Here is a 43,410-nt window from a genome sequence, read left to right as displayed (position 1 = left end):
CCTTATATAATTATTATAAAATAAAATCAACAATAAGCAACGTATTTTACTATTATAACCCGTTGTCGGATAAATAACAGTAATTATAGCTGAAGAGCTTGTTATCATTGTTGTCAACAGCTTTTTTAGAACTTTGATTCTTTTATTGCCTCATAGTTAATATAATTTAAGAGGTGAACTACAATGAAAGCTTTAGAATTAATAGGTATCGGTATGATTGGAGTCTTTCCGTTACATTCATTGTACATATTTTTATTAAAATACTGCTGAGAATATTTACAGCTCAAAACGATAATGTGTAAATGTGAGGTGATTTTTGTGTGTTGCAATTTTGGAATGGATGTTGATAATTTTAATCCTAAAATACTTTACACTTTTGAAAAACGCTTTGAACCTAGCCATAAAAGCAAAGTTCATAGTCATGACTTTATGTCTATAATATATATTATGTCTGGTAATTGCACCTACATGATAAACAATATTCCCTATAAGGTAAAAAAAGGTGATATATTAGTGCTTAATCCTGGCGTATGTCATGGCAAATATACTATTGACGGCAGTGGTATTCATGAATTTCACGCAGGTTTTGAAAATTTTAAAGTCAATGACCTTCCTAATAATAATATAATAAATGATAACATAACTCCAGTGATTCCTTATACAAATTACGATGATGATTTGCTTCAGTGTTTCAACGATATTATTCTGGAACAAAATAAAAATGAATCTGGTTCAGAGCTGATTCTGAAAACGTTAGGCATGAAGCTTTTAGTTATTTTACTAAGAGTTATATATCAAAACAACTCTATTAAGGAAAAAGGTTGCATTAATTTTGAAACCTATGATAGGAGCACCATTGTAAATGCAATAACTGAATTCATAAATACAAACTATATGCATGATTTATCTTTGGAAATAATATCTCAGAATATGTATCTAAGTCCTGCATATATTTCAAAACTTTTTAAAGAGGAGACAGGGGATTCCCCTATAAATTATCTTATAAAGATAAGACTTTCAAAGGCTAAAGACTTTTTAACCTACAACAGACTTACTATTAAAGAAGCAGCTCATGCTGTTGGCTACGATGACGCTTATCACTTCAGTAAGCTGTTTAAGAAGCACTATGGTTATCCGCCTTCATGCCTAAAATACAAGGCAGTATAAGCAGCAAGAAAAGTTTTAGTAAACGAAAAATAGAAGCTTGTCACAGCTTCTATTTTTCGTTTGTTAAATTATTCTCTTATTCAAAAGCGTATGATTAAGTTCAGCACAGCTGAATTTTAATCTTTCATTTCTAAATCTAAATTTTTTATTTATAGTAGCCTCTATACTCTTCTGGCAGCAAAGCGGCAATTGACTTCATCATATGAGTAAGACATCTCTCCTCAAATACATGCTTTTCTTCTCCCTTTTCTCTAGCAAGAAGCTCCACAGGCTTTCCTACATTAACGAACACTTCAGCATTATGGAAATTTTCTGAAGACATATTACCATCCTTATCTATAGGCATAAGCTTCTCTGTTCCATATACTCCTACGGGTATAATCGTAGCCTTAGTCAATTTTGCTATAAGTATAACTCCTTTTTTCCCTTCTATCATACTACCAGTTCTGCTCCTAGTGCCTTCGGGAAATATAAAAATGTTTTTTCCAGCTTTGACATTACTTATTATTGTAGTTAGTGCTTCTTTATCAGCCGAATTAGGCTTTATGTTTATAGTCTTTACATTATGCATTCCTAATGCTGTTATAGGATCACCTGTAAGTTTAATTCCAGCTACAAAAGAAACATCATACTTTCCAAGAACTTCAGATAGTATAAGTCCATCCGCATTACTTAAATGATTTCCTATAAATATTATTGGTTTTGAAGCTGCATCAATATTTTCAGTTCCTGAAACCTTAAGTTCAGCGTACTTGCTTAAATATGTACTTACAATCTTTCTAGAAATATATTTTCTAATGCCCATGGGCATACTATTTATAAATTTTGCAACTTTAGGTGATATCATTGCCCTTCCGCCTTTCCAATTACAAGATATTATATAGTTTATCGAGTCTAAGCGATATTATATCAGGAAATTACATATATGCTTAAGTAAGCTTTTCATTTCACTATTATGTAATTTTCTCATATACTATTTAAAAAACTCCAAATAATATTATAGTTTGAAAAGCTTTAAAAGTCCATGATTAAAGATAAAAAGATAAGCACTAAATATAAATTGTTACATCATATTTACGAAAAAATCAAATATAATTAATAATATATTTTGAAGTTAGTGAATTAAGATAAGAAAACAACAGAAGCAATATAATAAAAGTATTTTGTGAATATTAAGAGTTAGAGCATAGGGTAGGAAGTGGTTGTGGAAGGCATTTTTCGGCCGACGGAAATCACTTCCTACCCTTTTTATATCACCATTTCATTAAATATAGTTCTTCTCAGGCCCCTATAATCTTGAATTTCAGTTATACTTATGGGTTTTTTCTGAACTATTCTTGCTGGAATTCCTACTGCAGTGGAATTGGCAGGTACATTTGTTAATACAACAGAATTTGCACCTATTTTTACCCCATCACCAATGTTAATAGGACCAAGCACCTTGGCTCCTGCTCCGATAATTACATTACTTCCTACCGTTGGATGTCTTTTTCCTTTTTCTTTGCCGGTTCCCCCTAATGTAACTCCATGATATATCGTCACATTATCTCCTACCTCAGAAGTTTCTCCAATTACTACCCCCATGCCGTGATCTATAAAAAGACCTTTTCCTATCTTGGCACCTGGATGAATCTCTATTCCAGTAAAAAATCTTGCAAGTTGAGACACAAACCTGGCTAGAAAAAATCTCTTATGCACATATAAAAAATGTGAAAGCCTATATACTATAATTGCATGAACGCAAGGGTACAAAAGTAATACTTCAATAAAATTTCTTGCCGCAGGATCGTTTTTAATAATATTATTTATATCATACTTTAATTTCTTAAACAATTTATTACACCTCCAAGTGCAGTGCATATCAAATTGTACCATATCTACCTTTTAAGCTCTTAATCATAAAGCCCTGAAGATATATATTTTTCTCCGCTGTCTGGAGATACAGTAACTATCTTATTTCCAGGTTTTATTCTCTTTGAAAGCTCAATAGCGGCTTTAATATTCGCTCCAGTAGATATTCCAACCAATATGCCATCTTTTTTTGCCACATCTCTCGCTGTTTTATATGAATCATCGTCTGAAACCTTAATAATTTCATCCACATATTTTCCATCATAAATTTCAGGTATAAAGCCCGAACCTATTCCTTGGATTTTATGTGCACCTGGTTTTTCTCCAGAAATAACTGCTGATCTCTCTGGCTCTACAGCAACGACTATAATATCTCTATTATATTCCTTAAGACGCTTAGCTACACCCATAAGTGTTCCTGAAGAACCAACAGAGCATACAAATGCTGATATATCAGGTAAATCCTTTATTATCTCCTCTGCTGTAGTTTCATAATGTTTCTTAGGATTTGCAGGATTTGTAAATTGCTGAGGAATAAAAACTGTACTGTCCTCTCTTGCCATTTCTTCAGCTTTAGCAATTGCTCCTTTCATTCCGTTAATACCTTCTGTCAATACTAACTCTGCACCATAGGCCTTAATTATATTTCTTCTTTCCACACTCATCGTGTCAGGCATAACTATTTTAACTTTATAGCCTTTTAAAGTACCAATCATAGCTAGAGCTATACCAGTATTTCCACTAGTAGGTTCTACAATTGTATCCCCTTTTTTTAAAGTTCCCTGCTTTTCAGCCTCTTCAATCATACCTAAAGCTGCTCTATCTTTTATGCTACCGCCGGGATTATTTTTTTCTATTTTCAGAAATATATCTGACTGACATCCCTTTATTACATTATTCAACCTAAGCATTGGTGTGTTCCCAATTAAATCTAGAGTATTTTCATAAATCAATTGTATCCCCCCATATATAAAATAAAAAACTCCGCCTCATATAGAGACGAAGTAAACTTCGTGGTTCCACTCTAATTATATTAGAACTACCTTATCAAGTACACCTATACTCTATCACTATAACGGGTGAACCCGGTGATGCCTACTAAAACAAATTCAGCATACTACTCAAAAGGGCACTTCATATAATCTTATAAGTAGAATGTCTCAGCAAATCATTCCATCTCTGTGCAGTAAAATTATACTACTTTTCTTTATCAACGTATTTTCACTATCTATTATTATTATATTATCTTCACATAATTTGTCAATAGGGATACTATTTAAATTTCATTATAAAGTCATCTGCAAAATCTATGTTTTCCTATTATTTTTATTAACGGTCTTGACCATATCCACTGGCTTGTAGATTTTGCTGGATTAAAATAGTATAAAGCACCGCCTGAAGGGTCCCAGCCATTTAATGCATCTCTTGCTGCATTTACGGAGCTTGATAATATTTCCGCATGAATTTGACCATCAACTATGGCCGTAAAAGCACCAGGTTGATATATTACCCCTGCTACTGAATTCGGAAACCTAGGATCTCTTATTCTGTTTAATACAACTGCTCCTACAGCTACCTGACCTGTATAAGGCTCTCCTCTGGCTTCACCATTGATAAGTCTTGATAATAATATTTCATTCTGATTTCTTGCTGCATAAGTACTGGTGGTGCCAGCTGTCGTATTTATTCCAAGAGCAGCTAAAGTTCTATTTCCAGCAACACCATCTGCTGGAAGCCCATTTTTACTTTGAAACCATTTTACTGATGAATATGTCCTATAACCATATATACCGTCTACAGTTCCGTAATAATATCCCCATCTCTTTAGTCTCGTTTGAATTTCTCTGACAGTACTTCCTCTAGAACCCCAGGAATATGTAGCTGCTCCAGTCAAAGTATAATATGGAAATAAACATACCAAAGCTACTAATAATACTAAAACGATACTAAAAATAGCCATCTTTTTCTTTCTGCATTTTAATATTTTTTTATGCACAGCATCAACTCCTTTCTGCATTAGTTTATACGAAAATATAAAATTAATACAAAATAAGAAAAAATGGTGGCATCCTATGTCAGCTAATTCCATTGGCAAAAAAATTACTACGGGAACAAATTCCCGTAGTAATTTCCATTCTGGCTTTTGATTTCTAATTATTTTGCACCACCCTGTGGATGTTCTCCAAAATTAATTTATCCGAACTCCACTATAACTCACATCTACTCTTTACTCTTTTCTCTCTACTCTTAATATATCTATACTACTTTTTTATAATGCTTTTTCTTTGAATCTGATACATAGTCATCTAATATATCGTAAATGATTGCTATGCCTACTAATACTTCATTTTCATCAGTAACAGGCAGAGTTATAAGATTATATTTAATAGCAACACTCATTGCTTCGTCTATCTTATTAGCAACTTTTATACTGATAATATCGCTATTCATTATATCCGAAAGTTTAGTATCCTCATAATTTATTATCAAATCTTTAAGAGATATAAAACCTAATAATGTCCCTTCATTATCAATTACATAGACATAATAGATAACTTCATCATCAGGATTCATTTCTCTTAGACATTCGATGACTTTGCCAACTGAATCGTCAGCGCTGAAAGCAAGGTAGTCCGTATTCATTATACTACCTACAGTTTCATCCTCGTATTCCATAAGTTCCCTTATTTCTTCTACATCCTCTTTATTTATATGTTTAAGCAATTTCTCTGCAAATTCTCCATCCATATCTTCAAGAATATCTGCTATCTCATCATTAGGCATAGCTTCCAAGACCTCAGCCGCCTTTTCTTCACTCATATTTTCCAATATCTCTGCTTGTACTTTAGGTTCAACCTCTTCCAATGTATCTGCTGCTAGATTCTCATCAAGACTTTCAAAAACTTTTTTTCTATAGCTCGTATCCATATCCTCTAATATATCTGCTAAATCCGCAGGATGTAGTTTTGAAAGTTTTTTATAGGGTATGGAAATTTTTAAGCTGGCATTAACCATTTCTATCGATTCAACATTGTCCCACATTATTATCGCATCATTTGGCTTACGATTTATAGTGTTATAAAATGCCTTAACTGCTTTCTCTATTCCAAATCTTCTTGCCCTCGCAAGAGTCCCAGAGTCAACTGCTACAACTCTTAGCTCTCCTGCTATTTCTGCTATTTTAAGATCATTTACCCGTACAACTTTTTTATCATTAACATCTACAATTTGCTTGTTAAGAAGATGTTTAGACAGTAGGTAGGAATAGGTTCTCGGAATGATATCTTTTACTCCTCTAACCTTTATAGTAACTTTGCCCTCCTCATCCTGCCAAAACTGTATATTTTTAAATTCGTAATTAAAGATTTCTCCATCCTTTTTTACCATGTAGCCTATGGCTCTAGGATAACCTTCCTCAGTAGTTACATATATATCCCATAATCTTCCTATATTTTCCTCAAACTCATCGTATAATTTCTTACGCAATATGGAGCTTAAAAAAATATTATTTAATCTTATCATAATTATTCCTCCTTGCATGCCAGAAGAAACTATATGATAATACGATAATAGCCCCTCTCTGACACAACTATTCTATTTTTGTTTAACCTGTGACTTTGAGGGCCAGCCTCCATCAAAAACGCACCACCTTTTTTTATAAACTTATTAACTAATCGTTCAGCAAATATTTATACTGAGTAAATCCATTTCTGACTAATTTTTGAATATAAATATAAAAAGAGCCCATTATAGGCTCCTAAAATCAACTAAAATATATCGTTGAGTTTTAGCACTATACGGCGTCAATCATTAGCTGCGTTAAATAAAACCTTAAGACGGTAGTATTTGTTAACCCATTGGCATCTCTCGATGTTTCCGGGTAGCAGCGTGTATCCATATAGGAGCCTCACCTAACAATAAGTACACTTTTATTATATTACATCACTAGTAAAAATGAAACACTTTTATTTATATTTTTTTATCATTCTATACTCTGGTTATTGTCTTAATTTTTTATATAATCTATAATGGTATAAGATTTTGGGAAAACTTATAGAAAAGGAAGATTAATTGTATATGAATATAAATAAACAATTTTTACCGATAAATAAGGCTGATATGAAAAAGCTAAATATCGATCAGTTAGATTTTATAATTGTTAACGGAGACGCATATATAGATCACCCCTCTTTTGCAGGTGCCGTAATCGGAAGGGTTCTTGAAGCTCAAGGTTTTAAAGTTGGTATGATAGCTCAGCCTAATTGGAAAACGCTAGAGGATTTTAAGTGTTTAGGCAAACCTTCACTAGGTTTTCTGGTAACTTCAGGAAACATAGATTCAATGGTAAATCACTATACTGCTGCAAAACGAAAAAGACATGACGATTTTTACTCTCCAGGCGGTAAAGCTGGCTACAGACCAGATAGAGCATTAATCGTGTACTGTAATAAAATACGTGAAGCTTTTAAAGATTCTCCTATAATAGTTGGCGGAATAGAAGCCAGCCTTAGACGTTTTGCTCATTATGACTACTGGGATGACAAAATAAGAAGAAGCGTAATCATGGATTGTCCAGCTGATTTACTTGTATATGGTATGGGAGAAAAGACTATAGTTCAGATTGCAGAACTGCTTAGATATGGAAAAAACATTAAAGATATGACCGATATCAGAGGAACTGTATATATAACTAAGGATATATCAAACCTTAAAGATTATGTGCTTGTACCTCCTTACGAGGAAGTTCTAGAAAGCAAAGATGCTTTCGGAGAAAGCTATAAATTAGAATATAATGAGCAGGACCCGATCAGAGGAAAAGGAATAATTCAGCAGCACGAAACTGAATACGTTGTTCAAAATCCACCTCAGCTGCCATTAACTCAGGATGAGATGGACTATTTTTCCAGTATTCAATATGTAAGAGAATATCACCCTGTCTATAAAGAACTTGGAGGTATACCTGCGCTTAACGAAATAAAATTTTCAATAACCAGTCATAGAGGTTGTTATGGTTCTTGTTCTTTTTGTGCTTTAACCTTCCATCAAGGCAGAATAATTCAGAATAGAAGTAAAGATTCCATCGTTGATGAAGCCAAACTACTTACTACTCTGCCTGATTTTAAGGGATATATACACGATATAGGAGGTCCTACCGCTAACTTTAGACATAAAGCCTGCAAAATTCAAGAAAGTGTAGGTACTTGTAAAAACAAGCAGTGTATGTTTCCAAAACCTTGCAAGAATATAATAATAGATCATAGTGAATATCTGGATGTACTGAGAACAGTCAGGAAGCTGCCTAAAATCAAGAAAGTTTTTATACGTTCCGGTATACGATATGATTATCTGCTGCATGACAAAGATAATACTTTTTTTAAGGAACTGTGTGAGCACCATATTAGCGGCCAGCTCAAGGTTGCTCCAGAACACGTAGACGACCGTGTACTAAATCAGATGGGTAAACCCGGCAGAGATGTCTATGATAGATTTGTAAGCAAATACTTTGACATTAATAAGAAACTTAACAAAAAGCAGTTTCTTGTACCGTATCTAATGTCAAGTCACCCTGGCTCTGATTTACAAGCTGCTATTGCACTCGCTCTCTATATAAAAGATATGGGTTATACTCCTGAGCAAGTGCAGGATTTTTACCCGACTCCAGGAAGTTTATCAACTGCAATGTATTATACAGGAAAAAATCCTCTTACAGGAGAAAAAGTATATGTACCTAAAACTCAGGAAGAAAAGGATATGCAAAGAGCGCTGCTTCAATATAAATTGCCTAAAAACTATGAACTTGTTAAGAAAGCTTTGCTAAAGGCAGGCAGACAAGATCTAATCGGCAATAGTAGTAAATGTCTAATTGGTAATAACCCACCTAGAAGAACTGAAAGTAATAGAGGCAAGCACATAAAAAATAGAAGAACAAGACACTAAAATGGAGCACCCTTGGGTGCTCCATTTTAGTGTCTTGCAAGTTATATTTATTAATTATTGTTTGTCAGACTGTTTATTTAACACGAAATCTGGATATGCTAAAACTCCCATCTCAGGAATGTCAAGTCCTTCAATTTCATCTTCAGCCTTAACTCTGATTCCCTTAACTTTGTGAAGTATCTTCCAGAATATGAACGAGGAGCCTACACCCCATACAATAACTGTAGCACAGGCAATAAGCTGAGCCAAAAATTGTCCCGGATCACCATATAAAAGACCTTTTACTGTACCGCTTACTCCATTTAAGCCTGACCCATAAGTGCCATCTGCAAAAAGTCCAAGGGAAATCATGCCCCAAAGTCCGTTTACGCCATGAACTGATACAGCACCAACTGGATCATCTAGCTTAAACTTATATTCAATAACATGTACAGCAATGCAGACAAGAATTCCAGAAACTATGCCTATAAAAAAAGCAGCTATACTATTTACAAATGCACAAGGGGCAGTAATTGCAACAAGTCCTGCCAAAGCACCATTACAAGTCATAGAAGGATCTGGTTTACCATATTTAATCCACATGTACATCATTGCTGTAAAGCCGCCTACAGCGCCTGCTATCATCGTATTAACAGCCACTACTGCTAATCTAAAGTCACTTCCATTAGTAGTACTTCCAGCATTAAAAGCAAACCATCCAAAGAATAATATAATCGTACCTATTATAGCCATAGGGATATGATGTCCAGGAAAAGCTACCGGAGTTCCATCCTTTTTAAACTTGCCAATACGAGGTCCGATAACAATTGCACCGCTTAAAGCTATCATACCTCCCATAGCGTGTACTACTGAAGATCCGGCAAAATCTAATGCTCCGTGACCTAAGCCAAAGTTCTTACCAAGCTGTGAAAGCCAGCCGCCTCCCCACATCCAGTTACCAAATAACGGGTAGTATAGCATTGAAACAAAGAAGGAGCTAAATACAACTGCAGAATATTTAACCCTTTCTGCCATAGCGCCTGTAGGAATTGTACATGTAGTATCCATGAATACCATCTGAAAGAAGAATAATGCAAAGACACCTACATCATACGCACCACCTGTAGTAAGAAAAAATCCTTTTGTTCCAAATAGTCCAAAGCTGCCTATAGCTACCTCGTGATTTAATACAGCTGGACCGCTGCCTAATGTAGACCATCCTCCTACGCCTCCAAACATTAGTGCAAATCCGCATATATAAAATCCTATAGTACCTACAAGAAAAACCATAAGATTCATAGCCATCGTATGCATAGCATTTTTAGCTCTACAGAAACCTGTTTCCACCATAGCAAATCCTGCTTGAAAGAAAAATATTAAGCACCCTGTAAGCAGAACCCATACATAGTTTATTCCTATATTATTTTTAGCTACCTGCGTTGCTACCTCCTTCAAGCTAGGGTCTCCAGCTTTAGAAGCCGTTATAGTCGAGCCCCAATCTGAAATCGAAGTTGAGTTTGTTCCACTTGGATCTCCTTTCGGTACACTGCCATCTGCAAATACTGTTACAGCAAAAACATTGATAAGTAAAAATACCAGCAGTACTGCCACTGATAATTTGGATAATTTTTTCATATGAATCCTCCTAATCTAAATAAGTATTGTTTTATAATTCTGATAATTATAATAATTGCATGTTAATAAAACGAATATTATAATGCTTTCTCTCCAGTTTCTCCTGTCCTTACACGTACTGCATCCTCCACATTATAAATAAATATCTTGCCGTCACCAATTTTCCCTGTAGATATTTTTTCTCTTATTTTTTCAATAGTCTTATCTACTAATTCGTCCTTAACTATTGTCTCAACCTTAAGCTTATGAAGTAAAGTTGCTGTTATTTGTGTCCCTCTATAAATTTCCGTAGCACCCTTTTGATTGCCATAACCCATAACAGTACTAACAGACATACCGGAAACTCCAATCTCATTAAATGCTTCCTTCAGCTCTTCAAGTTTTTCTGGTCTAAGAACAATTTCTAACTTTTTCATTTTTTCACCCCACAAATTTTTATATAAATATCATAACTAATAGGAGCATTTTTTTAACTTTTATCAATGAATTTATTTTATTTTTTTCATTTTATCAAGGTAAACGTTTTTAGACTGGGTATTTATGTATATAGTTTTTATAAAGTGTCGATTTTTTAATAAATTGTAAATTACTCTTAAACATGTTTGAATAAGTCTTACTTTAATATTAGAAAATAAAAAACAGCATCTTCATGCTGTTTTTTATTAAGATATTAATTTATTTTACATCATCCGTTAATTAACGCCTAAAAGTTTTAACGCATTTTTTTCACATTCAATCGTAACAGGAAAATCAGGGCCTCTTTCACCATCTATATCCGTGACAATATCTTCATTACATTCTATATGTAATTTATCTGTTTTAAAATACAATAACCCTGAACTCCCTTCCAAATGTTCTCCTCTAAGCATTTTAATAAGCAATGCTGCTATATCTTTTATCATGCATGCTTTAATTATTATTACATCTAGCATTCCATCTTCTACAGATGCTTTATAAGCTAGTTTTAAGTTTCCTGCAGTCTGTCCATTAAATACCAGCATTAAATACATGTCTCCATCAAATGTACAATTTTCACTAGTAACTTTAATTTTTAAACTTCTGAAATTAGGTAATTGTTCTATACCTTTTATGTAGTATGCAAGTTTTCCCATTGTATTTTTTAAATTAACATCTGTTTTTTGTGAAACATCTGTAAACAATCCTGTACTTGCTACGTTAATAAAATATTTATCATTTATTTTGCCAACATCTATAGGTCTAGCCTTACTATTTAAGATTTTTTTGCAGGCTTCCTCCACATCCTGAGGCATTCCAATAAATTTAGCAAAATCGTTTGCGGTACCAACAGGCAAAATTCCTATTGGTAAATCCACATTATTTTCCTTCATACAATTCACAACATTATCTACAGTACCATCTCCACCAGCTACTAGTATATATTCATAACTTTTATCAACATCAAAAAAAGCATCATTTAAGTCACAATTAAAATCAATCCTATATGGAACTATAGCCAGTTTCTTCTTTTGATGAATCTTTACAATATCGTCAAGTCTTGAAGCTATAGAACTTTCTCCTGAATATGGATTATAAATAAATTTAACTTTCTTCATACGAATTAAACACCGCCCATATTTTTTATATGAGTAAATTATATCACCAAAATCAATAAATCCACAAGATTTCCTTGTGGATTTATTTTCCTTACTACTCTACATTGTAAGGCTCTGATATATTTTTCAAAGCCTCTCCTGCATTATCAGATAATAATGGATCAGTAGCAAGATCACCTAATGCAACCATTCCTACTAAACTATTATTCTCCACTACAGGCAGTCTTCTTATCTGTTTATCGCTCATTATTTTAGCTGCTTCATGTACATCCATATCTGGCGAAGCAGTAACAGGATTTGAGGTCATTATGCTTCTTACGTTAGTTTCACCATTGCTCTTATTTTCTGCTGCTGTAGCTCTTATAGTTATATCCCTATCAGTTACTATTCCAACCACTTTATTACCTTCACATACAGGTACAGAACCAATATTTTGATCTTTCATTATCTGTGCGGCTTTTTCTATATTATCATTAACATTTAAAAAAGTTGCGTTCTTGGTCATAACATCTCTTAATTTCATCTTATCACCCCTTGTTTTCAGCATTTCCTAATGAATTATGCAATTCATTTAGTATTATGTGATAATATTATTTTCTTATTCATGATAATTTATTGTTAAATATTGCACGCTTTTATTGTATAATGTATTATAAGACTTTGTATTCGATTTATTGAGGACTTATATTTAATTCATAGAGGTGATATCGTGATAAAAAAAACTATCCCTTGTATGTTTACATTGGGAAATCTAGCATTTGGACTTTTATCAATAATTATGTCTTTTCAGCATAACTATAGAATGGCAAGTATCTTTGTACTTATTGCTGCTTTTACTGACAGATATGACGGGAGAATAGCTCGCTATCTGGGTGTTTCCAGCGATATTGGAAAAGAATTAGACTCTTTAGCAGATTTAGTTTCATTTGGTGTTGCTCCTGCTATTTTATCTTACGTAATGTATGACTTTAGCAGTATAGGAATACTTGGATACATACCAACACTTTTATTTCCACTAGCTGGTGCTTACAGACTTGCCAGATTTAATTGCAGCCAACTAAAAAATATCTTTATAGGAGTCCCAATAACCTTTGCTGGTGCATTTATTGCTATTTTTACATTAATTTTTATAAATAACCCCGAATACATAGCTTTTCCGATTATATTAATGGTAGCACTATCCTATTTAATGGTATGCAACATCAAGATAAAAAAAGTGTAGTAATAAAAAGTGCAGCAAATACAATAAATACCTTTATTGTATTTATCAATTTACTGCTTATAATTTTAATTTATACATGTACCTTAATTCCATAAACTCAGAATTTAAGATCATGTATAAATTAAGTCTTGCATCAGAAATTCTATATAATATTATTCGTGAAGCTTAAGCTCACTGTCTATTTCGTTTTCTATATATTCCAAGCCTACATTCTGCTTTATAAACTCCGCCTTCAATTTAAAATAATCTATATATCCGCAGCTACTCTTATCTAAAGCTCCTATTATCTCGTCGATTATCTTGCCCAATTCATTAGTTCTATCTATACCATCTTCTATATCCTTTCTGTGAACTAAAGCCACACTATTTAGTTCATTAACCCCTCCTATTAGAAGCCTATAAGAGTTTATAAGCTTAGTAAGTATATCTACTAAATTGTTCATGTCTGTATAATAATTTTCTATAACTTTTCTGTAACTCACCAGCGTTCACCTTGTACTATAATTCTACTTAAATTATATTCATTATCGTTTTATATTATTCAGAATATAAATCATCCGATTTCTAATATCGCTGATAATATGATCGCGCCTTCTCTATGATATCAAGTCTAGTATTTATAAAAACAGCTTCCGCCGATAAATTCCCTCAGTATTGAATTTTCTGGTACAATATCTCTATCAACTTCTTTAAAAAAGCTTAAAAAGCTTCTTAATTTTACAGCATCGTAATATACAGGACTATCCTTCGAGATTTTAGATAATTCCTCCATTGCATATTTCTTAAGGACGCAAAGTTCATATACAAGAGTAGAATTAAACATAACATCTGCTTCCTCCTGATATACAAAGATATTCTTCTCCTCGCCTCGCTTTATAGACTCTCTCATCTTGAGCGTTGTTTCTCCGCCATACCCTCTTGATAAAAAGTCCCTTACAATCCTTCTGATTATTCTTACGTCTGTAGTTGATATTCTGTTATGATTATCAAGATTAAGCTGTGTAAGAGCGCTAATATATATCTTAAACTTATTTTCTACAGGAATTGTAGAAGTCAATATATCGTTTAATCCATGTATTCCTTCAACCACAATAATTCCGTTATCTGGAAGACTTAGTTTTTTGCCTTCCCATACTCTTTTCCCCAATCTAAAGTCAAATGTAGGAAGTTCAACCTCTTTTCCCTGTAACAGTTGGTTTAGCTGGCTATTGAATAGTTCCAAATCCAATGCATATATAGATTCAAAATCATACTCACCGTTTTCATCCTTAGGAGTTTTCTCTCTGTCTAGAAAATAATCATCCAGCGAAATAGGTACAGGCATTATACCATTGACCCTTAGCTGTATTCCAAGCCTTTTAGAGAAAGTTGTTTTTCCAGAAGAAGACGGCCCTGCTATAAGCACAATCTTAACTTCTTTTCTATCGTTTATCATATCAGCAATATTAGCTATCTTCTTTTCATGTAAAGCTTCTGATACTCTAATTATATTAATAATATCATCATTTTCTACTTTATCATTAAGTGCACCTACATCAGAAACGCCTAATATATCTCCCCATTTTTCAGTCTCATAAAATATTCTTGCCAGCTTTTTATTTTCCTGAAAAGGCTCAACTATCGTATAATCTTTCTCAGAAGGAAATTGAAGAAGGAAACCTGGGTTGTAGTATATTACATCAAATACTTTACCTATGCCAGTGGATGCTGCCATGAGACCATAAAAATAATCATACCTTCCATCCAATTCATATAATTTTAGTGTATTAAATTTTACATGTTTTATTAGCCTGATCTTGTCTTCCATGCCGTAGCCTTTAAACACTGCTATTGCTTCATCCTTAGTTACAGAAGTCTTGTTTATAGGTATATCAGCATCTATTATTTCTTTCATTCTCTTCTTTATTTTTAAAATATCCTCGCAGTCTAGTTCAGGCTCTTTATGAATTTCCCCAAAAATTCCCTTGCTTAATGAATGTTCTATCGTGACTTTAGCTTCTGGGAATAAATCATATACAGCTTTAATCAGTATGAATTGAAGGGTTCTCACATAAGCCTTCATTCCAAAAGTATCTGATACATATATTGGTTCCAGAGTCCCCTCTTCTTCTATAGTGTCTGCTAGTTCAAGATAGTTTTCATTAAGCTTACCAAGTATTAACGGAAGATCTTCTCTTATTTTTATCTGCTTCAATACGTCTATTACTTTTGTCCCACTTTTAACTTTTATTAATCCTCTATCAAATAAATCTATATTTAAATCGTTCATTTTCTGCCTCCATATCATTAAATAATTTTAATAAACCCATATTTAATTATCGTAAAATATATATATTTATTCAGTTTCTAATTATTTTTCAGCAGTAAAATATAATCTTCGAATAATTCTATTTATCAGTTTATATTATGCCTCAACAGCTAATATTTTAAATTTTTTTTGGAATAATATTTATTGTATTTATGAATTTATAATAATTAAGTTATTAAAAAGGAATGATATAATGTTTATTATACTAATTAGAACTTTTATCCTTTTTTTCATCGTTACAGCTTCAATGAGAATCATGGGCAAACGACAGATAGGACAATTGCAGCCCTATGAACTTGTAGTAGCTATAATGATATCTGAACTTGCATCTCTTCCAATGCAGGATACACGAATTCCGCTTATTCATGGAATAATACCAATTATTACACTGTTTTCTATACAGATTATTATTTCCTTTGTGGAATTAAAGTACCAAAATGCTCGGGATATAATAGACGGCAAGGCAAGCATCGTTATTGAAAAAGGTAACCTCGTGCTTTCTGAATTAAAGGATCAATTATTCACAGTGAATGACTTATTAGAGGAATTAAGAATAAAAGGTTATTTCAGTATCCAAGATATTGAATATGCTATTTTAGAAACTAATGGACAGTTATCAATAATTCCAAAAAAAGAAACTACACCAGTTGAAAAAAAAGATATGAATATAACGGTAACCGCCCAGAACCTGCCACTACCCATAATAAGTTCAGGAAAAATCAATTATACAAACTTGACCTTACTAAACAAAGATGAAACGTGGCTTAAGGAGCAGCTTAGAACAAACAACTTTAAAAGTGAAAAAGAAGTTTTTTTAGCTGTAATGGATTGTGATAATAATTTATATATACATGGATATAAAAATTATAATGAAAAGAGTACAGAGGTGAAATTATGAAAAACATTTGGATATCTTTTGTGGTGTTTGCTGTTATGCTTTTCTTGATGACAATATCTATAAATTATTTAAACACTACTTGTGCTAAATTCCAGAAATCAGCTGATACGCTGGAATTGTTATTAAATCAAGACAGATGGAAGGAAGCCTATGATTTATCTAATAACATTTATGACCGTTGGGAAAAACAGTCAACTATTATTCCAGTGTTTGTCAATCATGCTGAAGTTGATTCGGTTAATAATGAAGTTATGAAACTTACGCAATATGTCAAATTCAAAAGCAAAGATGAAGCCTTAGCATCTACACATGCAATAAAGTTTTACTTAAAAAGCATAAATGCTCTTCAGCAAATCAATATACAAAATATTTTTTGAGTAAAAGTCCTGTAAGTACCAGAGCAAGACTCACTTTCTAAAGTCCTGCCCTGTTAATAGTCTTATAATGCTGCTTATTTATAATTTATTTTCCTAGACTTTTCATAACCTTAACATCATCATCTTGACATTGACCATTGCCGTATCTTGCTTTTTCGTATATTTCTGTTATTTTTTCATAATCTCTTCCAGTCTTCTGCTCTATGCCCTCCCTTATTTCAAAAGGCGTATCATTGTTTTCTATACGCAAACCAACTCTCATATACTTTTTCATATGTTTATAATAAATTTTTCTGATTCGCTTATTATTTGTGTTATCAAAAATATTAATTGTATTTTTTCTAAGCTTTAGAAGTTGTTTATTAATTGCTTCTTTTACATCTTTCGTTCCGATAATAATTTCCTTCTTTTCATCTGATACCCTTGTTCTTGCTCCAAAAATATTATATAGTTCTCTTAACTTTAAGAATAAAAGCCATATAAAGTACAACATCAATAGAAATATCATAACTCCTATTCCTATTCCTATAATCTTCAAAATAAAATTCAAAATAGGATTTTCTTTATATTTTTTATTCATATTGAACATATTTTTCTTATTCTGCTTTGCCTCTGTTTGGGGTTTACTTACGATTTTAGGTTTATGAGTAGTAGTTTTCCTATCTAAAGTAAAGATTGAAACTATCTTATTTTGTATTGTATCCATTACAGAATAAAGACCGCTTTGCGAAAAAAATATATGAGCGCCTAGCATTACAGTCAAAATAATAACTGTTGTAAGCAGCTTTGCCATATTTATTTTGTCTTTAAACCTTCCTAGATAAGTGCCTTCCCACTTCATTAGGTTATCAGTTCTTATGGCATTAAGATATATAAGCATAAATATAATATTATTGAGTGCAGCTGCAGTAATATAGGTTTTCATATAAGTTTTTTTAAGTCCAAAAATTACGAATGTAGCTATAACAAATATGCAAATATTGAATATTACATATGAAAACCTCCTAAACTCAGGAACTTCTTTATATCTTTCCCTCATACACATAATAAATCTGATTAAAAGCAGTATTCCGTATATTATCTTTTCGTAAATATTAGGGAATGCAGCTACAGTTGCCAAAATAATACCAAAGTTTCCCAAAATATATAATATAAGATTTTTTGAGTATCTTTTTAATATAGTTTCAGCAATAAAAGGAATAGTAATAAAAAAGCCAAAGTAAAATCTATATTGAGCAAATAAATCTATTATAATAGCCGCCGGTGAAAAGAAAAGAAAAAAATCCACCCAAGTTTCCATCAACTCTACATATAACTTTTTACTGCTGCTAACATTCATCCAGCTTTCATTTATAGCTACTATTTTTATTTCACTACTCATGCCACAGCCTCCCATATGTGAAAATCATTGTGCTCATCTAGTTCGATAACATCACTCTTGAGTTTCACAAACACCCACTTAATATCAAATCCTATATTTCTGTACATTTCAACCACAGCCTTTAAGTCTTTAGAGTAATAATGTGAAATAAATATATATACCTTATCTTTATTACTGTTAATAAACTCATGCTCAAAAATCTCATTTATATCTTTGCAGCATGCATTTTCATCAATTCTAGCTAAAGCTTCATAGATATTAAAAAGATGATTTATATTATTACCGCTATCTATGTTTGCATACTCTTTACTTAAAATATCCTGACCATTAGTAACAAATTCTACGTTCATACCTTCTTCTATATATTTTGAACTAAAGGAAGCAGCTAATCTTATACTATCTTCTATTATCTGTGAGGAATCCCATACATTATACTTCTCCATATCTAAGATTATCTTCAGTCTTCCACTGCTAGTATAATCAAATTCGTTTACTTTCAACTGTCCTGTCCTAGCCGTAGCATTCCAATTAATTTTTTTCATGCTGTCAAACATATAATAATCTCTTATTCCCCTCAAATAAAAAGGATCCTCGATATAGTGTCTTTTACTTACTACCTCACCATTGAGTTTATTGAATACTATATTTATAATATCTATATTTATAAGCTTAGGGTATACATATAAACTTATATTGCAGTCTTCACTAGTCATTATTCTATATTTTGAAAAAAAGTCTCCACTACTGAGTTCAAAGTCTTTTATCTCATAAAATCCACGTTTTGCAGCTACAACTTTATATTTTCTCGTAACCTTTTCAAAAGACATAATGAAGAATAGATCCTTTCTGAAATTGTCCTGAGAACCTGCATTATCTCCATCTTCCAAAAAATGTATATACCTAGATATATAAAATTTCAAGCAAAGCCACCAAAGAGGAGTAAACTTTCTATTAGTTATTTCAACACTTAATTCAAGTTCTTCACCTTCAAATACACTTTGTTTATTAAATTTCATTGTTGTATAAAGTTTCTGAAAGCATCTTTTTAGATATACTCTTTCTTGAAACACATATATAGCTAAAGCCATTAAAAAAATTAAAATAATTCTCATAACATTCACCTAGATATATCAATTATTTTTATTCCAATTTTCAACAGGTACATTAACTGATTCGATTATGTTTTTCATTATGTCCTCTGAAGATAGTCTCTTAACTCTCATTGAGTCCTTTACAATAATTCTATGGCTTAGTACAAAAGGACTCATATATTTTACATCTTCAGGAGTAACATAATCCCTTCCATTTATCGCAGCATAGCTTTGACATGCTTTAAGGAGAGCTAAACTTCCTCTTGGGCTAACCCCTAAAACAAGTTCTTCTCTACTGTGTGTAGCTTCTACTATCTTAAGCATATACTCCATTATTTCATCACTTACATGAACTTTTTTAAATTCTTTAGACGCTTCAATTATTTCATCTTTTGTACATACTTCAAATATTTTTTCTATCGGATTATCTAGAATAAATCTTTTAAAAATTTCTTTTCCTTCTGAAACAGATGGATATCCCATGCTAAGCTTTACAAAGAACCTGTCTAACTGAGCTTCTGGCAGCATAAAAGTGCCTTGTGTTTCCACAGGATTTTCAGTAGCTATTACTATAAAAGGCTTGTTTAATTCATATGTAGTACCATCTATGCTTATCTGCTTTTCTTCCATACACTCCAATAAAGCAGATTGTGTTCTTGGAGTCGCTCTATTAATTTCATCTGCCAGAAGTATGTTAGTAAAAATCGGTCCCCTTCTAACTACAAACTCACCGAGCTTCTGGTTATAATAATTAATTCCAGTTAAATCACTTGGCAAGAGATCCGGAGTAAACTGTATTCTCTTAAAATCTCCTCCGATAGACTTAGCAAATGATTTAGCCATCATAGTCTTTCCCGTACCTGGAACATCCTCTAAAAGTACATGACCTCCGGCAATAATACTAGTCATAATAATATCTATAATTCCTTCTTTTCCTATTATTATTTTAGATACGTTATCTCTTACTTTTTCTGATAAAGCCTTGATTTTTTCCATTGACATAAATACACCTCTATCCACCATTCAAAGTTTGGTATAATTAAGAATTAAAACCATTACATTAGAATTATATCATACTAGAAACATAAAAAGAATGAAGCTGCCATGCAGCTTCAAAAATATTTCAATCTTCTATATAATTAGTTATATAATTTGTAAAATCTTTAATATGTACTAATACTTAAGCTATAACCTCTTCTTAGCCGTTAAATTATAAAAATTTTTTTACTGCTCTCGGGTTGTATTTATAGCACAGCTCAATAAACTTTTCATCTGGAACAAATATAATCTGAGTTCTTTCTGTTCCTCCAGTCACGATTGCTGTATATTGCTTTGCTTCAGATGTTGAAGGATACAATTTAAGAACTTTTTCAGGTTTTCCAGAAAAATCTTTTACAGCATCACTATCACTAGGTGCTAATAATTCAATATGCTTTACATCTATTGTAAGTACTCTCTTTCTACTCCTCATTTCAACAATTTTATCAAAATCTATTTCTCCGTTTGTAAAATCGTATTCATACTCAACGTAAAAATTTCTCTTTAAAAAGAAAAGTCCAACAGCAATAGCTACGAATAAAACAGCCGGAATAAGTTGAGCAGCTCCAAACATTAATAAACCAAAAACTCCTACCACATAGGTTGCTCCATTAACAAACTGATATAAACCCGTTTTCTTAGTACGAACCAGTTGTTCATAAAAATTATCCAAAAAAATCACCTTACCTTTCAGTTAAAATATATTATAGCTATAATTAAATATATTATAAATTAAATGAGTGCTTTAAATAAAAATACTCATTTAGTTCACAATGTATTTGCAAACAGTTGAAACAATTTATTTATGTAGTATAATTATGTTTATTTCCTATATATTATATCAAACTAATATTGCGTTCGTCAAAATATAAAGTAACGGGGGTTAATACTGCTATGGAAGAAATTGAAACTAGAATATTGGATATAGATGTTGATTCTATAAGGAACAAGCTTATCGCACTAAACGCTGTAAAGGTAAAAAGCGAACAGCAGATAAATAAAATTTTTGATTTTCCCGATAGAGTATTGTTAAATAAAAAAGGTTATGGAAGAATCAGAACTGTAAATGATCTTCTAAATAATAAAATTGTATATTATATGACTACAAAAAAGATGTTAAGTCAAGAAAAATATAAAGTCATGGAAGAAAATGAAACCATAATAGAATCAGGTGCTGCTGGTGAAAAAATATTCTTAAGTCTAGGTCTTATAGAAGTAGAATGTATAAAAAAATATAGAGAAAGTTATAAATATAAGAATTCATTGATTGAAATTGATATTAATGACAAGAATTTCTGCCCTTTCCCTTACATCGAAATAGAAACTGCTTTCGAGAATGAGCTAATAGAAATAGTTGAACTGCTAGGATATACACTCAAAGATACAACATCAAAAACAATTTATGAGATACTAGAAGAAAGAGGAATACTACCTGAAAAGGAAAAAAAATAAAAAAAATGTTGACACAAACTTTAAACATGGTATAATAGTTTCTGTCAGCGATGCCCAATAGCCAAATGGTAAGGCACCTGCCTCTGGAGCAGGCACTGTGTTGGTTCGAATCCAGCTTGGGCAGCTAAGAAAAGACTTGAGATTTTCTCAAGTCTTTTTTAAGTTTTAAGGAATTTATTGATATTTAAAAACCCTTCCTTATGTGTACATTTTTAGCCATATTCTTCTTTTTAGTATAAATATATTAATTTATTAAGTAAATAAGGTTGACATAATCTTTAAACATGATATAATATTTTTTGTCGGCAATGCCCAATAGCCAAATGGTAAGGCACCTGCCTCTGGAGCAGGCACTGTGTTGGTTCGAATCCAGCTTGGGCAGCTAAGAAAAAGACTTGAGATTTTCTCAAGTCTTTTTTATTGTCTGGGATTAGGTTATCAGCAAATGATCACAACTTATTTAAATATACCTAGAAATCCTGTAGCAAGTACTACTACAGCAAATATGATTCTATAAAAAGCAAATACTTTCATAGGTTTTTTCTTTAAATAAGAAATGAATTTGTCAATCACCATTAATGCAACTATAAATGATACAACAAATCCAACAGTCAATGATATTATCTCTGCCGTTGTCAGGCTCATAAGGCCACCTATTTTCAATATTTTCAGTAAACTCATTCCTAACATAACTGGTATTGCTAAAAAGAAAGAGAATTCTGCTGCCGCTACGGTTGAAAGTCCAGAAACCCATCCTCCTATAATGGTAGATGCAGACCTTGACATTCCCGGCATAATAGAAAGGCATTGAAATATACCTACGATTACTGCTTGTTTTGCAGTTACATTAATATTACTAGTTTTATTATTATTTCTATATCTATTTTCAGCATATAACATCCATATAGCACCAATAAATAACATGATAGCCACAGATATATAATTAAATAGATATTTGTCCGCTAAGTCACCAAACGGAATCTCAATAAGTGCTCCTGGGATACAGGCTAATACAATAACAAGCCAGAATCTCAATCCGGATTCTCCATAACTTACTTTCTTTGAAGGAAACAAATTTATCAAGGTATCCTTTATTTTATTCCAATATAATACTATTACTGCCAAAATAGCACCCAATTGAATAACATATGTATACATTTCAACATAGTTTTTGCTAACAGATTTAAAATGCAGCAAGTTTTCAAAGATAACAAGATGTCCAGTAGATGATACTGGCAAAAACTCTGTTATTCCCTCCACAATTCCTAGTATAACAGATTTAATAGCTAACGTTAAAATGTCCATTATCCACCATCCTTTATATTTTTACATCACGAATTAAATGAGTGATTTATATACTTATTATCAAACGCTCATTTGCTTCACAACATACTTATATAAGTTGTGAAAGTTCTAATACATTCTGACTTCTAAAAGATCCTAGGGTCGAACCGATTCAGCAGTGATATTTTAGAAGCCATGATGTAAGAACTTTATTACAACTTATATATATTACTTTATTATTATATTTTGAAATATAAACATTAGCAATAATTACTTTATTACAATTTTATTACAACTTTCTTACAAAGCAAAGCTCCTATGCATGTTATCCCGTTATTACCATAAAATTATATTGCATTTACTATAAAAAAAGTATATAAATATATTACCAACATTTTTTGATATTGAAATATATAAGGAGTGATTTTTTGTCAAATATATTTGTAAGTAATGAAGCCTATGCAGAGTTTAAAGCTTTTTTAGATGCCAATAATGTGACAGACTATAACATAAGAATAAATTATGCTGGCACAAACTGTGCAGGTGCTGTTTTTAATATTTTTGTAGATTCGGCTAAATCAGATGATGTGGTTGAACAAGTAAATGACATCAATTTTATCATTGCACCCGATCTGCTTACGGAATTCGGCGGATTTATAATGAAATCTTCGGAAGAAAATGACGGACGTGGATTATCTTTGAGGCCTGTAATTGATGAAGGCGGAAACTGCGGTACTTGTGGTGGCTGCCATTAATCAGTTAATCAATTATAGTTAAGAGGCGTGTACTCGTAGGCAGTTAAAAAATACCGCCTACGAGTACACGCCTTTTTATCATTTATTAGAATATTTCTCTACTGCTTCAAAACTCATCTCCATTAAATTGCTTAGTTCTGAAACCTCTCCTTCTTCAATAAGTCTATTCAACGAACTCTGAAAATTAGTGGATTCTACTATTCTGCCTAAAGAAGATAATATCAATATGTTACTCATAATTTTAGAAACCATATCGGATTTTACTTCAAATAATTTCTGTGCATCTTTTATCTCATCTTTTATCTCAAGCATCTGTTCATCTAATTGAAAAGCTGCATCTGCTGCTGATTTCAGTTTGAATTTAATATTTTCAGGAATATTATGTTTATATTTATAATTTAATGAATGTTCAATTGTTGCCCAAAAATTCATAGAAAGTGTTCTTATTTGTACTTCAGCCAAAATTTGTTGAGGACCTTCAGCCATATTTACAGTATATCTTATTATCATATGATAACTTCTGTACCCACTTGGCTTAACATTAGTGACATAATTTTTTTCATAAAGGACTTCCATATCATCTCGTTTTTTTATAATTTCAGCGACTTTTTTTATATCATCTACAAACTGACACATTATTCTTATCCCTGTAATATCTTCCATATCCTGAATGCTATCCATAGGAATATCAAGTTTTTTCGCTTTTTCTAATATTGAGGCAACTTCTTTAACTCTTCCAGTAACAAATTCTATTGGAGAGTATTCATTTTTTCTTCTATATTCTTTCCTTATACCTTTAAATTTGCACTTTAACTCTTCAACTGCTTGATCGTAAGGAGTCAAAAATGTTTTCCATTCTTTTATAGCCATACTACCATCCCTTTTAAGTTTGTTTATTGATAAACGAAACTACATATAAGAATAATTTCACACATCGAAAAACGAATGCTTAATAAGTTCCAGCATTCAAAAATTATTAGTATAAATTGTTTATCAATAATTATATAATTCGTACACAAACAGCCAACAACTATATACCCCTCATATATCTTAATTTTACTATTATATCTTTATGCTTTGTGGGTTTACATTAAGTTGGTTGTCCTTACTATGTGAAGTCAATCATCCATATATATTATAGCAGATTTTATTCAATACAGTAAATTATGCTTGAAAACTTATATTATTTTAATAGAGAAACTTTATTTTCCACAAAAGTACTAAGTATTTTTCAATTCATAATATTCCATATTCACAAATACTGCTTCAGCAACTTATCAGAATTTATAAATATTAATCTACACAGTTATGTGTGAATCGATATGCAATAAAGGATTCTCAAAAAATAATGTAGAAATTAGCACTTTTATATATGGATAATATAGAATGGATTGTCATAAGTTTGATTTTTTAGACAAATAATTATATAATAATAATAGATTATTTTATATAGGATTTTTGACGCAACCGATAGTTTGTACATCGCTATTGTTTTTATCTGTAAATTATGATATATGTATAAATTAAGTTTGATACAAAAGCCTATAAGTTGTGAGGTGTTGGCGTGGATACTAATCAAAATTCTTCTAATAGTGATATTTTTTCCGGTATAGAAAAACTAGGCTTCAATATTAACACGAGTAGCTTATATGAAGAAAAATCCGATCAAACTAAAGATGAAACTAAAGCTAAAAATGAAGAAGTTGACGAAGCTTCTCTGCTTTATGATAAAGAACAAAAATGTCCTGCCTGTGAATCATATTTTAAGGTTAGGTCAGTAAAAACTAATGCTCCTAGGCTTGTAAGCCGTGATAGCGATTTCTTTATTCATTATTCAAATATAAATCCATATTTTTATGATGTTTATATTTGTCCAAACTGTGGTTATGCATCGCTGAAAAGAGACTTTGAAAAACTTAGACAACATCAGATTGAAAAGATAAAATCTGACATAACTCCAAAATGGAAAAAGAAATATTACGGTATAACTTATGATGTAGATGTAGCTATTGAAAGGTATAAATTAGCCCTTCTGAATTATTTTGTGATTGAATCCAAAGATAGCAGCAAGGCTATGTCCTGTTTAAAGTTAGCTTGGATGTATCGATTAAAAAACGATCAGCAAAACGAATCTCTATTTCTATCACAAGCTTTAGAAGGATTTAATCGTGCCTTTTTCTCAGAAGATTTCCCTATATACGGTATGGACAGATATACTGTTATGTACCTCATAGGAGAGCTATATAAAAGAACAGGAGATTTTGATAATGCCATGAAATGGTTTAGTAAAGTTCTTACTACGCCATCTGTTTCTGAAAGATTAAAAGATTTAACAAGAGATCAGAAAGACTACATAAACGAAATAGAAGCCTCTCAGGCAAAAGCTTCATCAGCAGATACAGATGATATTACGGCTAATACAGAAAAAGAAAATACTGATACTAAAAAAAGAGGTTTCTTTAGTTCCTTATTTAAAAAATAAAAAATCGGCAATTGCCGATTTTTATTTTTTAATATTTTTTTAGATATTTACGGCTGAAATAAGCTCTGAAGTTATATCTTTAATATCATCACAATATACGTACCGGTTTAAAATTAAGATAATCACAAGAAGTCAAAACATACTCTACACCATCACTAATACCATGAAATAAACTACTATTAAAGGGTCCGTGAAGATGTCCGTATAATACTTTTTCTATATTATATTTCTTAAATATTTCAGTAAAACCAGAAGGCTCAAATTTATCATTTACTGGCGGATAATGCAGCATTACTACAATTTTAGTATAGCCAGCTTTTATAGCTGCTTCCACCGATAATGTAAGCCTAATCAGTTCTCTTTTATATATCTTTTCGTCACTTTCAGTAAAACTTTCTAATCCTGGACAAATCCAACCTCTAGTTCCGCAAATAGCATAGTCATTATACACGTAGTAGTTATTTTGTAAAAATCTTGTATTTTCAAATAAGTTGTTTAATTTAGAGATGCTCCCCCACCAGTAATCATGATTACCTTTAGATATAATCTTTTTACCCGGAAGCTCATCTATCCATTTAAGATCGACCATCGCCTGATCCATATCAATTGCCCACGATATGTCACCACATATAAGTATCATATCATCTTCATTTATCATAGTTTTCCAATTATTTTTTATTCTCTCATAGTGCATATTCCAGCTATCGCCAAAAACATCCATAGGCTTTTCGGAACTAAAGGAAAGATGCAAATCTGAAATAGAATATACTGCCACGTTCTATCTTCCTTTCGTTAACTTATCCATGTCTACTACATAAGCAATTATCTGAGCTACTACTTCATATAATTCAGTAGGGATACTTTCTCCTACGTCTACTTTTGTAAGTAAATCTGCCAGTTCCTTATTTTCAACTATAGGAACATCATTTTCCATAGCTTTATTTATAATGTTGTCTGCTATTGCACCTATCCCTGCCGCTGTAACTATTGGTGCTTCGTAATTAAGCTCATACTTTAAAGCTGCTGCCCTTTTCCTATTTGCCATATTATCACCTATACTCTAACATTTATACTGCTGTTTTTGCCCTCTGAGAAAAATTCTCTGCAATTGGCTATGTTCATTTCTTTCTCACGTTCATTAACAACTATAGAAATTGCATAAATACTTCCTGATAATGTACTAGCCAATTTATTCTTCGACATATCAAATACCTTAACCCATTTTGGATCGCATTTAAGCTCTATGTTCATATTAGAATCCTTGACATTTACATAAGCATCAACAACCCCCATATTTACCGTTGCCACACTTAATGCAATTTTAACATTTGTACTATCTATCTTCTTACCTTTTTTTCTATCATCTTTTATGATGAGTTTGCAGGAATAATCATCCTCATTGAATTTAAGCGGCACATCCATATAGTAATATTTATCAGATAAGTCGTTAAATAATTTCAAATCGTTTGCGTTATCTTTTAACATATTTACTATGCTGTCTGAATTTAAGCTTTTAGAATCATCGTATCTTTTTAGTAACTCACTAATAATCTGCTTAACAGAATTATTCTTTTCGCTAACCTCTTTTAATACATCATTAGCCGTTATCTGAGCTAAATTAGCTTTTACCTGGTTCTTAATATTTTTACTTTCAGATAAAGCATTCTTCTCATAAGGCTGTGCTAATATTTTTATAATATCTCTTAAATCCTGATCCTTTATATTAGTTACATTTTTAAAATCATTTCTTATTATGTTCTCTAATTTGCTATGCAGCTCTTTATTTTGAGAAACATCTACCTTATTATTAGAGCCTGTGTTTTCTTTAATATATTGCTTAACTGTATTATCAAGTTTTTCAGCTAAATTATCATTCTTCTTTAACAATAACTTAATAGTATCTTTTTCTACATTTTGTGTAGAAGTATTGGCATTTTTATTATCAATACTGCTTTGAGGATTAGTTTTGCTTACCGAAGCCTTATCACTGTTTATATTATCACTAATTACCTCTGCTAATTTATTATATAAAGTCTCTTCTCTATTTATTTCTTTAATTATAGACTTATTATTTACAAAATTATCTTCTGTTATCTTACCGTCCATCGTATTCTTTACAACATCAACTTCTGATTTTTCATTAATCGTATTATTTTGTACATTAATATTAATGTCATTCTTCAAATTATTAGCGTTAATATCTTTCTCTACAATATCATTGTTATTTATATCAGCACTTGAATTGCTTAGTTGCTCAGTAAACTGTTTTATCAATTCCTGTTCATTCACATTTATATTATCTGCTGCATTTAAATTTACAGTCCCATTATTACTCTGCTTTGAATTTTCATTCAAAGATTGTTTCAAATTTTCAAGAATATTATATACTCTTTGATCACCTTTTATTACGTTATTATAACTTTTAATGTTTTCAGGTGTAATATCAATATTATTTTCCTGCAAAGTCAATAGATCATCTAATGACAGTGTATTCAGTGCTTTAAAAAATTTATTTAAACTCTCTTCAATACTTGCTCCTTCTTCACTGGTTGGCAGAATTCCTCTAGAAGCCATATACTTGCTTATGAAGTCCTTAGCTTCACTGCTATCACCTTTAAGCTTGTCTATAAATTCCACAAGTGTTTTAATCTTAGAAATATTCTCTCTGGTAAGTGGTATTGAGAACTGAGCCATTTTTTGAAGTAATGGAACACTGTTTTTATCTAAGCCATTCTGCTTAAGTATATTCTCTAGAAATTTCTCACTGTCAGTACTGTTTTCCTGCTTAGATGATTCTATTTTTAATTTTAATTTTCCATCCTCATAACCAACTACTTGAAATTTTACATATTTATCTGGGATTTGATCTATGTTATCGTCAATCTGAGCCGAAAATTGCCACCCATCACTAGTTCTTACTGTAGCTCCTTTTCCGTTTTCATCTTTTGATACAATCTTACCCGAAAAACTGTCACCTATATCAAAACTTATTTTGCTTGAAACCTTTTTCGGAACATTATTTACTCCATTCAGATTCTGTATTGCAGCCACTGAATCACCTCTTTCCGTTTTTATATATACTTTATAGTTATATATCGTAGTTATTTTCTATTTATAAAGCGCTTTTCCATATTTAATACGCCTAATATATTCACAAATTAAAAAAGCCATATATTTAAAGAAATCCAGTGTACAAATAGATAACGAATTAACGCACTGAAATAATTATCAAGTGTTCACTGACTTTCTAGCAATCTTTTTACAGCTCGCCAGTCGGATAGTTAAATTCGTTACCTGCAATTGCATACTGGAAATCTAAATTATCTAAATTATTTAATTACAATTTTGTTGTAATTTTTCTTTCCTCTTCTTATTAGAACAAATCCCTGCTTAAAGTCCTGTTCAGAAAGAGTTCTGCCTATATCTGAAACCTTCTCATCATTAATCGATAAACCGTTCTGAGAAATAAGCCTTCTTGCCTCGCCTTTAGACGGAAGTATCTTTGTAGCCACAAGCACATCGATAAGACTTGAACCAATCATATCCTTATCAATACTGCTAGTTGGTACTCCTTCCATGTTTCCACCGCCGCTAAATAGAGCTTCAGCTGCCTTTTTAGCTTTATCAGCTTCTTCTTCTCCATGAATAAGCTTAGTAACTTCATAAGCCAGTACTGTTTTTGCCTCATTTATTCCTGAGCCTTCAAGCCTTCCAAGCCTTCTTACCTCTTCCATAGGTAAAAATGTAAGCAGTGATAAACATTTCTCTACATCTGCATCGTCAACATTTCTCCAATATTGATAAAAATCATAAGGCGATGTCTTTTTGCTGTCAAGCCAAACAGCTCCGTTAACAGATTTACCCATTTTCTTACCTTCACTATTAGTAAGCAATGTAAACGTCATACCATAGGCAGGTTTCTGCTCTTTTCTTCTTATAAGATCTACACCAGCAAGAATATTAGACCATTGGTCATCTCCTCCGAGCTCTAGTGAACAATCATACTTTCTATTTAACTCAAGAAAATCATAGCCCTGCATCAGCATATAGTTAAATTCAAGAAACGAAAGTCCTTTTTCTAGTCTCTGCTTAAAACACTCAGCTGTAAGCATTTTATTTACAGAAAAATGTACTCCTATCTCTCTTATAAACTTTATATAATTTAAATTTAAAAGCCAGTCTCCATTATTGGCTATAATTGCTTTACCATTGCTAAAATCAATAAATCTTGACATTTGATCCTTAAAGCACTGAATATTATGGGCAATTTCCTCATCAGTCATCATTTTTCTCATATCAGTTCTTCCTGTTGGATCACCTACCATTGCTGTACCTCCTCCAATAAGAGCTATAGGTCTGTGTCCAGCTTTTTGCATATGAGACATTACCATAAGCTGAAGAAAATGTCCAACATGTAGACTATCCGCCGTAGGATCAAACCCTATGTAAAAAGTAACCTTTTCCTTCTCTAATATTTCTCTAATCTCTGATTCATGTGTTAATTGTTTAATATATCCTCTTTCGAGCAAAACATCATAAACGCTCACGTATAAAACCTCCATATTTGCTATATAGCTTTTACTTAAATTATCCACTAAATAAGTATACAGTCAATTATATATTTAATCAACCCCATAAACTGAAAAGGTCATTTAAGAAATAGTAATTTAATTTCCTAATATGGCCTTTAAATATTTTCATAAATGGCTAAACTCACTCATCATTACTTTGTTTCTGCCTGTCTGCTTTGCTTTGTACAACATATTATCCGCATTACTTATCACCGAATCAATATCGGTTCCATTGTACGGATAGAAACTTACTCCAAAACTGGCAGTTACCGAGTAATGTTTGTCACCGAATCTAACCATGTTTTCACTTATTCTTTTTCTTGTATTCTCCACTTCTGTCCAAACATCTCTAGCATTAATAATCTCCGGCACAAATATGACAAATTCTTCTCCGCCATATCTTGCAACCATACTGTTACTATTGAAGCTTTCTGTTAGAATTCTAGATGTACTTCTAAGTACTTCATCTCCAAATTGGTGTCCAAATCGATCATTAGCTAATTTAAAAAAGTCTATGTCTACCATAATAACAGCAAAACTCCGCTCTTTATTATTAGCTATATATTTTAGTACTTCTTCGAAAAAATACCTTCTATTATATATTCCTAGTAGTGGATCCCTTACAGCTAACTCTTTTATTTTCTGATACAGCTGATTATTTTCTATTGCTATTGCTATTTGGTTGGCTATTGCCGAAATGAATTTTATATGTTCTGGATTGAAAAAGTTAAAATGAGTATGTTCTACAACAATATATCCAATAAACTTTTCTCTTAGTCTTATGGGAACACCTATAACTGAATGTATATTAATATCATAATTTTCTTCTTCTAGTCCATGAACTGAGCTTTTACTGTTTATTACAAATGGTTCATCTTTTTCTAGAAGTTTTAACTTATCTCCATCAAAATAAATATGACTTTTATCTTTCTTATTGGTAGCCATTATTTCAATCTCATTGCCATTTTTTATATATACGGTAGAATACATAACTCCTAATATTCCTATGATCATGTCATTTATCATAGAAATAAGGTTTTCATCTTCTATGCTGGAATTTATGTATTTACTAATCTCTACTATATTCGCCATGGCATCCAAATTCTTTTCAAGTTCAATGTTCTTGTTAGTGAGTGAAAGAAGCTTCTCTTCTGTAAAATTTTGATATACCTCAAATTCATCTTTTATCTTTTTATATAATTGCCTATAGTCTACCATTTCCCCAACTCCCAGAAAAACTGTACAATGAAATAAACGTTCGATTATAATATAATATTAAATTATTTTCGAAATATAATCAACAAAAACTTATTACTTATACCAATTGGTTTTATCACTGCTTCCTTCTACAACGACATCAGCATAAATTTTCAGTTGAGTTTTATACCATATATTCTTACAAGGCAGATGCGGATATTTTCTATAGAACTCGTCTTGGATAGAAAATGCATCAACTTTTTCAGTTATAAACTTTTGAAAAATGTCCGAGCAAAAAAATATCAAATTGTTTTCAGCACTCTTTTCCATTATCTTAGCACTTTTAGGATTTAAATATACACTCCTCTGAGTTTCAGCTAAACTGGTTTTTACTTTTATGTGTTTCTCCATTAATATATTATTGTTTCGATAATACAGTCTTGTTTTTGTATTAGCATTTAGTATTTCAAGCGTAACATACTGATCATCATGATAAGGATTTGTAACTTCCATCGTTCCTGTCTTGACTTCGTTAATAAGAAAACTATATCTTTGACTTCTGCGCTTATCTATATAGTCCACCATCTTGTAATTGTCAATTATCGCAGCTCCATTAATTTGAATTTTAGGCTCCATTGCTTCCTGATTTATAGTTATTGCAGTTATCGCTGTTGTTTTACTTTTGGAAGCCATCTTCTCCATTAATGTGTTAAAATTTATTTCTACTGACCTAGATGAAGCTCCAACATTTTCGATAAGGTTATACAAATACATTCCTATGTACTCTTCTTCTTTTATATTTAGATTAAAAAAATCATTTATATCTCCAAGATACACAAAAACATGAGGTCTTATCAATAATTCCTGGTCTCTATCAATAAAATCTATAAACTTATCGAGACCCTTTCTTGCTGCTCTTTCCGAAAAGATTATTGCCTTGTTCTGTGTATAATTATTCTTGTAGCTACTGGAAAGATTAAGATCCCTCTCAGCTTCAAATAAAGTCTTGCCAATGCCCTTTGAAACAAGTCTTACTCCCGTTTCTACACCTTGAGAAGTAGATTTATATGGTTTAAAGCTTTCATTATAGAGTACTATATTATCAGTCTCGTCGATATCTACAAGAAATGCTGTAACATACACCTGTTTATTTATATCTCGGTAATTAAAGCAGCCAGACATCAAAAATATAAACGGCACACAAGATAAAATAACTATTATTTTCTTCATTTTCTCACCCTTTCACAGGACCTTTTTTGATATGTTCCTTAAATCATCTCTGAATATTACATCTCTATACTTAAATTTTCTAAATGTACCCATCGGGAACAGATAATTGTATTGGCAGCTTTCAAGAGAACTGATTTGAGTTACCATTAAGAAAAATCCCACAAAATATCCTGGGAGTCCATTTATTGATGCCATAAAAACTAATACTAGAGACCAAAAAGTTATAGCTCCATACAATTTAGGTACTAAAAAATAGCATATAGAGGAAAGTGAAACTACAAGTACAGTGGTTTGAGATGTTATTCCAGCTCCTGTAGCAGCATCACCAAGTATCAACGCTCCAACTATGCTCATAGCCTGGCCTATAGGCTGTGGTAATCTTATGCCTGCCTCTTTTATTAGTTGAAAAAACAAGAACATCAAAAGCACTTCTACGCTTGTTGGAAAAGGAACTCCCGATCTTGATACAGCCAGCCTGAAAACAAATACCGTAGGTATAAGTGAGAAATGGTATGTGGTAATAGCAATATAAAATCCTGTAAGCAGCGTAGCAATAAAAAATGCACCCCACCTTATGAGTCTTGACATAGATGCGTAGTACTTATTTATGTAATAATCATCTGGAGTCTGAAAGTTTTCGACAAAAAAATACGGAGCTGTTAACACATTAGGTGTACCATCAACTAAAACTGCAATCCTGCCTTCCATAATCTTGGAGGCCACTACATCAGGCTTTTCACTTCGTCCTGTAAGATCGAAAAGAGATTTATGGTGTACTAAAGCTTCCTCTATGGCTGCCGTGTCTAGAATAAAATCATTGTTTATGTTATTTAATGTGTTTCTTACATAATTAATTAGCCTATCAGGAGCAGTCCCATCAAGATAGCAAAATATAACCATAGTATTGCTTTTCTTACCCAAAGTGTAGCTTTCAAGTTTCAATCTGTCATTTTTTATTCTTCTTCTTATCATGGATATATTATCGGTTATGCTTTCATTGAACCCTTCCCTTGGTCCTTGAAGTACAGCTTCTGTTTCAGGAATTGCTATACTCCTTTTTGCAAAACCCTTAGCTTCACAAAAAATTCCCTGCTTTGTATTTGAAAGAATAATTATAACATCACCGGAAAGTATATGTTCTATAGCCTTTGCTTCATTATCAATATCATCTATATTGTTAGCGTACAGGACCCTTTTCTTTAATGTATCCGTATCTGCTATACATTGATTATAATTAATTATAGGGTTCATAATATTTTGGCTTATAAATTTTGAGTCACACATATTATCGATAAATATTATATGTATGTCATTTCCGTCTAGGTTCATTATCCTATGTTTTACATCGAAATTTTCTTTCAACTCTTTCTTTATAAGGTCTATATCAAGCATTAGAGTCACTCCTTTCCAATTTATTGTTTAATATCGTTTAATATTGCAAATAATATGTATTATACTTGGATAGAAAGCTGAATAGAGGTACATAATTATGCAAAGAATTAATTCTAAACATTTGATGTTTGTAATATGGGGAACATGTATAGTTTCTCTCAAAACCAATATAAGTATTCCAATTTCAAACGCTGGAAGAGATATATGGATTTCGGTAATTATCGCTTCGATAGTAATTCTCTTATACATTGTATCTGTTGAAAATATAATGATAAAAAGCAGCAAATTCAACTTATATGAAATCTACACTGGGGCTTTAGGCAAGATATTAGGTAATATCTTTTTATTGCTGACGGCTCTATCATTTATTGTTATGCTTATCGAATGCGCAGCGACAGAAGCAAGTACAGTTCATACTAACTTGTTTATCGAAACTCCTCATTGGTATCTGCTCATCCTATTTGTAATACCAGCAATATACTCAGTAAAGAAAGGTCTTGTTCCAACAATTGTAATTACAATTATCGGAATGATTCTAGCTATGCTGGCCGGTGTAAATTTAGTTATATTAACTTCTTCTTATAAAAACTATAAGTTGCTCTTTCCAATATTAGCTCACGGATTAAATATGGATATTATTATTGGTGCAATAAAATGTATTGGATATTATGGGGGGATACTAACCTTTTTTACATTTCTAGATTTTGTGGATAGTCATGATGTACATAATATTAAACGTTTTTCGATAATTGGCTTTTTAATGATTTTTCAAATGCAGGTGGTGTCAAGTTCAGGAACAATAGTCTCTTTTGGTCCCGAAAGAGCAGGCTATTTGGTTTACCCAAAACTTATACAGACTCAAGAAATAAGCTATTTTGGATATATTGAAAATGGAGAATTATTTGTATTATTCCAAACTTTAGGCGGTTGGTTTGTAAAATACATACTTACCTTTTTCGCATTGAGAACAATCTTAAGAAGATATTCATTTGATAATATCTATGTAATTGTATCACTGAGTCTGATGATATTAGTAGTTTCTTATTTTGCTTCTAGCAACCTTTTAAGGCTAATAAAATTACAGCACTATTACTGCTATTTCAACGCTATAACTATGGTACTCATTCCGTGGATTATTTTTGGAATATACTCATTTCGCTCGAAAAAAAATGCATAAAAATATCCATATAATATTGAAAAAACACAGTATTTTTAATATAATGATATTGTATATAAATATATATTAGGATGATTTATCATTGAGCTACACTTCCTTAAAATCCAGGAAGCTTTAGTCCGTGTATGAATGTTCCTAAGATTTAAGGAGGTATATATAATGGCAGACAAGACTATTGTATGCAAGGATTGTGGTAAAGAATTTTTATTTACAGAGGGAGAACAAGCTTTTTATAAAGAAAAGGGATTTGAAAACGATCCTGTTAGATGCCCTGAATGTAGAAAAGCTAAAAAGGCTCAAAGAAATAACAGAGACAGAAAGTTCTAAGAGAGGTCTTCCTCTCTTTTTTCTTGTCTACGATTTTATAGAATTTTGTACTTTTGGGATTATCCCAAGAGATAACCAGAAGCCATGAAGAAAAAAGAAATAAGGATTAAATATTATATTTAAAGCTCAGCGATTAAAAATTGAACAGGCAACAGAAGTAGTAAGATAATGGCAGTAGGCGACATAGAGCAATTTCTTAATGAACGGGATTAGTCGCCGTATGCCAGTATCTTTTATTTTTTATATATGCTTATATATTCTAGTTACTATTGGCAACAGTATACTAGCTAAAATAATTCCTGATGCAGCCTGGATTATATTTCCCAACACATCCGCAGTAGACGCAATAAGCGCAGCCGCTAATGATGACTCAGTTCCTGAAATCAAATACATAATTGCAGCTCCAGCGAAATAATAACCAACTATCATCCATATTCCTGCTACAGTGAAAGCAAAAACGTTATTAATTGGATTTTCACCATTATATTCTCCTCTAAGTGCTATCGATGCTGCTATAAGTGCCATAACTCCTTTTATAATAAATGTGAACGGTGCCCAAGTTGCATATCCTGAAGCTAAATCTGCTAGCATCATCCCAATGGCTGCTGCTGCAAAACCCTTCTTCTTTCCTAGAAGCACAGCTGCTACAAACACCATTGTATCTCCTAAATGTATATACCCTTTATTGGGTGTAGGTATCTGAATTATAAATGTCGCAATAAATATAAGTGCGGCCATCAACGAAGTAAAAACTAAATCTCTAACTGAAAAAACACTACTTTTCTGTTTTTTTAATTGCATCATATCTTTTTAACCCCCGATAATTATTTGCAGCTGCTATAATATATTATATTAGCTAAAAAACACTTTGCAAATGTACCGGTACTCTTTAATAAGCAATAAAAAATGGTTACACCATATGTCGGGTGTAACCATTTTTAATGCCCTAGCTCTTAATTTTTACATAATACTTTTATTTTATTTATTCTATTACCTTTCTATCTTAATTCACTAACTTCAAAATATTTTACTGTTTCTTTTTAACTTCTTCGAAAACACGCTGTACCGTTCTTTTATTTAATGCCCATCTTTCTTACTCTTTAGGGATCTATCTTGATATTAATTAAAAGTTATCCACAATTGGAAAAAATCATAAATTCCTAGAGACTAAAAAAGGAAATGTTGTGGCACTGCAGAAATTGATCCGTTCATTAAGCACTTGTAATACAAATTTTATGCAAATTTTCTAATTAGGGCAAACTCGGCTATGCCTCAAACACTACCCAAATCTTAACGAAAATTTGCTAACAATTGCCAAATTCACTCTATATCTCCGTTGGTTAAAGGCCTAAATGGCCTTTAACGGGTTATCTGCGAATGATAATGAGCGTGCTTAGATAACCCCGACTGTAAACATTTCCTATGCTCTAACTCTTAATATTCACAAAATGCTCTTATTATTAGGAATTCAGCACAGCTGAATTTTCTAACTTAATTCGTAATTTCTAATTATTCATCAGATTCTTTACCAATATCAGATAATATTAACCCCTTATTATGATCTAAGGCCCAGCTTATTCCCCAATCATTTTGGAATAATAAAAGATTTCTATCTTTTATATCTTTTACTGGCTTAGTATCACTGGTTATGGTTAGTTTATCCATATTCCAATCCTGATTCTCAATCCATCTTATATATCTAAATGGTAATCTATCCATTTTTATGTCAACACCGTATTCGTTTTTCAATCTATATTCAAGTACTTCAAATTGAAGTACTCCTACAACGCCTATAATTACTTCTTCCATACCTATATGAACTTCTTTAAAAACCTGTATTGCACCTTCTTGAGCAATTTGCGTTACTCCTTTTACAAACTGCTTACGTTTCATTGTATCCGCAGGTCTCACCCTAGCAAAATACTCTGGTGCGAATGTCGGTATACCTTCAAATTTAAATTTTTCACTGCCATTGCAAAGAGTATCTCCTATGCTGAATATACCTGGATCAAAAACTCCTATTATATCACCGGCGTAAGCTTCCTCAATAATTTCCCTGTCCTGTGCCATAAATTGTTGTGGCTGTGTTAATCTTATCTTATTTCCGCCCTGTATATGATTTACTTCCATACCTTTAGTAAATTTTCCGGAACATATTCTCATAAATGTTATTCTGTCACGGTGAGCAGGATTCATGTTAGCTTGGATTTTAAATACAAACGCTGAAAAATCGTTTGAATAAACATCAACCTCACCCTTGTCAGCCATTCTTGGAAGCGGAGGAAGTGTAAGGTCTAAGAAGTCCTTCAGAAATGGCTCAACACCGAAATTAGTTAAAGCACTTCCAAAAAATACTGGTGTAAGCTCTCCTACTCTTACTTTTTCTATATCAAAACTATCTCCAGCGATATCGAGAAGTTCTATATCCTCTTTAAGCTTATTGTGAAGAGCTTCTCCCAGCAAATCTTTGAATACTTCATCATCTACGTTTCCTTCTACTGATTCAACCTCAGTTTGACCATGATTTCCACCATTAAATACTTGAACAACGTTATTCTTTCTTTCATAGACGCCTTTAAATTCAGCTCCTGAACCAATAGGCCAATTCATAGGATAAGATTTTATTCCAAGAACATTTTCAATGTCCTCAAGAAGCTCAAATGGATCCTTACTTTCTCTGTCAAGCTTATTTATAAATGTAAATACCGGTATACCTCTTAAGCTGCAAACGTGAAATAACTTCTTAGTCTGCTCCTCTACACCTTTAGCTGCATCTATAACCATTACGGCACTATCTGCTGCCATTAATGTTCTGTATGTATCTTCACTAAAGTCCTGATGTCCAGGTGTGTCAAGTATATTTATACAGAAGCCGTCGTAATTGAATTGCATTACTGATGATGTTACTGATATACCTCTTTGCTTTTCTATTTCCATCCAGTCTGATACTGCATGTCTCGAAGCTTTTCTTGCTTTTACCGAACCTGCAAGTCTTATTGCTCCTCCATATAGCAGAAATTTCTCTGTCAATGTAGTCTTTCCTGCATCTGGATGTGAAATTATTGCAAAAGTTCTTCTCCTATTTATCTCTTTTATCAAATCTTCCACTATTATTCTCCTTCTATCATTCCTAATTCTTATTTCTCAATTTGCTATTATCGCTTTTAATTGTTTTTATTATCTGCTATAATTCCACTGTATGCTTAAATATATGTTTTTCATAAACCTTATAAATTATAACAGTTTTATATGGATTATACAATACGCTTTTTATACTGTAATTATTAAGATAAACGGAGGTAATTTTGTAAATATGTATAAATTATTAGCATTAGATTTAGATGGAACACTGCTTAAAAACGATAAAACTATATCAGATAAAACCTTTAAAGCTATTGAAAAAGCTAGACAAAAGGGAGTTAAGGTAGTTTTAGCTACTGGAAGACCTGCAAACGGCATAAAATATTATATAGATTATTTAAATCTAGATAGTGATGATGAATTTGCTATTACTTTTAATGGTTCTGCAGTGCAAACCTTAAAAAGCGGTAAATTGCTTTTTGAAAAAAGCTTGAGCGGAAAAGACTTGAAATATTTATATAAAATAAGTAGAGACTTTAATGTACATATCCATGCTTTTGACTCAACAGATTATTGTATCACCCCCGTAAAAAATAAATTTTCAGAGCTTGAAGCTAATATTAATAGAATTGCGCTTAAAGAAGTCGACTTCGACAGCTATTTGGATAATGATAAGATAATAAAAGTATTATTAGTTGAGGAAAAAGAGAAACTAGATTATGTAGAGAAAAATCTTCCTCGGCACGTTTACGAGAAATATTCTGTGATGCGCAGTTCCCCAATATTTTTGGAGTTTCTGGAACCAAATACAAATAAAAGCACTGGTATAAAATATCTTTCTGAAATACTTAACATTAAAAGAGAGGAAATTATTTGTATGGGAGATGCCGGCAACGATATACATATGATTAAATATGCCGGTTTAGGTGTAGCAATGGAAAACGCTTTTGAAAATGTAAAACTAGCCGCAGATTACGTAACCAAAAGCAATGAGGAAGACGGCGTAGCTCATGTTATCGAGAAATTTATTCTAAACGAATAGAATGTCTTTAATTAAATCTAAGGAGTGATTTTATGAACCCCGTTGCTTTTTCATTATTCGGGATTTCAATAAGATGGTATGGAATTCTAATAAGCACAGGCATGATTCTAGCTATAATTATTGCAAAGTATAATTGCAAATGGAGAGATGTTAATTATGACGATCTTTTAAATATAATTATTTTAGCTATACCAATAGGAATCGTTGGTGCAAGAATCTATTATGTTTTATTTCAATTTCAAGACTACAAAGGAAACTTTTTAAGTATGCTAAATATACGTCAAGGGGGCTTAGCTATCCATGGCGGACTTATTTTCGGCATACTGACAGCTATTATTTATACTCAAAAGAAAAAAATGCATTTTTTGAGTGTAGCTGACGTAGCTGCCCCTTCTATAATCATCGCTCAGGCCATAGGACGATGGGGCAATTTTTTTAATCAAGAAGCCTACGGAAGAGAAGTTTCATATTCATATATAAGTCATTTTCCCAAATTCATACAGAACGGAATGCATATATATGGTAAATATTATCATCCAACATTTTTATATGAATCAATGTGGAATCTTCTCATATTCATTATTCTCCTAATTTTTATTCGCAAGTCTAAAAAAAGAGGATTTGTAATCTTTTCTTACTTAGGATTATACTCTATAGGAAGGTTTTTTATTGAAGGCTTGAGAACTGACAGTCTTATGCTTGGACCAATTAGAGTAGCACAACTGGTAAGTATACTTGGAATTGCATTATATCTAGTATTTATTATTAAAATGATACTAGATAAAAATGGTAGGAAGTGATTTCCGTCGGCTGGAAAATGCCTCCTTCAACCACTTCCTACTTAGATTGATCCGTTCATTAAGCACTTGTAACACAAACTTTATGTAAATTTGCTGACAATTGCTAAATTCACTCTATATCTCCGTTGGTTAAAGGCCTAAATGGCCTTTAACGGGTTATCTGCGAATGATAATGAGCGTGCTTAGATAACCCCGACTGTAAACATTTCCTATGCCCTGACTCTTAATATTCATAAATTTGAACATAGGATAATTAATGAATTAAGAATGAGGAATGCGGAATTTTGATTGTATAGACACTCCTAATTATTTTAATAATCCTTTTGGAATATTACGTATAGTCTTAGTTTTTAAAAAGTTATCTGCTGATGCTCAGATTTAAGTTCTCAGAAATTCTGCTTAGCAGAATTTCTTCATTCACTTTTCTCTTTTCTCTCTGCTCTTTACTCTTATCTCATTCCTCATTCAGAATTTTTAACTATTTAATAATCTTTAAGCATATCCTTCATCTGTCTAAGTACCTTTTTTTCTATTCTCGATACTTGCACCTGGCTTATTCCCAGCATCTTAGCTACGTCAAGCTGCGTTTTGTCTTTAAAATATCTGAGCATTATAATCTGTCTGGCTTTAGCATCCAAATCTTTTAATGCATCTTTAAGAGCAATTCTATTAATTACATCTATATCCTCTTCGCTGTCCTGACTTAATTTATCTATAAGTAATATAGGTGATCCATCATCTTGATGTATCGTATCATATAAGTACTGCAATCCAAGTATAGATTCCATAGCCATTATTACTTCTTCTTTATCTATTCCCGAATGTTCAGATAATTCATCAATTGTTGGAGTTCTTCCAAGTTTCCTAGTCAGATTTTCTTTATCGAAATATAATTTTTTAGCTATATTTTTTACATTTCTGCTCACCTTTATTATCCCATCATCTCGAAGAAATCTTTTTATTTCTCCAATAATCATAGGCACGGCATATGTGGAGAATTTCACCTTGTACTTGTCATTAAAATTATTTATAGCCTTGATAAGCCCAATAGAACCTATCTGAAATATATCCTCATACTCATATCCTCTATTAATGAATTTCTTGCTTATAGAAGATACAAGCGGTAAGTTCATTTCAACTAACCTATCCAATGCTGCTTTGTCTCCACCTTGGGCCAATGTAATCAATTCAAAGTTATCGTCATAATTATAGTTATCTCTCATAGCAGCCTTATCTTCCATACTATTCCACCTAACTTATAGATTTAAAAATCTTTTCCATAACTATCTTAGTTCCTACGTTCTTTTTAGACTCAACTTTAAGTTTATCCATAAAGCTTTCCATAACTGTGAAACCCATACCTGATCGTTCTAAATCAGGTCTAGACGTATACAATGGCTGCATAGCCTGTTCAACATCATCTATACCTATACCGTTATCTAAGACAGTTATTGTGACCTTATTTTCTTCAAGCGTGGCTTCTATTGTTACAATACCGCTTTCATTACCATATCCATGAATTATTGAATTAGTTACTGCTTCAGAAATAGCTGTTTTAACATCTGTTATCTCATCAATTGTAGGATCTAGTTGAGAAATAAAAGCTGCAACTGCAACCCTTGCAAAACCCTCGTTTTCAGATTTACTTAAGAATTCTATTTTCATTTTATTATCACACATATAGTCTTCCCCCCAACTTATAGCTCACTAACAGCTTCATCTACAGTATCAAAAGTTTTAATTATTTTAAACATTCCCGAAAGTTCAAATACTCTTCGTACCGTTGGATTTAAATTTGTTATATATAAATGTCCATTTTTTAAGAGCATCTTTTTATATCTGCCTATTACTACACCAATTCCCGAACTATCCATAAAGGATACTTTAGAAAAATCCATTATTATGCACTGAGGCTTTTCCCTATCTATCTTATCATCTATTTTTATTCTTACCTCTTCTGCACTATGATGATCTAATTCGCCAATGAATTGAACTACGAGTTTTTGTTCAATATTATTAAATTTTAAATTCATAATATGTTCACTCTATACAGAGTAATTCCCCCCTTTGTACTTTATGTTACTCTAAAAGCAAATAAGCATTGTCTAATAATTTAATACATTAATGCAAAAATAATTTTAGAGTGCTCTATTATATATTTC

The 43,410-nt window shown here is 31.9% G+C and carries 41 protein-coding genes, 2 tRNA genes, 1 riboswitch and 1 other annotated feature; of the genes, 14 read left to right on the top strand and 29 right to left on the bottom strand.

The window, feature by feature from the left end:
- Positions 1-318 precede the first annotated feature (318 nt).
- Positions 319-1,167 (top strand): AraC family transcriptional regulator, encoded by an 849-nt coding sequence (locus CLORY_RS14915; RefSeq protein ID WP_169911643.1) that lies wholly within the window; start codon positions 319-321, stop codon positions 1,165-1,167.
- Positions 1,168-1,312: 145 nt separating this feature from the next.
- On the opposite strand, the gene CLORY_RS14910 is transcribed toward CLORY_RS14915, so the two are convergent.
- From CLORY_RS14910 to CLORY_RS14890, 5 genes are all read right to left on the bottom strand, one after another.
- Entirely contained in the window at positions 1,313-2,014 is a 702-nt protein-coding gene (locus tag CLORY_RS14910) for a lysophospholipid acyltransferase family protein (RefSeq protein ID WP_079425846.1), read from the bottom strand.
- Positions 2,015-2,415: 401 nt separating this feature from the next.
- Positions 2,416-3,027, bottom strand: a complete 612-nt coding sequence (epsC, locus tag CLORY_RS14905; RefSeq protein WP_139376055.1) for a serine O-acetyltransferase EpsC — start codon at positions 3,025-3,027, stop codon at positions 2,416-2,418.
- Positions 3,028-3,059: 32 nt separating this feature from the next.
- Positions 3,060-3,971, bottom strand: coding sequence for a cysteine synthase A (gene cysK, locus CLORY_RS14900; RefSeq protein WP_079425843.1), 912 nt, complete (start codon positions 3,969-3,971; stop codon positions 3,060-3,062).
- Between the two features lie 39 nt (positions 3,972-4,010).
- Positions 4,011-4,241: a binding site (T-box leader), on the bottom strand.
- Between the two features lie 71 nt (positions 4,242-4,312).
- Positions 4,313-5,014, bottom strand: a complete 702-nt coding sequence (gene sleB / locus CLORY_RS14895) for a spore cortex-lytic enzyme (RefSeq protein ID WP_079425841.1) — start codon at positions 5,012-5,014, stop codon at positions 4,313-4,315.
- 260 nt (positions 5,015-5,274) lie between these two features.
- Entirely contained in the window at positions 5,275-6,540 is a 1,266-nt protein-coding gene (locus tag CLORY_RS14890) for a magnesium transporter (RefSeq protein WP_079425839.1), read from the bottom strand.
- A 243-nt stretch (positions 6,541-6,783) separates the two neighbouring features.
- Positions 6,784-6,944: riboswitch (M-box (ykoK) riboswitch) on the bottom strand.
- A gap of 151 nt (positions 6,945-7,095) precedes the next feature.
- On the opposite strand from CLORY_RS14890, the gene CLORY_RS14885 reads away from it, so the two are divergent.
- On the top strand, positions 7,096-8,955 hold the full coding sequence (locus CLORY_RS14885) for a YgiQ family radical SAM protein (RefSeq protein ID WP_079425837.1): 1,860 nt from the start codon (positions 7,096-7,098) through the stop codon (positions 8,953-8,955).
- A gap of 54 nt (positions 8,956-9,009) precedes the next feature.
- Here the strand turns inward: CLORY_RS14885 and CLORY_RS14880 are convergent, their stop codons facing one another.
- From CLORY_RS14880 to CLORY_RS14865, 4 genes are all read right to left on the bottom strand, one after another.
- Positions 9,010-10,569: an ammonium transporter gene (locus CLORY_RS14880; protein WP_079425835.1), complete on the bottom strand. Its 1,560-nt coding sequence runs from the start codon at positions 10,567-10,569 to the stop codon at positions 9,010-9,012.
- Between the two features lie 77 nt (positions 10,570-10,646).
- Complete coding sequence (locus tag CLORY_RS14875) at positions 10,647-10,985, bottom strand: P-II family nitrogen regulator (RefSeq protein ID WP_079425833.1); 339 nt, start codon at positions 10,983-10,985, stop codon at positions 10,647-10,649.
- Between the two features lie 276 nt (positions 10,986-11,261).
- Entirely contained in the window at positions 11,262-12,143 is an 882-nt protein-coding gene (locus CLORY_RS14870) for a YegS/Rv2252/BmrU family lipid kinase (RefSeq protein WP_079425831.1), read from the bottom strand.
- 94 nt (positions 12,144-12,237) lie between these two features.
- Positions 12,238-12,666 (bottom strand): CBS domain-containing protein, encoded by a 429-nt coding sequence (locus CLORY_RS14865; RefSeq protein ID WP_079425829.1) that lies wholly within the window; start codon positions 12,664-12,666, stop codon positions 12,238-12,240.
- 186 nt (positions 12,667-12,852) lie between these two features.
- On the opposite strand from CLORY_RS14865, the gene pssA reads away from it, so the two are divergent.
- A complete protein-coding gene (gene pssA / locus CLORY_RS14860; RefSeq protein ID WP_242954428.1) occupies positions 12,853-13,365 on the top strand; it encodes a CDP-diacylglycerol--serine O-phosphatidyltransferase in 513 nt (170 codons plus the stop codon).
- Between the two features lie 152 nt (positions 13,366-13,517).
- Here pssA and CLORY_RS14855 read toward each other — a convergent pair whose 3' ends face one another.
- Positions 13,518-13,847: a hypothetical protein gene (locus CLORY_RS14855; RefSeq protein WP_079425827.1), complete on the bottom strand. Its 330-nt coding sequence runs from the start codon at positions 13,845-13,847 to the stop codon at positions 13,518-13,520.
- Between the two features lie 128 nt (positions 13,848-13,975).
- The gene (locus tag CLORY_RS14850; RefSeq protein ID WP_079425825.1) at positions 13,976-15,634 is read right to left on the bottom strand and encodes a nucleoside kinase; all 1,659 of its coding nucleotides are present in this window, start codon (positions 15,632-15,634) and stop codon (positions 13,976-13,978) included.
- A 232-nt stretch (positions 15,635-15,866) separates the two neighbouring features.
- Here CLORY_RS14850 and CLORY_RS14845 point away from each other — a divergent pair, with 232 nt between their 5' ends.
- Positions 15,867-16,571 carry a DUF421 domain-containing protein gene (locus tag CLORY_RS14845; RefSeq protein WP_079425824.1) on the top strand — a complete coding sequence of 235 codons (705 nt, stop codon included), beginning with the start codon at positions 15,867-15,869 and terminating at the stop codon, positions 16,569-16,571.
- On the top strand, positions 16,568-16,948 hold the full coding sequence (locus CLORY_RS14840) for a DUF4363 family protein (RefSeq protein ID WP_079425822.1): 381 nt from the start codon (positions 16,568-16,570) through the stop codon (positions 16,946-16,948). The genes CLORY_RS14845 and CLORY_RS14840 overlap by 4 nt, the downstream gene beginning before the upstream one ends.
- An 85-nt stretch (positions 16,949-17,033) precedes the next feature.
- On the opposite strand, the gene CLORY_RS14835 is transcribed toward CLORY_RS14840, so the two are convergent.
- The 4 genes from CLORY_RS14835 to CLORY_RS14820 all read right to left on the bottom strand — a co-directional run bounded on the left by CLORY_RS14835 (position 17,034) and on the right by CLORY_RS14820 (position 21,131).
- Positions 17,034-18,329 carry a hypothetical protein gene (locus CLORY_RS14835; protein ID WP_079425821.1) on the bottom strand — a complete coding sequence of 432 codons (1,296 nt, stop codon included), beginning with the start codon at positions 18,327-18,329 and terminating at the stop codon, positions 17,034-17,036.
- Positions 18,326-19,441, bottom strand: a complete 1,116-nt coding sequence (locus CLORY_RS14830; RefSeq protein ID WP_079425819.1) for a DUF58 domain-containing protein — start codon at positions 19,439-19,441, stop codon at positions 18,326-18,328. Before CLORY_RS14830 ends, CLORY_RS14835 begins: the two co-directional genes overlap by 4 nt.
- An 18-nt stretch (positions 19,442-19,459) precedes the next feature.
- The gene (locus CLORY_RS14825) at positions 19,460-20,422 is read right to left on the bottom strand and encodes an AAA family ATPase (RefSeq protein WP_139376053.1); all 963 of its coding nucleotides are present in this window, start codon (positions 20,420-20,422) and stop codon (positions 19,460-19,462) included.
- Between the two features lie 208 nt (positions 20,423-20,630).
- On the bottom strand, positions 20,631-21,131 hold the full coding sequence (locus tag CLORY_RS14820; RefSeq protein ID WP_079425817.1) for a DUF6106 family protein: 501 nt from the start codon (positions 21,129-21,131) through the stop codon (positions 20,631-20,633).
- Positions 21,132-21,352: 221 nt separating this feature from the next.
- Here CLORY_RS14820 and CLORY_RS14815 point away from each other — a divergent pair, with 221 nt between their 5' ends.
- The 3 genes from CLORY_RS14815 (at position 21,353) to CLORY_RS14805 (ending at position 22,292) form a co-directional block, all read left to right on the top strand.
- Positions 21,353-21,910, top strand: coding sequence for a class IV adenylate cyclase (locus tag CLORY_RS14815; protein WP_079425815.1), 558 nt, complete (start codon positions 21,353-21,355; stop codon positions 21,908-21,910).
- Positions 21,911-21,961: 51 nt separating this feature from the next.
- Positions 21,962-22,034: transfer RNA gene (locus CLORY_RS14810), tRNA-Gln, on the top strand.
- Between the two features lie 185 nt (positions 22,035-22,219).
- Positions 22,220-22,292: transfer RNA gene (locus tag CLORY_RS14805), tRNA-Gln, on the top strand.
- Between the two features lie 74 nt (positions 22,293-22,366).
- On the opposite strand, the gene CLORY_RS14800 is transcribed toward CLORY_RS14805, so the two are convergent.
- Entirely contained in the window at positions 22,367-23,215 is an 849-nt protein-coding gene (locus CLORY_RS14800) for an undecaprenyl-diphosphate phosphatase (protein ID WP_079425813.1), read from the bottom strand.
- A 407-nt stretch (positions 23,216-23,622) separates the two neighbouring features.
- Here CLORY_RS14800 and CLORY_RS14795 point away from each other — a divergent pair, with 407 nt between their 5' ends.
- Entirely contained in the window at positions 23,623-23,949 is a 327-nt protein-coding gene (locus tag CLORY_RS14795) for a HesB-like protein (RefSeq protein ID WP_079425811.1), read from the top strand.
- Positions 23,950-24,027: 78 nt separating this feature from the next.
- Here the strand turns inward: CLORY_RS14795 and yjbM are convergent, their stop codons facing one another.
- Positions 24,028-24,819, bottom strand: coding sequence for a GTP diphosphokinase (gene yjbM / locus CLORY_RS14790; protein ID WP_079425809.1), 792 nt, complete (start codon positions 24,817-24,819; stop codon positions 24,028-24,030).
- Positions 24,820-25,513: 694 nt separating this feature from the next.
- Here yjbM and CLORY_RS14785 point away from each other — a divergent pair.
- Positions 25,514-26,431: a DUF2225 domain-containing protein gene (locus CLORY_RS14785; protein ID WP_079425808.1), complete on the top strand. Its 918-nt coding sequence runs from the start codon at positions 25,514-25,516 to the stop codon at positions 26,429-26,431.
- Between the two features lie 88 nt (positions 26,432-26,519).
- Here the strand turns inward: CLORY_RS14785 and CLORY_RS14780 are convergent, their stop codons facing one another.
- The 7 genes from CLORY_RS14780 to CLORY_RS14750 all read right to left on the bottom strand — a co-directional run bounded on the left by CLORY_RS14780 (position 26,520) and on the right by CLORY_RS14750 (position 34,821).
- The gene (locus CLORY_RS14780) at positions 26,520-27,206 is read right to left on the bottom strand and encodes a metallophosphoesterase (RefSeq protein WP_079425806.1); all 687 of its coding nucleotides are present in this window, start codon (positions 27,204-27,206) and stop codon (positions 26,520-26,522) included.
- Between the two features lie 3 nt (positions 27,207-27,209).
- Entirely contained in the window at positions 27,210-27,476 is a 267-nt protein-coding gene (locus CLORY_RS14775) for an EscU/YscU/HrcU family type III secretion system export apparatus switch protein (protein WP_079425805.1), read from the bottom strand.
- 8 nt (positions 27,477-27,484) lie between these two features.
- Positions 27,485-29,482 carry a hypothetical protein gene (locus CLORY_RS14770; protein ID WP_079425803.1) on the bottom strand — a complete coding sequence of 666 codons (1,998 nt, stop codon included), beginning with the start codon at positions 29,480-29,482 and terminating at the stop codon, positions 27,485-27,487.
- 278 nt (positions 29,483-29,760) lie between these two features.
- Complete coding sequence (gene tyrS, locus CLORY_RS14765) at positions 29,761-30,993, bottom strand: tyrosine--tRNA ligase (RefSeq protein WP_079425852.1); 1,233 nt, start codon at positions 30,991-30,993, stop codon at positions 29,761-29,763.
- Positions 30,994-31,128: 135 nt separating this feature from the next.
- The gene (locus tag CLORY_RS14760) at positions 31,129-32,220 is read right to left on the bottom strand and encodes a sensor domain-containing diguanylate cyclase (protein ID WP_079425801.1); all 1,092 of its coding nucleotides are present in this window, start codon (positions 32,218-32,220) and stop codon (positions 31,129-31,131) included.
- A gap of 93 nt (positions 32,221-32,313) precedes the next feature.
- A complete protein-coding gene (locus CLORY_RS14755) occupies positions 32,314-33,429 on the bottom strand; it encodes a Ger(x)C family spore germination protein (protein ID WP_079425800.1) in 1,116 nt (371 codons plus the stop codon).
- A 12-nt stretch (positions 33,430-33,441) separates the two neighbouring features.
- On the bottom strand, positions 33,442-34,821 hold the full coding sequence (locus tag CLORY_RS14750; protein WP_079425798.1) for a spore germination protein: 1,380 nt from the start codon (positions 34,819-34,821) through the stop codon (positions 33,442-33,444).
- A gap of 97 nt (positions 34,822-34,918) precedes the next feature.
- Between CLORY_RS14750 and CLORY_RS14745 the strand changes: the two genes are divergently transcribed.
- Positions 34,919-35,998 (top strand): endospore germination permease, encoded by a 1,080-nt coding sequence (locus CLORY_RS14745; protein ID WP_079425796.1) that lies wholly within the window; start codon positions 34,919-34,921, stop codon positions 35,996-35,998.
- A 159-nt stretch (positions 35,999-36,157) separates the two neighbouring features.
- Positions 36,158-36,325, top strand: coding sequence for a zinc-ribbon domain-containing protein (locus tag CLORY_RS14740; protein WP_079425794.1), 168 nt, complete (start codon positions 36,158-36,160; stop codon positions 36,323-36,325).
- Positions 36,326-36,565: 240 nt separating this feature from the next.
- Here CLORY_RS14740 and CLORY_RS14735 read toward each other — a convergent pair whose 3' ends face one another.
- Both CLORY_RS14735 and CLORY_RS14730 read right to left on the bottom strand, forming a co-directional pair.
- Complete coding sequence (locus tag CLORY_RS14735) at positions 36,566-37,129, bottom strand: ECF transporter S component (RefSeq protein ID WP_341456646.1); 564 nt, start codon at positions 37,127-37,129, stop codon at positions 36,566-36,568.
- Positions 37,130-37,834: 705 nt separating this feature from the next.
- Positions 37,835-39,433 carry a peptide chain release factor 3 gene (locus tag CLORY_RS14730; protein ID WP_079425791.1) on the bottom strand — a complete coding sequence of 533 codons (1,599 nt, stop codon included), beginning with the start codon at positions 39,431-39,433 and terminating at the stop codon, positions 37,835-37,837.
- A 205-nt stretch (positions 39,434-39,638) separates the two neighbouring features.
- On the opposite strand from CLORY_RS14730, the gene CLORY_RS14725 reads away from it, so the two are divergent.
- Positions 39,639-40,448: a Cof-type HAD-IIB family hydrolase gene (locus CLORY_RS14725; protein WP_079425790.1), complete on the top strand. Its 810-nt coding sequence runs from the start codon at positions 39,639-39,641 to the stop codon at positions 40,446-40,448.
- Between the two features lie 32 nt (positions 40,449-40,480).
- Positions 40,481-41,248: a prolipoprotein diacylglyceryl transferase gene (gene lgt / locus CLORY_RS14720; protein ID WP_079425788.1), complete on the top strand. Its 768-nt coding sequence runs from the start codon at positions 40,481-40,483 to the stop codon at positions 41,246-41,248.
- Between the two features lie 482 nt (positions 41,249-41,730).
- Here the strand turns inward: lgt and sigF are convergent, their stop codons facing one another.
- Genes sigF through spoIIAA form a run of 3 tightly spaced genes read right to left on the bottom strand, consistent with a single transcriptional unit; the run spans position 41,731 to position 43,281 of the window.
- Positions 41,731-42,489: an RNA polymerase sporulation sigma factor SigF gene (gene sigF / locus CLORY_RS14715; RefSeq protein WP_079425786.1), complete on the bottom strand. Its 759-nt coding sequence runs from the start codon at positions 42,487-42,489 to the stop codon at positions 41,731-41,733.
- Positions 42,490-42,499: 10 nt separating this feature from the next.
- On the bottom strand, positions 42,500-42,928 hold the full coding sequence (gene spoIIAB / locus CLORY_RS14710) for an anti-sigma F factor (RefSeq protein ID WP_079425784.1): 429 nt from the start codon (positions 42,926-42,928) through the stop codon (positions 42,500-42,502).
- Positions 42,929-42,945: 17 nt separating this feature from the next.
- Complete coding sequence (spoIIAA, locus tag CLORY_RS14705; protein WP_079425782.1) at positions 42,946-43,281, bottom strand: anti-sigma F factor antagonist; 336 nt, start codon at positions 43,279-43,281, stop codon at positions 42,946-42,948.
- Positions 43,282-43,410 lie beyond the last annotated feature (129 nt).

Source organism: Clostridium oryzae (assembly GCF_002029235.1).
Classification (GTDB): domain Bacteria; phylum Bacillota; class Clostridia; order Clostridiales; family Clostridiaceae; genus Clostridium_AE; species Clostridium_AE oryzae.
The sequence above is the reverse complement of the archived record's forward strand: the minus strand, read 5'-3'. Positions and strand labels throughout refer to the sequence as shown.

Bases quoted from the DNA above. Each gene is read 5' to 3' on its own strand.
- sigF (WP_079425786.1), bottom strand. From the start codon at position 42,489: ATGGAAGATAAGGCTGCTATGAGAGATAACTATAATTATGACGATAAC.
- spoIIAB (WP_079425784.1), bottom strand. From the start codon at position 42,928: ATGTGTGATAATAAAATGAAAATAGAATTCTTAAGTAAATCTGAAAAC.
- CLORY_RS14825 (WP_139376053.1), bottom strand. From the start codon at position 20,422: ATGTCAATGGAAAAAATCAAGGCTTTATCAGAAAAAGTAAGAGATAAC.
- CLORY_RS14845 (WP_079425824.1), top strand. From the start codon at position 15,867: ATGTTTATTATACTAATTAGAACTTTTATCCTTTTTTTCATCGTTACA.
- epsC (WP_139376055.1), bottom strand. From the start codon at position 3,027: ATGCACTGCACTTGGAGGTGTAATAAATTGTTTAAGAAATTAAAGTAT.
- CLORY_RS14725 (WP_079425790.1), top strand. From the start codon at position 39,639: ATGTATAAATTATTAGCATTAGATTTAGATGGAACACTGCTTAAAAAC.
- CLORY_RS14885 (WP_079425837.1), top strand. From the start codon at position 7,096: ATGAATATAAATAAACAATTTTTACCGATAAATAAGGCTGATATGAAA.
- tyrS (WP_079425852.1), bottom strand. From the start codon at position 30,993: ATGGAGGTTTTATACGTGAGCGTTTATGATGTTTTGCTCGAAAGAGGA.
- CLORY_RS14850 (WP_079425825.1), bottom strand. From the start codon at position 15,634: ATGAACGATTTAAATATAGATTTATTTGATAGAGGATTAATAAAAGTT.
- CLORY_RS14880 (WP_079425835.1), bottom strand. From the start codon at position 10,569: ATGAAAAAATTATCCAAATTATCAGTGGCAGTACTGCTGGTATTTTTA.
- CLORY_RS14815 (WP_079425815.1), top strand. From the start codon at position 21,353: ATGGAAGAAATTGAAACTAGAATATTGGATATAGATGTTGATTCTATA.
- CLORY_RS14835 (WP_079425821.1), bottom strand. From the start codon at position 18,329: ATGAGTAGTGAAATAAAAATAGTAGCTATAAATGAAAGCTGGATGAAT.
- CLORY_RS14870 (WP_079425831.1), bottom strand. From the start codon at position 12,143: ATGAAGAAAGTTAAATTTATTTATAATCCATATTCAGGAGAAAGTTCT.
- CLORY_RS14735 (WP_341456646.1), bottom strand. From the start codon at position 37,129: ATGATGCAATTAAAAAAACAGAAAAGTAGTGTTTTTTCAGTTAGAGAT.
- CLORY_RS14775 (WP_079425805.1), bottom strand. From the start codon at position 27,476: ATGGCAAATAGGAAAAGGGCAGCAGCTTTAAAGTATGAGCTTAATTAC.
- CLORY_RS14865 (WP_079425829.1), bottom strand. From the start codon at position 12,666: ATGAAATTAAGAGATGTTATGACCAAGAACGCAACTTTTTTAAATGTT.
- yjbM (WP_079425809.1), bottom strand. From the start codon at position 24,819: ATGGCTATAAAAGAATGGAAAACATTTTTGACTCCTTACGATCAAGCA.
- CLORY_RS14745 (WP_079425796.1), top strand. From the start codon at position 34,919: ATGCAAAGAATTAATTCTAAACATTTGATGTTTGTAATATGGGGAACA.
- CLORY_RS14890 (WP_079425839.1), bottom strand. From the start codon at position 6,540: ATGATAAGATTAAATAATATTTTTTTAAGCTCCATATTGCGTAAGAAA.
- CLORY_RS14800 (WP_079425813.1), bottom strand. From the start codon at position 23,215: ATGGACATTTTAACGTTAGCTATTAAATCTGTTATACTAGGAATTGTG.
- CLORY_RS14830 (WP_079425819.1), bottom strand. From the start codon at position 19,441: ATGAGAATTATTTTAATTTTTTTAATGGCTTTAGCTATATATGTGTTT.
- CLORY_RS14875 (WP_079425833.1), bottom strand. From the start codon at position 10,985: ATGAAAAAGTTAGAAATTGTTCTTAGACCAGAAAAACTTGAAGAGCTG.
- CLORY_RS14910 (WP_079425846.1), bottom strand. From the start codon at position 2,014: ATGATATCACCTAAAGTTGCAAAATTTATAAATAGTATGCCCATGGGC.
- CLORY_RS14755 (WP_079425800.1), bottom strand. From the start codon at position 33,429: ATGAAGAAAATAATAGTTATTTTATCTTGTGTGCCGTTTATATTTTTG.
- CLORY_RS14840 (WP_079425822.1), top strand. From the start codon at position 16,568: ATGAAAAACATTTGGATATCTTTTGTGGTGTTTGCTGTTATGCTTTTC.
- CLORY_RS14760 (WP_079425801.1), bottom strand. From the start codon at position 32,220: ATGGTAGACTATAGGCAATTATATAAAAAGATAAAAGATGAATTTGAG.
- CLORY_RS14740 (WP_079425794.1), top strand. From the start codon at position 36,158: ATGGCAGACAAGACTATTGTATGCAAGGATTGTGGTAAAGAATTTTTA.
- spoIIAA (WP_079425782.1), bottom strand. From the start codon at position 43,281: ATGAATTTAAAATTTAATAATATTGAACAAAAACTCGTAGTTCAATTC.
- CLORY_RS14750 (WP_079425798.1), bottom strand. From the start codon at position 34,821: ATGCTTGATATAGACCTTATAAAGAAAGAGTTGAAAGAAAATTTCGAT.
- lgt (WP_079425788.1), top strand. From the start codon at position 40,481: ATGAACCCCGTTGCTTTTTCATTATTCGGGATTTCAATAAGATGGTAT.